Annotated in this window: 56 protein-coding genes and 2 pseudogenes (1 of these 58 running past the window's edge); 18 read left to right on the top strand and 40 right to left on the bottom strand. The window is 60.9% G+C overall.

Annotated features, from left to right (window positions below; all coding sequences use genetic code 11):
* Nucleotides 1–201 precede the first annotated feature (201 nt).
* From NKI39_RS22770 to NKI39_RS22780, 3 genes are all read left to right on the top strand, one after another.
* On the top strand, nt 202–735 hold the full coding sequence (locus NKI39_RS22770; RefSeq protein WP_352834548.1) for a hypothetical protein: 534 nt from the start codon (nt 202–204) through the stop codon (nt 733–735).
* Nucleotides 736–1,443: 708 nt separating this feature from the next.
* Nucleotides 1,444–1,767: a DUF736 domain-containing protein gene (locus tag NKI39_RS22775; protein ID WP_006339490.1), complete on the top strand. Its 324-nt coding sequence runs from the start codon at nt 1,444–1,446 to the stop codon at nt 1,765–1,767.
* A gap of 57 nt (nt 1,768–1,824) precedes the next feature.
* Nucleotides 1,825–2,136 (top strand): hypothetical protein, encoded by a 312-nt coding sequence (locus tag NKI39_RS22780; protein WP_352834551.1) that lies wholly within the window; start codon nt 1,825–1,827, stop codon nt 2,134–2,136.
* Nucleotides 2,137–2,218: 82 nt separating this feature from the next.
* Here NKI39_RS22780 and NKI39_RS22785 read toward each other — a convergent pair whose 3' ends face one another.
* The 6 genes from NKI39_RS22785 to NKI39_RS22810 all read right to left on the bottom strand — a co-directional run bounded on the left by NKI39_RS22785 (nt 2,219) and on the right by NKI39_RS22810 (nt 7,454).
* Complete coding sequence (locus tag NKI39_RS22785) at nt 2,219–2,491, bottom strand: hypothetical protein (protein ID WP_352834554.1); 273 nt, start codon at nt 2,489–2,491, stop codon at nt 2,219–2,221.
* Nucleotides 2,492–2,555: 64 nt separating this feature from the next.
* Nucleotides 2,556–3,332 (bottom strand): hypothetical protein, encoded by a 777-nt coding sequence (locus tag NKI39_RS22790; RefSeq protein ID WP_352834556.1) that lies wholly within the window; start codon nt 3,330–3,332, stop codon nt 2,556–2,558.
* Between the two features lie 14 nt (nt 3,333–3,346).
* A complete protein-coding gene (locus tag NKI39_RS22795) occupies nt 3,347–3,766 on the bottom strand; it encodes a hypothetical protein (protein ID WP_352834559.1) in 420 nt (139 codons plus the stop codon).
* Entirely contained in the window at nt 3,763–4,851 is a 1,089-nt protein-coding gene (locus NKI39_RS22800; protein ID WP_352834562.1) for an AAA family ATPase, read from the bottom strand. Before NKI39_RS22800 ends, NKI39_RS22795 begins: the two co-directional genes overlap by 4 nt.
* An 11-nt stretch (nt 4,852–4,862) precedes the next feature.
* The gene (locus NKI39_RS22805) at nt 4,863–6,908 is read right to left on the bottom strand and encodes a type IV secretory system conjugative DNA transfer family protein (protein ID WP_352834565.1); all 2,046 of its coding nucleotides are present in this window, start codon (nt 6,906–6,908) and stop codon (nt 4,863–4,865) included.
* A gap of 24 nt (nt 6,909–6,932) precedes the next feature.
* Nucleotides 6,933–7,454, bottom strand: a complete 522-nt coding sequence (locus NKI39_RS22810) for a conjugal transfer protein TraD (RefSeq protein WP_352834567.1) — start codon at nt 7,452–7,454, stop codon at nt 6,933–6,935.
* A 248-nt stretch (nt 7,455–7,702) separates the two neighbouring features.
* Between NKI39_RS22810 and NKI39_RS22815 the strand changes: the two genes are divergently transcribed.
* Complete coding sequence (locus NKI39_RS22815) at nt 7,703–11,143, top strand: AAA family ATPase (RefSeq protein WP_352834569.1); 3,441 nt, start codon at nt 7,703–7,705, stop codon at nt 11,141–11,143.
* 335 nt (nt 11,144–11,478) lie between these two features.
* On the opposite strand, the gene NKI39_RS22820 is transcribed toward NKI39_RS22815, so the two are convergent.
* From NKI39_RS22820 to NKI39_RS22835, 4 genes and pseudogenes are all read right to left on the bottom strand, one after another.
* Nucleotides 11,479–12,507 carry an alpha/beta hydrolase family protein gene (locus NKI39_RS22820; RefSeq protein WP_352834572.1) on the bottom strand — a complete coding sequence of 343 codons (1,029 nt, stop codon included), beginning with the start codon at nt 12,505–12,507 and terminating at the stop codon, nt 11,479–11,481.
* A gap of 70 nt (nt 12,508–12,577) precedes the next feature.
* A complete protein-coding gene (locus tag NKI39_RS22825; RefSeq protein WP_352834574.1) occupies nt 12,578–13,168 on the bottom strand; it encodes a recombinase family protein in 591 nt (196 codons plus the stop codon).
* 1,304 nt (nt 13,169–14,472) lie between these two features.
* Nucleotides 14,473–15,336: pseudogene (locus NKI39_RS22830) on the bottom strand (MBL fold metallo-hydrolase).
* The gene (locus NKI39_RS22835) at nt 15,323–16,825 is read right to left on the bottom strand and encodes an aminotransferase class V-fold PLP-dependent enzyme (protein ID WP_352834576.1); all 1,503 of its coding nucleotides are present in this window, start codon (nt 16,823–16,825) and stop codon (nt 15,323–15,325) included. Before NKI39_RS22835 ends, NKI39_RS22830 begins: the two are co-directional and overlap by 14 nt.
* Nucleotides 16,826–16,918: 93 nt before the next feature.
* Between NKI39_RS22835 and NKI39_RS22840 the strand changes: the two genes are divergently transcribed.
* Nucleotides 16,919–17,401, top strand: a complete 483-nt coding sequence (locus NKI39_RS22840; protein WP_352577910.1) for an Lrp/AsnC family transcriptional regulator — start codon at nt 16,919–16,921, stop codon at nt 17,399–17,401.
* Between the two features lie 190 nt (nt 17,402–17,591).
* Here NKI39_RS22840 and NKI39_RS22845 read toward each other — a convergent pair whose 3' ends face one another.
* From NKI39_RS22845 to NKI39_RS22880, 8 genes are all read right to left on the bottom strand, one after another.
* Nucleotides 17,592–18,284, bottom strand: a complete 693-nt coding sequence (locus NKI39_RS22845; RefSeq protein WP_352834580.1) for an amino acid ABC transporter permease — start codon at nt 18,282–18,284, stop codon at nt 17,592–17,594.
* Nucleotides 18,285–18,302: 18 nt separating this feature from the next.
* A complete protein-coding gene (locus NKI39_RS22850; protein WP_352464096.1) occupies nt 18,303–19,019 on the bottom strand; it encodes an amino acid ABC transporter permease in 717 nt (238 codons plus the stop codon).
* Between the two features lie 69 nt (nt 19,020–19,088).
* A complete protein-coding gene (locus NKI39_RS22855; RefSeq protein ID WP_352464098.1) occupies nt 19,089–19,916 on the bottom strand; it encodes a transporter substrate-binding domain-containing protein in 828 nt (275 codons plus the stop codon).
* Between the two features lie 24 nt (nt 19,917–19,940).
* Entirely contained in the window at nt 19,941–20,681 is a 741-nt protein-coding gene (locus NKI39_RS22860) for an amino acid ABC transporter ATP-binding protein (RefSeq protein WP_352464100.1), read from the bottom strand.
* 54 nt (nt 20,682–20,735) lie between these two features.
* Complete coding sequence (locus tag NKI39_RS22865) at nt 20,736–21,299, bottom strand: peroxidase-related enzyme (RefSeq protein WP_352464102.1); 564 nt, start codon at nt 21,297–21,299, stop codon at nt 20,736–20,738.
* Complete coding sequence (locus NKI39_RS22870; protein WP_352834585.1) at nt 21,296–21,781, bottom strand: CMD domain-containing protein; 486 nt, start codon at nt 21,779–21,781, stop codon at nt 21,296–21,298. Before NKI39_RS22870 ends, NKI39_RS22865 begins: the two co-directional genes overlap by 4 nt.
* Nucleotides 21,775–23,244, bottom strand: a complete 1,470-nt coding sequence (locus NKI39_RS22875; RefSeq protein WP_352834587.1) for an NAD(P)-binding domain-containing protein — start codon at nt 23,242–23,244, stop codon at nt 21,775–21,777. Before NKI39_RS22875 ends, NKI39_RS22870 begins: the two co-directional genes overlap by 7 nt.
* Nucleotides 23,241–24,212 carry a LysR family transcriptional regulator gene (locus tag NKI39_RS22880; protein ID WP_352834589.1) on the bottom strand — a complete coding sequence of 324 codons (972 nt, stop codon included), beginning with the start codon at nt 24,210–24,212 and terminating at the stop codon, nt 23,241–23,243. Before NKI39_RS22880 ends, NKI39_RS22875 begins: the two co-directional genes overlap by 4 nt.
* A gap of 213 nt (nt 24,213–24,425) precedes the next feature.
* Here NKI39_RS22880 and NKI39_RS22885 point away from each other — a divergent pair, with 213 nt between their 5' ends.
* Both NKI39_RS22885 and NKI39_RS22890 read left to right on the top strand, forming a co-directional pair.
* Nucleotides 24,426–25,496, top strand: coding sequence for an NAD/NADP octopine/nopaline dehydrogenase family protein (locus NKI39_RS22885; RefSeq protein WP_352508384.1), 1,071 nt, complete (start codon nt 24,426–24,428; stop codon nt 25,494–25,496).
* Between the two features lie 359 nt (nt 25,497–25,855).
* Nucleotides 25,856–26,398, top strand: coding sequence for a hypothetical protein (locus tag NKI39_RS22890; protein ID WP_352694343.1), 543 nt, complete (start codon nt 25,856–25,858; stop codon nt 26,396–26,398).
* Here the strand turns inward: NKI39_RS22890 and NKI39_RS22895 are convergent.
* The 3 genes from NKI39_RS22895 to NKI39_RS22905 all read right to left on the bottom strand — a co-directional run bounded on the left by NKI39_RS22895 (nt 26,345) and on the right by NKI39_RS22905 (nt 30,127).
* The gene (locus NKI39_RS22895) at nt 26,345–27,625 is read right to left on the bottom strand and encodes an MFS transporter (RefSeq protein WP_352694358.1); all 1,281 of its coding nucleotides are present in this window, start codon (nt 27,623–27,625) and stop codon (nt 26,345–26,347) included. The two genes, NKI39_RS22890 and NKI39_RS22895, sit on opposite strands and share 54 nt — an antisense overlap.
* 102 nt (nt 27,626–27,727) lie before the next feature.
* Nucleotides 27,728–29,137 carry a chromate efflux transporter gene (gene chrA, locus NKI39_RS22900; protein ID WP_352834592.1) on the bottom strand — a complete coding sequence of 470 codons (1,410 nt, stop codon included), beginning with the start codon at nt 29,135–29,137 and terminating at the stop codon, nt 27,728–27,730.
* Between the two features lie 9 nt (nt 29,138–29,146).
* A complete protein-coding gene (locus NKI39_RS22905) occupies nt 29,147–30,127 on the bottom strand; it encodes a chromate resistance protein ChrB domain-containing protein (protein WP_352725362.1) in 981 nt (326 codons plus the stop codon).
* A 439-nt stretch (nt 30,128–30,566) separates the two neighbouring features.
* On the opposite strand from NKI39_RS22905, the gene NKI39_RS22910 reads away from it, so the two are divergent.
* The 8 genes from NKI39_RS22910 to NKI39_RS22945 all read left to right on the top strand — a co-directional run bounded on the left by NKI39_RS22910 (nt 30,567) and on the right by NKI39_RS22945 (nt 37,706).
* Complete coding sequence (locus NKI39_RS22910) at nt 30,567–31,385, top strand: DUF1259 domain-containing protein (RefSeq protein ID WP_352577921.1); 819 nt, start codon at nt 30,567–30,569, stop codon at nt 31,383–31,385.
* A gap of 593 nt (nt 31,386–31,978) precedes the next feature.
* A complete protein-coding gene (locus NKI39_RS22915) occupies nt 31,979–32,452 on the top strand; it encodes a chromate resistance protein ChrB domain-containing protein (RefSeq protein WP_352517436.1) in 474 nt (157 codons plus the stop codon).
* 57 nt (nt 32,453–32,509) lie between these two features.
* The gene (locus tag NKI39_RS22920) at nt 32,510–32,863 is read left to right on the top strand and encodes a hypothetical protein (protein WP_023802351.1); all 354 of its coding nucleotides are present in this window, start codon (nt 32,510–32,512) and stop codon (nt 32,861–32,863) included.
* 54 nt (nt 32,864–32,917) lie between these two features.
* The gene (locus NKI39_RS22925) at nt 32,918–33,811 is read left to right on the top strand and encodes a DUF1259 domain-containing protein (protein ID WP_352577922.1); all 894 of its coding nucleotides are present in this window, start codon (nt 32,918–32,920) and stop codon (nt 33,809–33,811) included.
* 45 nt (nt 33,812–33,856) lie between these two features.
* A complete protein-coding gene (locus tag NKI39_RS22930; RefSeq protein ID WP_352834596.1) occupies nt 33,857–34,651 on the top strand; it encodes an ABC transporter ATP-binding protein in 795 nt (264 codons plus the stop codon).
* Nucleotides 34,638–36,035 (top strand): ABC transporter permease subunit, encoded by a 1,398-nt coding sequence (locus tag NKI39_RS22935; RefSeq protein WP_352834598.1) that lies wholly within the window; start codon nt 34,638–34,640, stop codon nt 36,033–36,035. The genes NKI39_RS22930 and NKI39_RS22935 overlap by 14 nt, the downstream gene beginning before the upstream one ends.
* A gap of 34 nt (nt 36,036–36,069) precedes the next feature.
* Nucleotides 36,070–36,744 (top strand): LamG domain-containing protein, encoded by a 675-nt coding sequence (locus NKI39_RS22940; protein WP_352834601.1) that lies wholly within the window; start codon nt 36,070–36,072, stop codon nt 36,742–36,744.
* A 218-nt stretch (nt 36,745–36,962) separates the two neighbouring features.
* Nucleotides 36,963–37,706 carry a sulfite exporter TauE/SafE family protein gene (locus tag NKI39_RS22945; protein WP_352834604.1) on the top strand — a complete coding sequence of 248 codons (744 nt, stop codon included), beginning with the start codon at nt 36,963–36,965 and terminating at the stop codon, nt 37,704–37,706.
* A gap of 221 nt (nt 37,707–37,927) precedes the next feature.
* On the opposite strand, the pseudogene NKI39_RS22950 reads toward NKI39_RS22945, so the two are convergent.
* From NKI39_RS22950 to NKI39_RS22995, 10 genes and pseudogenes are all read right to left on the bottom strand, one after another.
* Nucleotides 37,928–38,032: pseudogene (locus NKI39_RS22950) on the bottom strand (YqaA family protein); the annotation flags it as partial.
* 36 nt (nt 38,033–38,068) lie between these two features.
* Entirely contained in the window at nt 38,069–39,052 is a 984-nt protein-coding gene (locus tag NKI39_RS22955) for an oligopeptide/dipeptide ABC transporter ATP-binding protein (protein WP_352577925.1), read from the bottom strand.
* Nucleotides 39,045–40,058 carry an ABC transporter ATP-binding protein gene (locus tag NKI39_RS22960; RefSeq protein WP_352834608.1) on the bottom strand — a complete coding sequence of 338 codons (1,014 nt, stop codon included), beginning with the start codon at nt 40,056–40,058 and terminating at the stop codon, nt 39,045–39,047. Before NKI39_RS22960 ends, NKI39_RS22955 begins: the two co-directional genes overlap by 8 nt.
* Nucleotides 40,055–40,966, bottom strand: coding sequence for an ABC transporter permease (locus NKI39_RS22965; RefSeq protein ID WP_023722127.1), 912 nt, complete (start codon nt 40,964–40,966; stop codon nt 40,055–40,057). Before NKI39_RS22965 ends, NKI39_RS22960 begins: the two co-directional genes overlap by 4 nt.
* 4 nt (nt 40,967–40,970) lie before the next feature.
* A complete protein-coding gene (locus NKI39_RS22970; RefSeq protein WP_352577926.1) occupies nt 40,971–41,912 on the bottom strand; it encodes an ABC transporter permease in 942 nt (313 codons plus the stop codon).
* Nucleotides 41,913–41,940: 28 nt separating this feature from the next.
* Complete coding sequence (locus tag NKI39_RS22975; protein WP_352834610.1) at nt 41,941–43,503, bottom strand: ABC transporter substrate-binding protein; 1,563 nt, start codon at nt 43,501–43,503, stop codon at nt 41,941–41,943.
* A 163-nt stretch (nt 43,504–43,666) separates the two neighbouring features.
* A complete protein-coding gene (locus NKI39_RS22980; protein ID WP_352623815.1) occupies nt 43,667–44,107 on the bottom strand; it encodes a YqaA family protein in 441 nt (146 codons plus the stop codon).
* Between the two features lie 9 nt (nt 44,108–44,116).
* Nucleotides 44,117–45,439 (bottom strand): MFS transporter, encoded by a 1,323-nt coding sequence (locus NKI39_RS22985; RefSeq protein WP_352594293.1) that lies wholly within the window; start codon nt 45,437–45,439, stop codon nt 44,117–44,119.
* Nucleotides 45,440–45,499: 60 nt separating this feature from the next.
* Nucleotides 45,500–46,843: a cation diffusion facilitator family transporter gene (locus NKI39_RS22990; RefSeq protein ID WP_352693744.1), complete on the bottom strand. Its 1,344-nt coding sequence runs from the start codon at nt 46,841–46,843 to the stop codon at nt 45,500–45,502.
* A 9-nt stretch (nt 46,844–46,852) separates the two neighbouring features.
* On the bottom strand, nt 46,853–47,134 hold the full coding sequence (locus NKI39_RS22995; protein WP_352693716.1) for a metal-sensing transcriptional repressor: 282 nt from the start codon (nt 47,132–47,134) through the stop codon (nt 46,853–46,855).
* A gap of 106 nt (nt 47,135–47,240) precedes the next feature.
* Here NKI39_RS22995 and NKI39_RS23000 point away from each other — a divergent pair, with 106 nt between their 5' ends.
* From NKI39_RS23000 to NKI39_RS23010, 3 genes are all read left to right on the top strand, one after another.
* Nucleotides 47,241–47,624 carry a hypothetical protein gene (locus NKI39_RS23000; RefSeq protein ID WP_352622528.1) on the top strand — a complete coding sequence of 128 codons (384 nt, stop codon included), beginning with the start codon at nt 47,241–47,243 and terminating at the stop codon, nt 47,622–47,624.
* 129 nt (nt 47,625–47,753) lie between these two features.
* Complete coding sequence (locus NKI39_RS23005) at nt 47,754–48,410, top strand: HupE/UreJ family protein (RefSeq protein WP_352622530.1); 657 nt, start codon at nt 47,754–47,756, stop codon at nt 48,408–48,410.
* Nucleotides 48,411–48,421: 11 nt separating this feature from the next.
* Entirely contained in the window at nt 48,422–49,210 is a 789-nt protein-coding gene (locus NKI39_RS23010; protein ID WP_352577931.1) for a hypothetical protein, read from the top strand.
* A 164-nt stretch (nt 49,211–49,374) separates the two neighbouring features.
* On the opposite strand, the gene NKI39_RS23015 is transcribed toward NKI39_RS23010, so the two are convergent.
* From NKI39_RS23015 to NKI39_RS23055, 9 genes are all read right to left on the bottom strand, one after another.
* On the bottom strand, nt 49,375–50,088 hold the full coding sequence (locus NKI39_RS23015; protein WP_352452073.1) for a HoxN/HupN/NixA family nickel/cobalt transporter: 714 nt from the start codon (nt 50,086–50,088) through the stop codon (nt 49,375–49,377).
* A 21-nt stretch (nt 50,089–50,109) separates the two neighbouring features.
* Nucleotides 50,110–50,754, bottom strand: coding sequence for a DUF1007 family protein (locus NKI39_RS23020; protein ID WP_502898595.1), 645 nt, complete (start codon nt 50,752–50,754; stop codon nt 50,110–50,112).
* Nucleotides 50,755–51,083: 329 nt separating this feature from the next.
* Nucleotides 51,084–51,563, bottom strand: a complete 480-nt coding sequence (locus tag NKI39_RS23025; RefSeq protein ID WP_352834612.1) for a hypothetical protein — start codon at nt 51,561–51,563, stop codon at nt 51,084–51,086.
* Nucleotides 51,564–52,016: 453 nt separating this feature from the next.
* Entirely contained in the window at nt 52,017–52,874 is an 858-nt protein-coding gene (gene copD, locus NKI39_RS23030; protein ID WP_352623823.1) for a copper homeostasis membrane protein CopD, read from the bottom strand.
* 2 nt (nt 52,875–52,876) lie between these two features.
* Entirely contained in the window at nt 52,877–53,218 is a 342-nt protein-coding gene (gene copC / locus NKI39_RS23035; RefSeq protein WP_352797738.1) for a copper homeostasis periplasmic binding protein CopC, read from the bottom strand.
* Between the two features lie 276 nt (nt 53,219–53,494).
* Nucleotides 53,495–54,070, bottom strand: coding sequence for a hypothetical protein (locus NKI39_RS23040; protein WP_352508359.1), 576 nt, complete (start codon nt 54,068–54,070; stop codon nt 53,495–53,497).
* A gap of 255 nt (nt 54,071–54,325) precedes the next feature.
* Entirely contained in the window at nt 54,326–55,333 is a 1,008-nt protein-coding gene (locus tag NKI39_RS23045) for an AI-2E family transporter (protein WP_352693726.1), read from the bottom strand.
* A gap of 334 nt (nt 55,334–55,667) precedes the next feature.
* Nucleotides 55,668–56,732, bottom strand: coding sequence for an ABC transporter ATP-binding protein (locus tag NKI39_RS23050; RefSeq protein WP_352508357.1), 1,065 nt, complete (start codon nt 56,730–56,732; stop codon nt 55,668–55,670).
* A protein-coding gene (locus tag NKI39_RS23055; protein WP_352508356.1) for an ABC transporter permease crosses the window boundary here: on the bottom strand, nt 56,725–57,032 show its end. It continues 1,363 nt past the right edge of the window; the window shows 308 of its 1,671 coding nt (coding positions 1,364–1,671); its start codon lies off the right edge, out of view; it ends in the stop codon at nt 56,725–56,727. Before NKI39_RS23055 ends, NKI39_RS23050 begins: the two co-directional genes overlap by 8 nt.

Consider the following 57,032-nt stretch of genomic DNA (forward strand, 5'->3'; position numbering starts at 1 on the left):
AAGCCCCACGCGCGTAGCGCCTCCGGCAGCGGCCGGGGCCGGCGCGCCGGCCTACGGCCGGCCGGGCTCTCGTCGCGGCCTCCCGCCGCTCCCCGAGCCGGCTTCGCCGTCTCGGCCTTCGGGTGACGATCCCTCGCGAAGGGCCGGAGGGAAAGGGCGGCCAGAGCGAGGCGGGGGCGCTGGAGAGAAAGGAAAGTCACGATGGCGATGATATTCATAGGTGGATCGCGCGAGATATTCGAGCTGCCGGAACCTGCCATCGCTCGGATCGGCGCAATCGTCGCTGCCGAGCACGGCGTGCTGATTGGCGACGAGTCTGGAGCCGATGCCGAGGCGCAGGGCCTGCTCGCGGGCTACGGCTACGAGCATGTCGGGGTCTTCCATACCGGCAAGGAACCCCGCAACAATCTGGGCGACTGGGCCGCCTACCATGTTCCTTCTCCTGAGGGCGCCGAAGGATACTGGTTCCACGCCGCCAAAGACCGGGAGATGGCGCGGCGCGCCGACTTTGGCATGATGGTCTGGGATGGCGGATCACCTGGCACGGCCGTCAACGTGCTTCGGCTCGCCATCGCGAACAAGCCGTGCGTCATTTACGATCTGGCAAGGGGCAGCGTGGCGACGACGTACAATTTGCAAGACTGGTGCGCCATACTCCGCCATGCCGGTATGGACATTCGCCGCCAGGCCGAAGCCCGCATGATGCCGGACGAGCGTCTGGCGTTGCCGGGATGATGTACGCGCGGTCCCGCCGACAGCCCGGCGGTCCGATCCGATAGGCTTGATCCGGCCCCGCGCCGCCTACTCCACTTTTATGAACGGCCGGAGCCGACCCCTTTCGAAACCGGCCCGCGCAGAGCCGCGGGGCGTTGTGCAGGATGATCATCTTGACGCTTCTCGCCTCTGAGGCGGGGGCAAGCGTGCCGAACATCCTGGCGTGCCGGGTCATCCAACCTGGCTGCGAGGCTCGTCCCCGAGGGGCGTGAACTTCGCTGCCAGTCGGCTCCGATCTCGAAACCGCTGTGCCGCCATACCGAACACGCCAGGCGGTCACGCGCCGGGCTGCTGTTCGATGTGTTGGCGATGCCGACGACATGACCCGAGAGGCTGCTGCATGTTCCTGCGATCCGGCAGCGTTGCGTCGGCGGTCTAGCGATGGCGGCCTGAGTTCTTTTCCTTCGGTCGCATCCGGGGCCATTCCCGTTTCATGTCGCCTTTGTAGACGACCGCCTGCTTTGTGCGGTCAACCCCCGTTGGGGTACACTCGGCGAATATTCAGGAAAATTCGATTTCTGTTTTTTGTCTGCAGACAGGCGAAGGGCCTGTCCGCTATTTTTCGGCAAATAGAATTTTCCAGAATTTTCGCCGAGATGACCGCAGCAGGACGGCCCTCTCCTTTGGCGCCATCGGGAATGGTCCCGATGCAACCGAAGGAGAACTACCATGGCCACCACGATCGCAAACCTCACCACCAAGTCCGACGGCTCGATGGAAGGCGTCTTTGCCACGCTCCGGGTCAACGCCCCGATCACCCTCATCCCGAACACCAACAAGTCGCGCGAGGACGCGCCCGACTACCGGATCGTCAACAAGCGCACAGGCTTCGAGATCGGAGCCGGCTGGCACCGCATCTCCCAGCGTTCGGGCGAGGAGTACCTCTCGGTCAAGCTGGAAGCCCCCGAGATCGGCGTGATCTTCGGCAATCTTGCACCCGCCCCGGGCGGCGAGGAGAACAAGAAGGTCATCCTCTGGAACAACCCCCAGTGAGGCATCGGTGGCCGGCCCCGCAAGGGGTCGGCTCGCCACCGGCAAAAGGAGGTTGCAATGAGCCGCTACACCATCACCGTCACTGGCACCGCCACCAGACAGGGCCGCTCGGATCCAGACGCTGTCATCGGTTACGACCCGCCGCTTCGGACCTATTTCCTGCAGGCGTTCCCCCACGACGTGACCGACGACCCGGCGCTCTGGCTCGGCACCCACGATCACGCGTTCGAGACGCTGCAAGATCTTCACGACGCAGCCGTCGCTCACGGCTATGGCTTCATGCCACTGCCGGCGGTTGTCGCGGCGAAACTCATCAAAGACAAGGTGGCTGTTGCTAGCCCGGGCGCCCCGCGAAGGAGATCTGGCTGAATTCCTGAAACGCCTCAATGAGCCCGGCTAGGCGAACGCGCCCAAAAGGCCGGCGACGGACCGCGCCGTCGCCGGCCTTTTCTTATGCAAAGCGTGGCTGAAGACCAATGCCTATCGGCCGGTGCGGACGGTCGACAGGCAGACGGGCGGGAGCGCTTAACCGCGATTTCCGCGATCGCGGAATTGCGAGAACGCCCGTCGACAGACCCAACATGGCGGCAAGCTGTTCGCGGGCGAGCCCGCGCATCTCGCCGCTTTTGGGCGTTTGCTTGCTGAGCTTCTTTTCCATTTCAACGAAAGACACAACCCGTTGAAGCCAGGCCTGCGGAACATCGGCTTTCAAAACCTCGTTCATCCGTTTCGACGGACCCTGATTGACGGCGGCTGTGGTGCTTTTTGGTTCTCGCCATGACCTTTTGCTACCCCTGGTGCAGCAATTCGCCGCTGTCGATCATGCGCAGGTTCATGTCGGCGGGGGTCTTGATGAGCAGTTGGGCATTGAGAACATGCAGGTCACGCGGCTCGGTGCAGGCCAGCCAGGCGCGAAGCTTGTAAAGACCGGGGTGAAGATCGGCGCCAAAGATGAAGGAGACGGTTTTTTGCTCTCTGGCCGGCATCGGAATTTCACCATGCTGGGAGCCGATCGAGCGATCTTCGAGCCACAGCGAGGCTATGCAGCCGGCATTGACAAAAACGTTGGATCCGGTGGTGGCGCGGTATTCGACGGCGAGTTGCGTGCGGCCGGGTTCTGCGACCTTCAGCCAGCCCTGGAGTTCGACTGAGGTGAGGCCGGTGTAGAGCACACCTTTGCGTGACAGTTCATTGAGGGGAATGGCGCCGCCGATATAGACAAAGCTGCCGACGCTGTCGGCAGGGATCTCTGGAAGATCGTCTTTTTTGGCCGGCGCAACCCGGGCGATGGCGAGCGCGCCCCGCTGGTAACCTTGGCTGGCACCGGCTTCGGAGGAAGCCTGCTTCTTCGCGCCATCGTTTCCGGTGGCGGGCAGGCTGCCGTTGCTCTTTGCCGACGCACCGTCCTGTCCGGGGATGCCGAGATGCTCGATAATTCGATCGAGTTTTTGCTCGATGCGGTCCAATTGCTGCTGGTTTGCCTGCTGGTCTTGCGCCAAGGCAAAGCCGGAGCCCTCAACGAAACTCAACGCTGCGATTGCAATGCCGAGCGCCAGCCTGCCCACGCTTTTCCTTTGCATCATGGGGATGATCCTTCTTTCGGTACGGTTCCAAAATCGTCGTGCGGCGCGGGCGCCACCTTTATTCCTTGCAGCGGCCGGCCAGGAGCGACAGCAGGCGTATGGTCTTGAGCCGGCTCCGAGGTTGATCCAGGCGCGGGCGGTTCGGTCCGCGACCCTGCGGCTGTAGATGCATTGCCCTGTTCGAATTTTTCCGAAGTTGACGTCGGCGTGCCGGCGTTCTTTCCAGCGCCGGCAACGGGGCCGTCGCGATTGCCGGCGACATCCCGAACAATACTAATAGCCAGAAAGATCAAAGCCAGAACGGCGGCGATCGTGGCATAGCGGAACAGCGGATCGCGCCGGAACAGGGCGGGAACAAGTTGGAGCCAGCGCACCAGCGTGGCTCGCACAGATGAGAGGAGGGTTTGAGCCGTCATGTAGTTGATCCCTGCCGCTCGTGTGATGCTATCGCCGCCGCAATGTCACCTGGCTCGATGGTCATGATGGCGTCGCGGCCAGCACTGCCGATGCCGTGGGTAGCAAGACGCATGGCTTGCGCCTCGCGCGTGCTTTCCCAAAGCGTGCGGATTGCGCGGGCATTGCCGAAATCGTCTCCACGCTCCGGTTGGATGCGGACGCAGGCAAGGTTAGCCGAGTTCTCGGCCGCGGCGTCGAGCACAAAACCTTCACGGTTGGCGAGGTTGCGAAAAATCCCCGCCAGCTCTTCAGCCGAATAGTCCTCGAACATTATTGTCCTGGTGAAGCGGGAGCGCAGGCCGGGATTTGCTTCGAGGAAGCGGCGCATTTCACCGGTATAGCCGGCGGCGATGACACACAATCGATCCCGATGATCCTCCATCAGCTTCAGCAGCGTGTCGATCGCCTCGCGGCCAAAATCGTTATTTTGGCCCTCGGGGGCCAATGCATATGCTTCGTCAACGAACAGCACGCCGTCGAGCGACGCCTCGACCGCCTCCCGTGTCTTGATTGCGGTCTGTCCGATATAGCCGGCGACAAGCTGGCTGCGGTCGACCTCGACGACATGGCCGGATCTGAGCAGGCCGAGTGCGAAAAGAATCTCGCCCATAAGACGCGCCGCCGTTGTTTTTCCGGTCCCTGGATTGCCGAGGAAGATCAGGTGCAGGCTTGGGGGTGCGGCGTTGATGCCGTAGCGCCGACGTTCCTGCTCGGCCTGCAGCACCGCGACCAGCTTCTTGACCTCATCCTTGACGGAGCGCCACCCGGTCATGGCGTCGAGTTCGGCCAGCACGTCATCGAGCGGCCGATGTCTTGCTGCACGGATCGGCAGAGCCGGTTTCCGTTCAACGCCTGCTTGCGCGTCCCATTCACCCTTCGAGAATTTCGGCGATACCGGCACGCCATGCTTTGCAGCATGCGCCAGCCGCCAGCCCATGACGATAACCGCGACGATAAGAATGACGCCGGAATAGGTTTCCAGCAGGGCGAGCACGACGATCAGGACGGCAAGGCCAGGGATAATCGGGGCCAGAATGCGCTGCATCTCTTGCCGCCTCAACCCGACGCGGCTTGGGGCGCGAAACGGTTCCGCTCGACCTTGGCGACCATTTCCGGCCTGCGGAAATAAATCGCTCTGCCGCAGCGCAACGGCTTTCGGCCCTGGACGAAGACGAACTGCTCGTCGGCTCTGGCATCGGCAAGAATTTCGGAGACGGTCGCCAACCGTCTGCCACGCTCGGAGCGCTGTTCCGAGGCGCCGGTCGAGGCGGTGCCGATCTCGAGCGGCTTTGCGCTTTTTCCCCGGTTTTTTGTCTCGGAGTTCAGCACGACGCCATGTTCGCCCAGCGCTTCGGAGACAGCGCGGGCCTGTTCGAGCGAGCCGATCGCGGCGTAGGATCGCCAGGAAGCGCTTTCGAACCAGGCGCTCTTGCCGCCATCGCCCCATTGTTCGCGCAGCTGGCCTTCGGACTGATAGAGCATGACCAGCGTAATGCCGTATTTGCGGCCGGCATCGCGGGCGCGGGCCAGTGAGGTCATGTAACCGAGGCGGGCGACCTCATCGAGTAGGAAGACGATACGCCCGCCCGGCAAGACGCCGTCGGCCTCATAGACGGCATTGAGCAGGGATCCGACAACGACACGGGCGAGCGCCGGCGTCGATTCCAGCACCTTCATCGGGATGTTGATAAAGAGGTCGAGCTTGCCGGCGATCAGATCAGCAGTGCGAAAACTGTTACCCGACACCAGTTTTGCGTAGGCGGGATTGGCGAGCCATTCGGTTTGCTCGCTCATGTTGCCGTAGACGCCGGAGAACGTCTCGGCGACCAGCCCCATCAACTGGCCTGCGAGATGGCGGGCGCGATGCGAGGAGGAGTGTTCAAAAATGCGTGCTAGCTCGTTCCGCATTTTTGCCTCCGGCAAGGCGAGCCGTTGCGCCAGAGTGACGAGATTGCGTTTGTCGTCGGACAGATTTTTGTCGAAGACGATGTCGGAAAGCAGGGTCTCGACGATGGCCTTGCCACGGCCCTCGAAGAAGGCCTTGCCCGAGGCGCCGTGCGGCGCATCACGGGTGGCGGTGTGTTTCTCGCCGCAGATCCAGTCGACGACCGAGCGGATGTCGCCATCGATGAGCGGCGAACTTTTTGTCAGCCAGTCGAGCGCGTTGAAGGCTCCGCTGCCCGTCATCGGATCAATTGAGATGACACGCCGGCCCATCGCCGTGCGTGCGCCCGTCAGCATCGGCGCCAGCTCGGAGGAGGGATCGAGGGTGACAATTGAGGCGCGCCAGGTGAGCAGCGTCGGCACGCAGACGGAGACGGTTTTGTAGGCGCCCGAACCGGCGAAGACGAGGCCGTGGGTGCCGCCCCAGGAGAGATCAAAGGTGAGTAAAGGCGACTTGCCACCCTTGCCCCATGTTTTTGGATCGCGCGGATCAAACTTTTGTCCGCGCCGGGCCGGCGCATCCTGATCGACGCGGTAGGCTTCGCCGATGACGACGCCGCCGCGCGGATTGGTTGTCGACTTGGCCGAACCACCGAACAGGTTTTGTGACTCGCGAATGTCCATCCAGTCCGCGTGGCCAAAGATGTCAGAGGAGGCACGCTCAACCGGCTTGACGCTTTGGGCGTGCAGCGATTTTCCCATCAGCATCCTGACGCCGGCCGTGGTCGCGAGAAAGCCGACAACCCCGGCATAAAAGATGGCCATGTCGGCTGCGTTCAAAATGGCGGACCAGGCATAGTCTGATCGGTAGCCGAGCAGTCGTGTCGCTTCCGGCCAGACGGTGAAAACCGTTGCCGCGGCCATGCCCAACACGCCGGCGATGGCAGTGAGGGGCAGCACCATGCCGGATCGACGCAGCAGCAGAGCCGCCGCCATTGTGATGGCCGGCCCGAGCAGCGCGATCGATGGCCATGCCGCGTAACCAAGTCTGTAAATCACCGATGCCGGCGAGAGACCCGTGCGATACCAGTCGAGCAAGGCGCCGCCCCACAGAGCATGCGCGTAGCGCCAGGCCGGGTACCAGATGACGAGCGGCAGGATGGCGAAGGTTGCCTTGAACAGTGTCTTGACGAGATCATAGGACAGCCGCCCGAACATTTTTTTGGCTCCTCGGCGTCGGCGCTATGAGCGTTCAGACTTCCTGCCGCGATCCGGCTCCCGATTGGACGGCGCGGTGGAATGAACGCGGTGTAGGGTGCCGTTCTGCTCGGCGGCCAGTGCTGCGACGGCGTCGTGTTCCGCCAGTCCTTCCCAGTGCTGCATGACTTTGTTCCAGCGCAGGCCGGCGCCGCGCAGGCGGGTCGCGAATGGGGTCGGCAGCGGAGCGGGGAAGGTGAGGGTCAACGGTTCGTTTGTTGCGCCATTGCCGATTGTTTCTCCAGCGAGCGCGGTTTTGCCAGCCTTGATCCACTCGGTAATGTTTGCGCTGTTGCCCGCGTCATTGGCAAGCGACAACAAGCCACCATAAAGGGCCGCTTCCTCTAGGTCCAATAATCCGGCCCGTTCGAGGAGGGTTCCGGCTTCAACGAGGCGGCGGGTGCGCTGCTTGCGTTCGTCCGCCTTGAGTTTTGCTTCCTGCTCGGCGAGTTTCGCCCGCTGCTGTTCCAAGCGGCTCATGCGTTCGGCAAGCGAGGTGCGGGCCATGACGAGAATCTCCGTCTTTTCTCCGTCCGCCAAGCCCAAGGGGACTTTGCCAGCCGTGGCGCGTCTCTTCAACCCCCTTTTGTATATGCCGGCGGATGCAACCAGGACCTTCGGCGTGTTCCGCCGCTATGGATTCTGCCATATCGCCAATTGATTGTCGATGCGCGGTCGGTGGATTATTGCAGACGCAATATGCATTCTTCGAATGCTTGCTTGCGGCGGCGCGCTGATGATGGCATTCTGCGGCAATGGCCATCGCTTTCGCACGTGCCCGATACATCTCACGCTCCGACGGCGGCAGCGCGGTGCGCTCGGCCGCCTATAACGGCCGCGAGGCAATCAAGGCGCAGCGCACCGGCGAGGTGTTCTACTTCAAGCACCGCGAGGCGCCGGAGCATCATGAGGTGCTGTTGCCGGAAGGCGCGCCGTCAGAGCTGGCGTCGAGCGATGCGCTATGGAACGCGGCCGAGGCCATGGAAAAGCGCAAGGACGCGCAACTGGCGCGGGAACTCGTCTTGGCGTTGCCGGCCAATCAAGAGCTTGATCACGACGACCGGGTGGAGCTGGCGCGGTCGTTTGCGCAGGAACATTTTGTCTCGAAGGGGCTGGCGGTGCAGCTTGACGTCCATGCGCCGCATGGGGCGGAGAGCGAGGGCGAGCGGGCCAATTATCATGCGCATTTGTTGATCACGACGCGGCGGCTGGGCGAGGACGGGTTTGCGGCGAAGAAGGCGCGCGATCTCGATCCGGTGATCAAGCGGGGCGGGGGACGGGCGATCGTGGCGGAGGGCGAAGCGTGGGGCGCGCTGTGGCGCGATCATCAGAACCGCTATTTTGCCGAACAGGGGCTTTCGATCCGGGTGGATGCGACGAGCGCGGTGCCACAGGAACACATCGGACCGATCCGCATGCGCACGCCGGGCGCCGAGGTCAATGTGCGGGCCGAGCATATCAGGCGGGCGAACGAAGAAGCGGCGCGCGATCCTGAACATGTGCTCACAGTGCTCACGCGCAACCAGGCGAGTTTTTCCGAGTACGATCTCGACCGGCATCTGAAAAAGCACATTCGCGATGAGGGCGAACGGGCGGAGGTTAAGGGCAAAGTGCTCGGGCGTGACGATGTGCTCGCGCTGCATGACCGGGAGACAGGCGAGAGTGCAGGACGCTGGACAACGCGGGCGGTGCGCGACCAGGAGGTTTTGGCGCTTGCCGATGCACGGCGCGTGGCCGGAGGGTCCCGTCGCGATGTCGGGGCAAGGGCGCGCGAGCGGCTCGTGTCCGTGCAGGAATTGCGGCCGGATCAGTTGTCTGCGTTCGATCATGCGACGGGGTCCGGGGGGCTAAAAATAATTGAGGGGCGTGCCGGGACGGGAAAGAGTTTTGCGCTTGGTTCGATCCGCGATGCGCATGAAGCGGCCGGCTATCGCGTGATAGGCCTCGCGCCGACCAACGCGGTGGCGCAGACGATGAAGGAGGACGGGTTTGCTCGATCATCGACCGTTCATGCCGAACTGTTCCGATTGAAGAACGGCCGCGCGCAGTGGGACCATCGTACGCTGGTTGTTGTCGACGAGGCAGCGATGATGGACGCCAAGGTGACCGGCGAGGTGTTGCGGGAAGCGCGGCTTTCGGGCGCCAAGGTTGTGCTGGCCGGCGACGACCGGCAGCTCGGCTCGATCGAGCGCGGCGGGCTGTTCACAGAGCTGAAGAAGGAGCACGGATCGTCCGAGATCACCCAGGTCACGCGTCAGAAGGTCGACTGGCAGAGAGAGGCGGCGCGCGATCTTTCGGACGGTCGCTTCGAAGACGCGCTGCGAGCCTTCGCGCGAAACAAGGCGGTGGTGTGGACGTCGAAGCAGGATGAATTGCGAGAAAAACTGGTCGAGCGGTGGGCCAGGGATGCTGCTTCGAATCCGTCGGCATCGCGGTTCGTGTTCGCCTACACCAACAAGGATGTCGATGCGCTGAACAAGGATCTGCGCGCGGTGCGTCGCGAGCGTGGTGAGCTCGGTGAGGATTCTGTGTTTACGACCAAGCACGGCGAGGCCGCATTCGCTGTCGGCGACCGGGTGCAGTTCACGGATACGCTGAAGGGCGCCGGCATCTACAACGGCAATGCCGGCGTGATCACCAGCATTGACCGGAACTTTTGCCGCATCAGTGTCTCGCTCGATGCAGCTGCGGGCCGGGAGGGCAGGAAGGTCGAATGGTATGCTTCGGAGTTCAATGGCTTCCGGCACGGTTATGCCGGCACGATCTACAAGGGCCAGGGCAAGACGCTTGACCACACCTATCTCATGCACACGCATCACTGGCGCGCCGCCTCGAGCTATGTCGCGCTGACTAGGCAGCGTGAGAGCGCGACGATCTTCGTAGCGACGCAGACCGCCCGGGATTTGCGGCAGCTCGCCCGGCAGATCGGTCGCAACGAGATCAAGTCGGCGTCAGTGGCTTATGCAACACGCGACGAGCTCAGCGCGGAACAACGGGCGAAGCTGGACGAGGGACGGGCGGCGGAGAATGCCCGGCCAGCGTCGCATGTTGGGCAAGCTCAGGATGGCAGGGAACAAGAGGAGCAGCCGATGGCTTCAGTTGTCGAAGAGGCACGCGTGGACATGCGTCAGGCAGATCCGCGCACACCGGAGATGCAGTCCGGCGCCATTGCCAAGGACGCGGAGAGCCAGCGTCGGCCCGAGCGTCGAGGCGGGACGCCTGAGCCCGTCGTGGCGCAGAAGTCAAAAGAGGCAGGAGGCAGCGATCGTCCCGGGCCAGCCGATGATCGGGTCGTGGCAAGCAGAACCGAAGATCGGCAGGCTGTTCCAGATGGCAGAAATGAAGAGCGGTCGCGCAGCACCGCAGCCGACCGGCCAGCGGACGCCAGGGTACTGATAGTTGCATTCCAGGATGTGGCTGCTGGTGGCGTGCGCCGCGACAGCCTTGGGCGATCGATCGACGAAAAAAGCATTGCCGCTGCTGTCAGTCGCGATGCGGATGTACAGCGCGAGCGCGAGGCTCGCTCAATCTATCTGGAGGCCGCCTACCGTGATCCGAAATCGGCGGCGCAGCGTCTCGATGAGATCATTGCTCGAGACGGTCCGACAAGTGCTGCACAACGGATATCGGCGGACACCAGCTTGGTCGGCGAGCTGCGGGGCAGGGAAGGGTTCTTCGCCGGTGCCAGGGCGCGGGAAGAGCGGACCGCCGCTGAACAGGCTACCGCCGCGATTGGCCCGAACATTGTCCGGACCGCCGAGTTCGAGAACCGAGCCGAACGATCCTATCGCACTCAGGTCGAAAAGCAGCTCAAGGCTGACGCGGTTGAGGTGAGAGATGTTTCGGATCGGGCGAAAGCTGCCCTGCAAAAAATTGCAATGGCCAAGGATGATCGCGAGCGGGCCGAAGCCTTCAAGGCGGTGTCAGCCGATCAGGAGGTCAGACGGGAGATCGCCACCTTCAAGAAATCGATTGAAGTCCGTTTCGGTGAAGACGGCGCACGCGAAATCGCTCGTGCGACAGCCTCGGGCAAATCGTTTGAACATCCATCCGTGCGGAAATCCGATCAGGTCAGGTTGGGTGAGGCCGCGGCTCTCTATTCCGCAGCCCGATCGGGTGAAGTCGCGTCCAGACAAGAGGCCGAAACTGAACGTCTTGCAGCGCGCGAATCTCAGTCGACACGGCTGAAGCAGTAGGGAAGCGCCGTGGGGCCGGCTGCGTTATCCCGTCGGCGTCGCAGGCCGCGGCGAATGACTACTCTTTAAGCAAGGTGGTCGTTCATTGTCACAAATGGGCCCGGTACAGTTCAGAGCTGCAGATCAGCATTCGGGGAGTTGCCAAAGATGCTCTTGTACTCTCGGCCGAACTGAGAGGGCTGAGGTCGCGCCATGCACCTTCAGGAGCCGGGCGACCTCGGCCGGCTTGAAATCGTCGTTGACGAGCTGTCGCGCATGCGCGACCTGGTTGGGGGAGGGACCGAACCACATCCCGCGCGCCCTGGCCGCGATCCGGCGCGGAGCCATCAAATAGCTCAAACTTCGCTAAAGTCGTGGCGAAACCCGCGAACCTCCCAAAGCTCTGACAGGGTCGGGGTTTCTTTCAAAAAACGAAGAACCTTCCGAGCCGCGATCAAATTGAAGGGGAACATTCCAATAGATGAGTGCCCACAATTCAGCCGCACGACCTCAGGTGGAAGATTGCACTTCGCCAGCAACTCAATGAGACGCTCAGAGCCTCCTGGGCGCGCAACCGTATCGTCCTTACCGAGCAAGAACATCAAATCCAGACGAGGACGTGTAAGGCCGAAAAGATGCTTCTCTAAATCGATGAGACCCCAAGCGGTTCTTAGCCCTTCCAGTGACATGGACGATTCAATACGACCACGTAAGGCCGTCATGGTCTCCGCAGTCCAGACGAGATCAGCAGGGCTTCCCGGCGATACCATGAGAACCGCCTTATCAACCTTCTGCTCTTGGGCAGCAACGAGACCCGCAACAGTGCCACCCAAACACATCCCTACAACCGAGATTTTCTGATACCCCTGACTATAAAGCCAACGAACAATCTTACGACCATCTAGGACAGCCTGTCTCATCGACTGGATGGTGCGCCCTAAATTCGGGTTGAAAAGTTTTTCCTCCGAATAGTCATTCGAAGCTCGCCCAAAATGATACGGAAGTGTAGCTTCAATAACCGTTATGCCCTTTCTAGCGAAGTATTTGGAAAATCCCGGATACCGGCTCCGAGCATACCAATGATGAAACACAACAAGCGCATGTTGTTTAAATCCACTGTCGGTAACAACGCATTCGAACGTATTGTTCGCCTGATCTTCAGTTGAAATATCAGATTGGAAGATAACACTATCCGCTTCTTCCCTTAACGGAACAGCTGGAAATATCGGCGCGAAAAACATCTCGCCCTTGGAAATTTCATTGAAGACCAATGCGTCAGAGCCATAGCGAGAAAACGGAATCGCCTTATCATGAATACGCCTCTGGCGTTCTAATGATCTCAGGATGTGCTTACGATCATAACGGTGCGCTAGATAACGAAACATATTTCTCTCCTTTTTCTTTGCAGGTTGAAAACCTTTCATCATTAAACCAATGCCGAAATCCCGCCGTACTTCATTCAACCGACAAAGGCGCGGCTGGACATCCCTCCAAACTATTTAGCGCCCGATAAAGGGTTGCTCGATGCACCTTCAGGAGCCGTGCAACCTCAGTCACTGGCTTGTCCTGGGCGATGAGGTGACGGGCGTGCGTGATCTGGTCGGCCGATAGGGCAGGGGAGGGACCGAACCGCACTCCACGTGCCCTGGCCGCGATCCGGCCGGCGCTGGTGCGCTCCACGATCAAGGATCGCTCGAAATCCGCAACGCCGGCGAACATGGTCAACACCATGCGGCCCGCCGGCATCGTCGTGTCGGCCCATGGCTCGGCCAAAGATCGCAAGCCGGCCTCGGCCTCCCTGATCCGCTCTGCAATGTCGAGAAGGTCGCGCGTCGATCGGGCGAGGCGGTCTAGCCTGGTGACCGTCACCACGTCGCCGGGTTGCAAATGGTCGAGGAGCTTCACCAACTCGGGCCGATCGCGCCTTGCCCCGGAAACCTTTTCCTCAAAGAGGCGAATGCAGCCGGCCGCGCCAAGCGCTGCGCGCTGCTGGTCGAGGTCCTGGCCCTGGCCCTGGGTGGAGACCCGGGCATAGCCAATCATCATCGTGGCGGGTTTCCTGTCGCAAGTTATGTCGCAAGGGCAATTACCACTTGCGACAAAGACATGCGACACAAAAACCCCCTGATTTTCAGGGGACGGCCGATCTGTCGCAGGTTTTAGGAATTATGCGAGGTAGCAACGATCTGCCTAGGAAGCTGCGCGAAATGGTTGGAACCAAGACGTCCACCCCCCTTGTGCACATCTATAATTTGGGCAACGACCAAATTATAGATGGGCATCACTGCTAGCCCTTGTCCCCGATCCCAACGCGAAATAAGCATCCGCCCCGAACGGACCACCAGACGGTGCAATCCACCATAGATAGCCACTCTTTGATCCATGAGACTGGAACAACCTGCTTTTCGAGCCACTGGCCACCATTGAGGAACAACAAGCCGAAGCGCGCGAGATCGCAAGCAGACAGGCGAAATGTATGTGCCCGATGGTCTGACGATGAAACTTGGCGTGGATCCTCGGCCATTTTTTCGGCCTCGATGCTCGGCCGCTGCGCCTGGCGCTCGGCCCGAGTTTGCTCGTGCGTCGACTCCCTGTCCGGACGTAGCTCGATCTCGCTCCGGACGCCCATTTGCTCCGCAATCCCGCGCCGCTCAGAAGCGTTCAGAGTCTTCCGTCCAGTTTTATCGGGCGGTGAGGTGATGGTTAGTAATATCGATCCGTCGTATCGAGACTTAGAGTAAGAGTGACTGCCAGAACACTTGATCTAGTTCCTCTAGGTGATTGCTCGAAGACTCGAAACGCGAGCTATTCATACTTTGAATAGTGAGAAATATTATTTATAACTGGTGAAAGTCGCGTAATCTATCTTATGGAACTTCGATTTCGTTAAACTGAAGCACTACACAAATCTGAACGACGTGCCGTGATGTGGTGCGTGATGGCCCGCGGCCGGGCGCAATCCCGAAGCTGTACGCGAAAATCTCGTGGCGCCAACGATGCTGTCTATGGAATCGGGTCAAATCACCAGTACATACATCGGCTATTTGGGGTTCGCCTCAAGCTTTTCATCCCCAGAAGAATTGCCTCCCAGGTGCGGCTCGATAACCGAAGCTTGGCGATCCTATTCCACATCCGAGATACCTCCTCAGAACATGATCGATAATAGTGTTGCAGGCGCGCCACCGCAATTGCTTACCGCGATCACCTCCGAGAGCGCTCCGAGGATTGCTCATCCCGACGACGTACGTGGCGAGGATCGACCCGCCTGCGCCAATTCGGACGAGCGTGTATCCGGCGCAATCCTGAACCGATCGTGAGCTGAAGCTGCTGGAGGGAGCCCTTCCAACTCGTCACTGACCCCAGACCGATCCTGGCAGCGCGTTGAGCGGGAGGCCATTTTCCTCGACCTGAGGCAGCTCTCCTCCGCGAATATTGACCTGGAGGGCATGCAACATGAGCCTTGGCATCGGCAATGCTCTGTCTCGGGCCTCTCGAAGCCTGATGAACGCACTCCGAGATTGACCGGCGACGTGCTGGTTTGTCTCTTTCTGCTCCGCCACCGAACTCTCCCACAGAGCCTGGCGCCCTCCCTGCCCTTAGTCGTGACCGGTAAAGAGACGGGTCTCGCCGGGTAAGCTCAAAATGTCCTGGATGGACTGCCACAGATCAGCTGCGCTGCCGCCTGGAAAATCGGCGCGGGCGGAGCCGTTATCGGGCATGAAAAGCGTGTCGTGAATGAACGCCGCATCGCCGATGACATACGTGATCGACGCCAACGTGTGCCCTGGCGAGTGCATGACGCGGGCTTCTAGCTCGCCAATCTTGAACCTATCGTCGTCGCAAAACAGCCGATCCCACTGCGAGCCGTCATACGGGAGATCCGAGAAGTTATAGATCTTTTGCCAAATCCACTGCACTTCCTTCACGTGCTCGCCGATCGCTATAGGCACGCCGGTTTTTGCCTTGAGATAACCCGCGGCCGAAAAGTGATCGGCATGCGGATGGGTGTCCAGGATCCACTCGAGCTTCAAATTGTGGCTGTTGATGTAGTCGAGGATCGCGTCCGCATTTGTCGTTGCTGTCGAGCCAGACTTTTCGTCGAAATCGAGTACGCGGTCGATGATGGCGCATCTTCGCGAACTCGGGCATGCAACGACATATTGGATGCTGCCCGTCCGTGCATCGTAGAAGCCGAGGACTTCAGGCTGCTGCATGGGCGATGCCCTCGACTGCGGCTCGCGGGAAAAAGATCGCCCGGCCAGGATCGAGGTCGTAGTCACGCTCGAAGTCCGTTGCGTCGGACGCAATCTGCGCCACGGCATCGAGTATGAACTGCACCTTCTCGTCCGGCAACAGAACGCTGAAATTCAGCCGGGTGAAGCCCGGCTTTTTCATTTCGTCGCCGGAGAGAATGGCTTGCCTGATTTCCTCGGACTGTTCGTCGTCGATCGACAGCAGTCTGTGAACATACGGGCCGGCGCAGGCGCAGCCACCGCGCGCCTGGATCCCGAACCGGTCGCTTAGCATGCGCGTGATCAACTGCTGGTGGACGTAGCCGTCCTTTCCGTTTTTGACCCGGAAAGAAAAGATCGGAAGCCGCTCAGGATCCGATAGACCGAGGAGCTCCAGCCGCGGCAGGGCTTTCCATGCGCGAAAGGCACGACGCGCCAGCTCGCGATTGCGCGCTGTCATCGCGTCGAGTCCGATCGCATCTTTGACGATGAAGGCCAGCGCGGCTCGTATGTCGCCGATCACGTTCGGCGTGCCGGCTTCCTCGCGGGATTCCAGGCTGTCGCTGTAATCGTGTGTCTTCGGGGAGACAAACTTCACCGTCCCGCCACCTGGCCACGACGGCGTTTTCGTCGAAGGTCCGTCGCGTCGAACGATCAAGATGCCGGAGGCGCCGGGACCCCCGAGGAACTTGTGGGGCGAAACAACTATTGCGTCGATCTCGGCATCTGGGGCGGGCGACATGGAAATCGGCAGGTAAGGACCTGCGCCCGCATAGTCCCAGATCATCTTTGCGCCGGCGGCCTTCACGATCACGGTGATGGCCGCGACATCGCTGGTGATGCCCGTGACGTTCGAGGCCGCGGACATCGAGCATATCGTCAGCTCTGACGACCCCCCACCAACCGCGTCCTTGAGCTGAGACAGGTCCGGCCCGCCAGACGGATCCTCGGCGATTTCCACGATTTCTGCTCCGCTCTCGCGCCAGGGCAGAATGTTGGAGTGATGCTCATAGGGACCGATAATGATCCGAGCGCGCTTGCCCGCTGCCACGGCTTCAGCGACGCCGAATAGCTTGACGAGGCGGTTGAGCCCCGACGTAGCGCCGGAGCCGGTGAAGATCACAGCATGCCGTTCGGTGGCCCCGCAGAATTGACCGATCAGGGTGCGCGCTTCCCGACGCATGCGGGTCATGAAGCCTCCGCAATACGAGGCTTCCGTGTGGCTGTTGGCGTAGTACGGCAGGACCTCCTCAAGCACAAAGCGCTCGATCTGACGGAGTGCGCGGCCTGACGCGACATAGTCGGCGTACACCAGGTCTTTTTGCCCGTAGGGACCCACGATTTTAGCCGTCGATCCCACAAGCCCGTCCCGGAGGTTGGCGATCACGTCGGCGTTTCTCAGACCCTGGCGGAACTTCGACAGAGGGGTCTCGGTCTGCCTCGTCGTTGGGCGAGCTGCTTGCACGGTCATTCTCCCCGGCTCGGATATTGACTTAGATTGTAACCTGCTCCACGCTCGAAAAATTCACCTATTTCCTGCAATTTTTTGCTGGTGACGTGTCAAATGATCGAAGATCAAAGGAAAATTGATGCATTTGATATGAAGATTTTGACGGCCATGCAGATCGATGCAAGCCTTTCGCAGCGGGATTTGGCGGAGAGGGTCGGCTTGTCCCAGAATGCGTGCTGGCGGCGGATCCAGCGCCTGCAGTCGCTAGGTCTTATCCGCGGGTCGCACAGCAATATCGATCTGCGAGCGCTGGGGCTCGACCTGACGGTTTTCGTAATGGTTCGCACCCGCCACCATTCCAAGGAGTGGAGTGAGGCGTTCCGTGCCCATGTCGAACGGTTGCCGGAGGTGATCGATTTCTATCGGATCGGAGGGGACTGGGACTACCTGATCAAGGTCGTGACACAAGGCATGTCCGGCTACGATGCATTCTACCAGAAGCTGATCACGAACTTCGACCTGGCTACGGTGACAGGCTTCTTTTCCATGGAAGCGATCATCAACAATCGTCCAGTGGATCTGACCAATCTGCGATAATGCGGCGCCTGCTGTTGGACACTTCGCCTTCATCGTCACCAAGCCGTCGACCGTGGCACCCACCAGGGTGAGGTGTCGATTACATGAGCCCGCAGGTCTGGCTGCGAGTTCGCCCAATCAGCTGTTTGCAGGCCTCAACTGAGCCTTGAGTTCCTCCGCCTTTGCTGCGCGGGTCCTGACGACGCTTCGCTCAGGTCCGTACCCTAAGGGCTTGCTCCAGCCTGTCGGCAATCTGGGTGACGATATAGGCAATCACCATGTAGATCACGACGGCAATCACGAAGGCTTCGAGGTAGTAGTAGTTCAGCGCGGCGGTCAGCTGGGACTGGGCGAAGATATCGACAACCTCGATGGCGAATCCGAGAGAAAGCGCCTTCATGATGACCATCATCGAGGTTGTCAGGTCGGGAATTGCCGTGAGGGCCACCTGGGGAAATAGGATACGTCGGAACAGTTGGCCGCCCGTATAGCCCAGCGAATGGGCTGCGTCCGACTGACCGGTATCGAAGGCGTTGAGGGCTCCTTTGATGATCTCCGCTTGGAACGCCGCAACACAACCGGTGACTGCAATGACAAGGATTACCCAATTGGGCGTTTCGTGGGCGTTGAAGTTGATCCCGAGCAACGAGAGCAGGAACTGGAGTGCCGGGGGCAGACCGAAATAGGCGAGGAAAATCACGATCACCATCGGAACGCCCTTGAAGACGACCTTATAGGCCATGATGAGCTCTCGCAGCACGGGGATCCGCCTATATTCGACGAGCGCAAAAAGGCTGCCGACGATCGTGGACAGGATGAAAATCGTGAAAGCCATGCCGAGCGTCACGGGTACGGCGCCCAGAATTTCCTGCGAGTCCTGGAGCAGAATTTCGGTATCAAACATGGTCGGATTACCCTTTCGTCACACGCTCGCGACGGCCGCGTTCTTGATCTGAGCTGTTGTCGTCGCCTCTGGCGCTTGCATTGGTGAGCGGAGCTCGAAGAAGCGCACGACGAGCCACGCGACAAGGCACATCAGCGAATAGATGACCGCCAGCACCAGGTAGGTTTCGAACTGGTACTGGTTATAGTCGCGCTCCATGATCAAGTGCGCGGTCGCCATTACGTCCGCAGCCCCGATGTACATGACCAGCGCAACGTTATGGATCAGGTAGATGATGGAGTTTCCATAGCCCGGCAATGCGAAGTGCACCGCTTGCGGGCCGACTACGCGGGTGATCTTCTGTCGGAAGGTATATCCCAGACTGTCGGCCGCATCATGCTGGCCGCGATCGACGGCCAGGTATGCAGGTCGCATGACTTCCGACAGATACCCTCCATGATAGAGGCTCAGCCCCACCATCGCAGCGATCGTTGCAGAAATAAAATCCTCGGCGCCGAACAGGATCACCAACAAGGGCAGCCCGTAGAACGCGACGAACAACTGCAGGACGACGGGAACACTCCGGGCATAGGACACGTAGAGGTCAGTCAGATGACTGATCACCGGTATCCTCCGAACCCGGAGTGTTGTCGCGACGAGAGCCAAGCAAAAGCCCACGACCATAGCGGTAAAGGTGATGGCGAGCGTTAGCGGCAACGCCGAGAGCAGCTCGGGAATCATAGCAGAAACATCCACTTTGAAACGCTCCTTCTTTCAATTCAGCCTTACCGCTGGCTATCGCTACATCTTTGGGGAAATGTCCTGTTACTTCATGTATTTGACGATGTCCTCGCCGAACCATTTCTGCGAGAGTTTTTCGATCGTGCCATCGTCTTTTAATTCCTTGAGAACCTTGTTCACGTCGTCGGCTAAAACCTTGTTTTCGTCCGACCTGTGAATCAGCATGTAGGTGTTGTTGCTGAAGACCGGATCGGACGCCACAATATCGAGCTTCTTTTCCTCGATGACGGTCTGCTCACCGAGATTCGAAGGCAGAACAAGCGCGTCGAATTTGCCGTTCTGAACTTCGTCCAGTCGGTTCGGATAGGGAATACCGGCGCTAGATGCCGTTACATCAAGCTTGTATTGTGGATTTTCTTTTTGCCAGTTCATAATGAACTTGTATGTTCCACCGCCGGCCGTGGTCGGAACGATCCTCTTGCCGACCAGGTCCTTCATTTCCTTTATGCCGCTGCCTTTTTTGCTATAGATCTTCATCAGGCTGGCGCCCATGGGGTTTTCCGGAATGAAGAACTGCTTGGCGCGCTCAGGCGACTTGTAGTAGCCACCGACCGCGATGTCGTATTTGCCCGTGGCCAGGCCGGTTTCCTGCGCGATATCCGAAACACCTTCCATTTCAAACTTGTACTGCGGGAGCTTTGCGTTGATCGCTCTCAGAAGATCGGGCTCATAGCCTTGCGGCTCGACGCCGATCGCGCCCCATGCCAGCGGCTTGGATTCGGCAGACGTCGCGATCTTGATCGTGCGAACGGTCTGACCATAGCTGATCCCTGCGGTTGCAAGGGCAATTGCGATGCCGCCGGCAACAGCCAGGGCAGCGCGACGGGAGAAACTGGATGTGATTGCAGACATTTCTTTGGTTCCCTTCTTGTTGAGCTATTGAAAAGCGAGTTCTGACTGCAGGAATTGAGCAAGTCGTGGGCTGGATGGCGCATCGAAGATCTCAGTTGGACTGCCATCGGCGGCAATCACGCCACGATCCATGAAGACGATCCGGTTCGAGATGTTCTTTGCGAATTGCATCTCGTGGGTCACAAGCAGCGAAGTGATCCCTGACGACGTGACATCCTTGATCACCTTCAGAACTTCACCGACGAGTTCAGGATCCAGCGATGACGTGGGCTCATCGAAGAGCATCACGTCGGGACGAACCGCCAGCGCACGCGCGATGCCGGTGCGTTGGAGCTGGCCGCCCGACAGCTGGGACGGATAGCTGTCCCGCTTCGCTGAGAGGCCGACCCGGTCAAGCTCTCGCAGCGCGATTTCACGCGCCTCGTCCGCGGACTTGCGCTGCACGACGACAAGCGGATCCATCACGTTCTGGAGGACTGTCATGTTCTTGAAGACATTGAATTGCTGAAAGACCATCGCTGTTCGAAGCCGGATCGCCTGGACAGCGGTCTTGTCGGCGCGCTGGTAGTCCATCCGAATCTGGTCGAACGCGATGGTTCCGGACGACGGCTTGGCCAGGTAGTTGATGCATTTCAGCAGCGTGGTCTTGCCGGTGCCGCTGGGGCCGATGATCGACACCACGTCACCCCGCTTTACCGAGAGATTGACGCCGTTCAGGACCTGCGTGCTTCCGTAGGACAGCCTTATATCTTTGAGTTCAAGCATTTCTGGTTAGCCCTTCAGAGTGTGGGACGGACTGCCTTGACATGTGGGTCATCATCATCCGCTCTCCGCGTGGCCGAGAACGTGCATCAGCCGGTTTGCCCAGCCGAAGATCGCTATGGCGTGGATCAGGTCGATGATCTCAGCATCATTCATGCCGACGGCACGCAGCGAGGCGATGTCGTCCACCGTTGCTTCCGACGGCGCCGCCGACAGACGGCGGGCAAAGCTGTAGATTGCTGCATCGCGCAGCCCAAGCTTTTCGGGTTTGTCGAGGTAGAGCGCGGTGACCACTTCGTCGCTCTTGGTCAGCTCTGCATGGCGGCGGGCGTGAACCACGGCGCAGAATTTGCAGCCATTGACGATCGAGGCACCCAATGCGCCAAGTTCGCGGTCGGGACGGGCAAGCCCGCCTTCGACATACATGATCGCGTTGAACAAGACGGTGCGGGCAAGATAACTCTCGGGATCATGCACAAGGGTGCGCACATATTCCGAAACTTTCTTGGCCGACGGCGTTACCTTCATCGCTTCGAGTTGTTCCGGCGTGGCCTCGGATAGCTCGACCGGTGCGATGTAGGGACGCCAATTCAGCGGCTTCAGGCGAACCGAGGAAATCATGACGACCTCATCAATCGCAAGCCGGTCGCTACCCGCGTCTGGAAGTTGACGAAGGCAATCAGTTCGGAGAGCGCGACGATCTGAGGATTGTTCAATCCAGCCTTCTCCAGGAGAGCGATATGGCTCGCTTCCGCCTTTTTCGGCGTCAGGGTGATCAGGTCAACATGACGGACGATGGTCGCCAGGGGTTCAATCAAATCCGTTTCGCCCTGGGCCAAAGCCAGAAGCTGCTCGGTCGGACCTAGCTGAGCCAGCTGCACATCATATTCGGCCACCAGGACCGGATCGGCGTTCAGGGCGGCCATGCGACGGGCAAGAGCAACACGCAAATTCGGCGCCAGCCCCTGATCGGTTGCCGGCTGCAGCACCGAGAGGCGACATTCTTCTGCCCCTCGCACGAATTCGGGCCGAAACCGCCTTGCGGCGAAAAGGGTATTATCCGGTGAAAGGCCGGCAGCCTTGTCCATCGCGTCGATCACCACGCGGCCTCCTTCTGCAGCAAGGGAGTTGAATCGACCCATTCGTCGCCCAGAAGTTCGGGCGTGTCGTAAGCGATCAGATTGGCGAAGTGGGTTTCGACATCCTCGGCAAACAGCGATGCGGCAATGCCGCGGACGAGACGGTCGGCCCCGGCGCTGACGGCCGGGATGTCGCCGGAGACCTTGCCATGGGTCAGCATCGCGGCGTCGTTGAAGCAGTGGATATGCGCCAGCATCGGGCAGGAGCCGGAGACGCGTTCGCGAAACTCGAAGGCCGGACCAAGATCCGGCGCGTCCGACATGCCTGCACGAGCCGGCCCCATATCCGGCCTATATCGGCCATCCGACCAGGTGCGGATATGTGGGGCGATCGCCGCAAATTCCGGGCGGCCGCTGAAGTCATTTGAAAAGCCGGTTGCCGCGATCAGGAAGTCGTAGCGCATCGGCCCCTGCGTGGTTTCCACCAGCAGGGTCCCTGCCTCCTCCTTCACCGCAACTATGCCGCAGTCGAGAAGGAACCGAGCATTGGGGTGGCGAGACACGCGGAGTGTCGATGAACGCGGCGGCGGTGTCTGGGTCGAGGCGGTATAATCGAAGAATTTCCATTTCCAGGCGTCGGGCAAGTGATGCATGCCAAGTACAACACCCGGACTGCCAATACCGGTCAGCTTGTTGATGCGCGGCATTTCCTTGCGCCGGATCAACATGTCCACCGAGCCGGCTCCCGCCTCGAGTGCCGTTGCGGCATTGTCCATGGAAGAGGCACCGGCGCCGATCACCGCCACACGCTTGCCTTTCAGCGTGTCGAAGTCGATGTCATCGGCAGAATGGGCCCAATAGGCGCGATCGATGCCTCTAAGGAAATCGGGCACGGCAAAACCGCCCAAACCGGACCGACCAGTGGCCAGAACGAGACGACGGGTGAGAACCCGGCCGGTTTCCGCGCCTTCGATATCGATCGCAATCAGATCTCCAACAGGTGCCAGTCCGGTCATGCGCACGCTGTTGCGCACCGGCAGGCCAAGAACCTTGCGGTACCAGACCAGGTAGTCCATCCACTGGCCCTTGGGGATTTTGTCCAGCGACCGCCAGGCCTCAACGCCCCATTGCGCCGTGAACCAGGCGCGGAACGTCAATTGCGGCAGGCCAAGCGATGGACCGTGCAGGGTTTTCGGCGACCGGAGCGTTTGCATGCGGGCAAACGTTACCCATGGTCCTTCGAGCCCGGCCGGAGCCGCATCATAGGCCACGACATTGGTTATCCCGGTCAGCACCAACTTTGCCGTGGCAGCAAGTCCGCACATGCCGGCGCCAATGACGACGACGTCACGGACCGGGACGCCATTCTCCGTGCGCGTCGGAACCCAAGGTTTGGCCGGCAGCTCGAGAAACTCGAGATCCTGTGCAAGCTGTGCTTCGAGCGCAGCAAGACCTGTCGGCGTTGGCGCGGCGGGGGTATGCTTCATATTCCTATTCCGTGATTTGTGCCGGATGCAGGATCGCTCACCAATTGGCCAGCGAGGGTCGGATCTAGTTTCTTGAAGCCGACGATCGACCGTTCAGCCACCGCCTCGACCGCATCCATCAACGCCTGCGCGACTGGACGAAGGGGGCGTTTCTCGGCAGCCACAACGCCCCAATAGAAAAGAACGGTCACGTCGATCGGGCGAATGACGACCCCAGGCAGGGCCACGCCATAGGCGGTGAGGGGATCGATGACTGCCGCAGCGCCAGTCTGGCGCACGATCTGCAACGCGCCGTACGCGGTATTGGTCCGGATCACTGGCCCGGTATCGATGCCCCTGGCCGCCAATGCCTTGGAGACATGCAACTGGAAACGTAGGGGGTTGAGCAGTGTGGCGACGCGGCGACCGGCAAAGGCGGAAAGCGGTATCACGTCAAGTTCAGCCAGCGGATCGTCCTCCCGCACGGCCGCAACATCAGGCGCCGAATAGAGCCGCAGGACATCCAGACCGGGCGTATCGAGCGGCAGGCTCGAAAACCCGATTTCGGCACGTCCGCTGCGCACCTCCTGGGCGACGATCGAGGGGAGAAACTGCCCCAGATGCGTCTCGTCTGGAAGCTCGACACCTTTGAGTTCGGCCATGGCCGTCGGGATCAAGCCAGTACCGATCGCGGAGGTGGTAACAATCTGCAGGATTCGCCCTCGGCCGGCGGCAATCATCTTGGCCCGCGCGGCTAGCTCGGTGAAGGACATCAGCAAGCGCCGCGCCTCCTCCTCGAAGGCCACACCCTCCTCGGACAACTGCACCCGCCGACCAAGACGGTGCAGCAATTCGAAGCCGAGCTCTGCCTCGAGATCCTGAATGGTGCGTGTCACTGCAGGTTGGGAACGACCGAGCATGTCAGCCGCCTTGGTAATGCTGCCGCTGGCAGCAACCGCAAGGAAGCTCTGAAGGTCGCGGGTTTCCATGTTCTCTCTACATGCGCAATCCGTATGATTGACATCGTCTCATTCATTTTTGATATATGTCAAGCGGAAACGAATATTCGCTGAGACATGTTGCAATCGCGGGCTCAGGCCGGAATCCCATCGCCAGAAGCCGACGATGGCAGATGCGGCTCCGATTTGTGGAACCTCCTAGTGAGAAATGGAGGCTGCAATGCCCGCAACAGGAGGGAATTTATGCGCGTAAGCATTCTTGGCGCCGGAGCGATTGCTTACGGCCTTGCCGCCTATCTGGCCGAAGCGGGACATGACCCTATGCTTTGGTCGCCTTCCGGAGAACGCACCAAGGCGCTGGCCGCCGGTGGATTGCTGAAGGCTACCGGAGCTATCAAGGCAACGACTAAGGTGCGCATCGCCAAGGATTGCGAAGACGCCATTGCCGATGCCGACGTCGTCATAATCGCGTTGCCGGCTTACGGGCACAAGATGGTGATGGACGCTGCCACTCCTTATCTAAGGGACGGAACGCCGGTTATCATCAGCTCGCACAGTTCCTTTGGGGCACTGTATCTCTCCAAGCGGCTTGCGGACCGGAAGGTTAGCCTGCCGATCGTCGTCTGGGGTACCACGCTCGTGACCGGGCAACAGCGCGGGCCAGCCGAAATCGATGTTGCAACCGTTCGCCAGAAACTGGATGTCGCGACGCTGCCTTTCAGTGCTCAGGACCAAGGGTTCGAGCTTTGCACGAGCTTGTTCGGCGATCGTTTCGTCAAGCGCGACGGCATGCTTGCTATCGCGCTCAGCAACCTCAATCCGCAGAACCATCTCGGGATCGCTCTTCTTAATCTCACACGCATGGAGAAGGGAGAACAGTGGAGCCAGGCCGGAAACGTCACCCCGGCTGTCGGCCGCTTTATCGAGGCTCTGGACGCGGAACGATTGGCGATCGCCGCCCGTTTTGGAATTGCCGTGCGCACAGTTGAAGAGCATTTTTCATTGTCGTTTCACGTCCCCATGGCCACCGTTTCGGAAATGAACCAGGAGATGGATCGCCAAGGCCGCGGCGGCTTCGGCCCGTCAACCATCGAAAGCCGCTATATTCTCGAGGACGTTCCGTTCGGGCTGCTGCCGACCGTTTTGTTGGGGAAGATCAGCGGAAATTCAGCGATTCTCCATGAATCTGGAATTGCCATATTCTCGGCGGCTTACGGTCGCGATCTTAAGGGAGATAATGATATTCTTCCCGCGCTGGGCTTCGAGGGAATGGCAAAAGCGGACCTCGAAAACCTTTGCCGTAAGGGATTTTAACAAGTTTCCACAGTGGACTGGGACATAGGCCAAGTGCCCGAAAAACCACCGGGGCTGGTTGCCGGCGAGCACGACATGCAGGTTCCTCGGCGAGCGCCGGGAGATGTCTCCAGGAACTCAGCACGTGATCAAATGGTCCCGCCCGGCGGTGTGAGTGGGTCTGTAGCAGGGTCCGTCATCGAAACCCAGTGCGGCATGGTTCCATCAGTTGCCAGATGCTTGAACATTGCATCAACTGCGCAGGCGCTTCGCGCCTCCATCAAGATACCGGCCATGCAGGGGCCGACAGTCCGGAACAACGAGTGTCGTAGCCCGTTCAGGATAAGTGGTTCGTCCACAATCAGCTACGCGAGATAGACATGTTCCAATTTCTAACGTTGGCAGGGACCATCTTGGGTCTGACGATGTCGCCGGCGCAGGCCGCCAGTGATGCGGATCAGGCTGTCGAACAATTTCACCGTACCTGTCTGGCCGAGGGTCCCAATTTCGAGCGCATGATAGAGACCGCGCACGAACGCAGGTGGACACTTATTGCCGAAGCAGGCTTCGCCGAACTCGCGCCAATCGCTAATCCAACCTCAGTGGAGGCATGGCTGGTGGCCGAAGCGGAGGAAGGATTGCCAGCAGGAACCATCATCGGCACCACCAAGGCAACGATGAGCGGCAAACCGGTGCAGACGTGTACGCTGGCATTTCCCGATATCGATCAAGAGGCATTTCGGAAGAGTTTCTTCACCCGTACGGATGCCGAGAAGATTGCCGAAGATCGCGATACGGAGGAGTTCTCGCGTCTCTACATCCTCGTTGCCGGCGGACGTAAGCAATTTGTCCGGCTGGTGGTCCTGCCTTCAACGCCACCAGGAAACCCGCGCGTCGTTGCCAGTTCGATCATGGCCGACTGACATGTCATTCCTCCCGCCCCCGTGCTCCTCTGGAGGGCGAACACTGCGAAATGTCGCGAGCAGCAGAAGGTCGTAGATAATTTTCAGCCCACCGGCGATGATCAGGGGCCAGCCGAAGCTGGAGACGGCAAGGAGAGCCCCTGCGAGGACTGGACTGGCGGCCGCCGCGAGGCTGCGGGGGACGGCGGTGATGCTCGCCGCGGCAGCCCGCTCTTCGGGCGTCACCACGGCCATGACGTACGATGTGCGGGTCGGCACGTCCATCTGCGACAGCGCGCTTCTAATCAGCAGAAGAGCGATAGCCGGAGCGACGCTCGGCATGAACGGGATGAGCACCAGACAGAGGCTCGACGGAAGGTGCGTAAACACCATCGTGTTTATGAGTCCGATCTGCTGGGAAATTCGCACAGCGACCAAATAGGACGCAGCCGAAAGGACACCCGTCCAGAAGAAGATTGCGCCGGTCGCGGCGAGCGACAGGCCGAACCGTTGAAAGAGCCAGAGGGCCAACAACGATTGGACGACGAAGCCGCCTGCGAAAGCGTCGAGGCTGAAGAGCGCTGCGAGTGACAGAACGATGGAGCGAGACCTGCGCAATGGCTGTGCCGACACTTTGCCTGCATCAGGCGCGTCACTCGGCAGCCGCCGATAGAGGAGCACCGCCGCCAACCCAAGTGAGGCATAAAATAGAAAAGCTGCCTGGAGGGCCTGCTTCATTTCCAGGCCGATGGCGTCGCGGAGAAAGTCGGGCGCTCCTGCGGCCAGCGCTCCGACGGCGCCGGCGAGAGAGCCGATGAGGCTGTAGCGCGCAAAGAGCGCCGTGCGGTCGCGGTCGGTGACGCTCTGCGCAAGCTGCGCATGTTCGAGCGGTAGAAACACGCTGACGTCCCCTGAAGATGGGTTCAGCGTGCCGACGAACGCGATGAGAAGCAGCGGCCAGAAGTCGTGAACGACAGCGAAGACGACCCCCGTTGCTATCATCAGGACAGCCGCTGCGGTCAGCAGCGCTCGACGGGAGAAGCGATGCGCGACGATCCCAACAGCCAGGGTGAGGACGGCTGAGCCCGCGAGCGTCGCCGTCGACAGGGTTCCGATCTCGAAGGCGTCGAAGCCGAGCGTGGCCAGATAGGCGGGAAGCAGGATGCTGACCAGACCGTCACCGAACGCCCGCAGTCCCCTTGATATCAGCAGGTTCGCAGCAGTCGGCTCAGCACCGGCAGGAAGCAGCCTGAAGCGCCGCTTCGAAATAGCTTTGCGCAAACCGTGCGCGAGCCACTGTAACGTCAACGATGCCTCCTCACCACTGGTAAGCGGCGCTGGCTGCACGGGTTAGATCGCTCCCGTTGCCATCCCGTAGAGCAGCCCGAGGATCGAACAGCCGGCGAGCACCGGGAGCATACCGATCTTGAAACGGAACACCGCCAGCAGCGCACTCAATGTCAGGACGAGCGACGCGATGTTGACGGAGCTGGGCACGGGCACATCGACCGTCATGCCGAACCCTTTGACCTCGCGCAGTGCTCCAAACAGAACGTGAAGCGCGAACCACACCGCCAGGTTCAGGATCACGCCCACCACGGCTGCCGTTATGGTCGCCAGCGCGGCGGACAAGGCCTTGTTGCTGCGCAACGTTTCCACGAACGGCGCACCGACAAATATCCAGAGGAAGCAAGGTGTGAAGGTGACCCAGGTGGTGAGCAGGCCGCCCAACGTTCCAGCGAGCAGCGGATTAAGCGATCCCGGCGCTCGATACGCGCCCATGAACCCGACGAACTGGGTCACCATGATCAAGGGGCCAGGCGTCGTCTCCGCCATGCCGAGGCCGTCCAGCATCTCGCCTGGCTTCAGCCAGCCATAGGTATCGACAGCCTGCTGCGCCACGTAAGCGAGGACGGCGTAGGCGCCTCCGAAGGTCACGACCGCCATCTTCGAGAAAAATACCGCGATATCGGCGAAGACATTGCCGGACCCGAACAGCACGAAAAGGCCGAGGACAGGTGCCAGCCATAGCACCAGAAACACGCCTCCGATCTTCAACGACCAGCTGACCGGCGGGCGAGCATGGGCAGGAATGCCTTCGCCGAGCGCCGATTCCGCGTCGGCGACCCGCTTGCCGCCGACCTTGCCATGGCCGTTGCCCGCCATGAACGCTGCCAGCCCGGCCCGCCCGCCGACGTACCCGATCACTCCGGCCGTCAGGACAATGAGCGGGAATGGGACATGGAACAGGAAGAGCCCGATGAAGGCGGCGGCGGCGAGGCCTATCATGACTTTGTTCTTGAGCGCCCGCTTGCCGACCCGGATAACCGCCTCGAGCACGATGGCGAGGACGGCGGCCTTCAGACCGAAGAAAAGCGCCTGCACCGCGCCGACATTGCCAAAGATTGCATAGATCCAGCTCAGCGCCATGATGGCGATCACGCCCGGCAATACGAACAGCGTGCCGGCCACGAGCCCGCCTCGGGTTTTATGCAGGAGCCACCCGATGTAGACGGCGAGCTGCTGGGCCTCCGGTCCTGGCAACAGCATGCAGTAGTTCAGCGCATGCAGGAACCGCGTCTCGCCGATCCAGCGCTTCTCCTCAACGAGGATGCGATGCATTACCGCGATCTGGCCGGCCGGGCCACCAAAACTCAACGCCGCCACACGCGCCCAGACCCGCACTGCTTCGCCGAAGGGGATGCCATGCGAAGGGTCATCACCGAGCGCATTCGGATGGACGGCACGAACGCTGGTCATTGGTTCCCCTCACCCGCGCTTCTGGCGGAAATATCGATAGAGGTTGTCGAACACCGAAGCACCCTCGGCGATCCGTTGCTCGTCTTCCGCATTGGCCATGGCGATCCCAGCGATCAGGCTGGCGATGCCGGTGGTTTCCTCGCGACTGAACTTGCCGTCCTTGAGGTCGATGTCGTGAACAATCTCGGCGATGGCCTGCAGCGCCGGGTCGACTATGCCACTACGATTGAGCAGTACCTCGAAGCTGCAGCAGTCCCCTTCATGGGTGATTTCGCCTTCGAACATGTCGAAGCGCAATTCGCCCTCCTTTGGCACGTGTCCCTTGCCCGCCACGAAGCGGATCGTTGCATCGGCATCGATGAAGCGATGGATCAGCCAGCTGCAGGCGATGCGGTCGACATGCACGTCCCGCCGCGTGACCCAGGTCCGGCCCTTGACCTCACCCAGCTCGGCCGTCTTCTTCGGTTCCTTGGTCATGGCCTTGTCCTCTATAAGCTGAGCCTCGAGCTCGGCGATCAGTCCCTCGGCGGCGAGCCGCCCGCTGGCGCCGAAGAAGTCGATCGCCACGACTTCGGCAAGCCGCTTGCGCATTCGACCGAGTTGCGCGCGGGCATCCGCGCGCCGATCCTCGGTCTTGTCGGAGTCGATAGCCGCCGTTAGATCGCGCGCTGCCTTGGCGATCTCTGCATAGTCGATGTCCCGCGCGGCATCGAACAGCGCCCGAACCTGTGCGTCCGTCAGGCCGTCGATCAGACGCGCCTCACACACCATCGCCTCACCGCCACCGTCGATAATTTCCTTCAGGAGCCATTCGAAATCCTCCTGCGTTTCTGCATCGGCGGGCAGCGCATAGACTGTGCTTTTGACCGCAACTGCGCCGATACCCTGCAGCCGCCGCCAGATCTTCACCCGGAAATAGGCTGGTTTGGTCGGCAGCTGATGGATCAAGAGCAGCCAGCGCTGCTCGGTCCCAAGTTCCCCTTCGCTCATCAGCACACCGTATCACCGAGAAAGGCAAATGCAACACTTGTATCATATTATATTCAGGCGTAGCGTTGACGTCTCGCAGACTGTCTCGCTGATGCCTGACAGGAGGTGCCGAAATGACAGCCTCGGGTGGGGCTAGCCAGTCAGGATCATCTGCGACTCGGGCCGTCGGACGCACCGCAGCTACGCTCATGACTGCCGGCATGATCATCGGAACGGGTATTTTCGGTGCCCTTGGTGCGACCGCCGAGCGGGCCGGTCCCGCCCTTCTGCTGGCAATGATCCCAGGTGGGCTGGCTGCTTCGTACTGCTCTTTTTCATACCACCCCTGCACCTATAATTGGAATGGTGACGCTGGCGTTGGCGTTCGGCACTCGATTCATTGTGTGGCGCCAACGGAAATCGGGTTCGGTTAGTGCTCGATGAAACGAGGAGGTCTAAGATGCTCGATACCCAAGCTATTGAATCCCTTACCGGACTGAAGGGACAGACCACGGGTGACGTGCTCAAGTTATCGGTCCCGCGCAGTGAAGTGAGAATGACCCTGGACGGCTTTGAGATCATTCCGTTTATGGGCCTCACCTCCTGGGTTAGTTTTAAACAGGGGGCGCATCATGCCACGCTGATGGGTGACATCGTCGTGCTCGAAGATGAAATCGAGGACGCGATGGCCGCAGCGATCCAGGCGAACCTTTACGTAACAGCCCTACACAATCATTTCGTCCGCGAGCAGCCGCGCGTGATGTTTATGCATGTCGAGGGTACGGCTGATGAAACTGCGTTGGCGACAGGAGCGCATAGGATTTTTGAAGCGATAAAGATCGTGCGCCAGAAGCATCCTGTCGAACCCGCCATCAAGAAAGTGAATAGTAGCTTGGACGCGCCGCCGCTTGAGGCGATTGTCGAGCACAAGGGCGAGAGCAAGGATGGCGTGCTCAAGTTTGTCCTGGCGCGCCCATCCGTGCCCGTCGTCTGCACACGCTGTGGTGAGCTCAATATTGATGCCGCAATGGGCTACAACACATGGGCAGCCTTTCAGGGCACGGACGAGCGCGCCGCGGTCTGCGGCGACTTTGCGATGCTGGAAAATGAAGTCCGTTCGGTCATCCGTGAACTGCAAGCTGGAGCGATTGGAGTAATGGCGGTGCACAATCACATGTTCTTTGAAGACCCGCGGATCATCTTCTTGCACTACTGGGGCATCGGCAATGCTCAGGCGTTGGCGCAGAGCTTGAGGCGGGCGCTCAACACGCAGCAATAGTCTGTCGCTGTTGCCACAGGAGTCATGCGACCGCCGCGCGCTCGCGATATAATGGCAGCGGAAATGTATCGAAAGCCAAGAACTTCGGCGCAGCGCGCTCGGGTTGGCGGCGCGACGGCGGTGGGAAGGTCGGCCTGGGTGGCGGTTCCGTCGAAGTTGCCATATTCGTCGATGCTGGCAGGGCCGAACGGCACATCTCTTCGGGACAGCCGTTGGCATCGATCCAGGTCGATGTCACGGCGGACCCCAAACATGGATGTGCGGCGGGGTGGGCCAAGATCGAAAACCTATCTCCGGATCAGCGGCCAAACGCCGAGCAGGATAACCGCCAGCGCTGCGCCGATGTCCAGAACGTGTCCCGTCTTGGCCCGCAAGATTTCGGTGCGCGCCATCAGATCTTCACCCGGAGAGGCCGGCTTGCTCGGCAGCTGATGGATAAGGAGCAGCCAGGGCTGTTCCATTCACTCATAAGTGAACCGTATCACGGGTAAGATAAATGTAACACTTGTATCATTCTTTAACCAGGCGTAGCGTTGGCGGTCTCGCAGCAGTAGGCCGCGCTGAGTGGCGCCAACCAAAAGGGAGACAAGGCCATGAAATGGGTTACCCGCGAACGTCCGGTGATCGACCGTATTGCTTGTCCCTGGCTGATCGCCCGCTTCATCGACACGGAGCCAGAATTCCTGTTCGTGCCGCCGGATCGGGTGATCCCAGTTGCCCAGGAGACGGGCGCTACACCCTATGACGTGCCCGGTGTCGAGTTCACGCATGTGGGTGACGGCTGCAGCTTCGATACCTTCGTCTCGAAATACGGCCTCGAGCGCGATCCGGCGATCGTGACGATCGCCTCGATCGTGCGCGGCGCCGACACCGATCGGCACGATCTCATGCCACAGTCGGCGGGACTGCTTGCGATCTCCATGGGGCTCCGGGACGTCACGCCGGACGACCATGAGGTGCTGAGGCACGGCTTCGTCATCTACGATGCCCTTTATGCCTGGGCCTCGCGCCGCAAAGCGGAGACGCACAGCTGGCCGCCGGCCATGAAGCCTACGGCGGCGGCCTGAAAGATGATTACCCTCGAAAGAAACAGCCCGGGAAGTGCTACGGTTGGTCGGCGGCTGATGGCCGCCATCGCCTTTGGCTTCAGCCTGATTGCTGTGAATGCCGCGGACGCGGCGGACACGTTCCGGCACCTCAAGGGCAAGGAGATCAAGGCCAAGTTCGCCGGCATGGATTTCACGGACGACGTTCATTGGGCGGATGCGTTCGGCCGCGACGGACGGATCGTGCGCTACGACATGGGCAAGAAGAACGCCGGCAAGTGGCGCGTCGAGAAGGGGCAGCTCTGCATTTCCGTTGAAGGCGAAGAGACCTGCTATCAGGTATGGATCTCAGATACCGCAGTACAGCTTCGTGACCCGGATGGGACGTTCTTCCTGGAGGGCGTGCTGCAGAAGCCCTCTGCACGCGACTAGCGTCTCGGATTGAAAGTCATTGGGCATATTGGGGCAGACCACAAGGAGAAATCCATGCGTGCAAAACTCATCACCGGCGCAATGCTGATAGCGATGTCGGCGCTTCTCCAACCGGCGTCAGCGGCACCCGATTGGCAAACTGTCGCGCAGACACTTGGCAAATCCGGATCGGAAATGCCTGGCGGCGTTTATAGAGTTGGCTTGCCACGAACCGACCTGAAGGTATCGCTCGACGGCATATCCCTGAAGCCAGGCTTTGCGCTCGGAGGCTGGATCGCCTTCGATCCCATGGGAAATCAGGCAATGGTCATGGGCGACATCGTTCTGACGCAGGACGAGGTGAACCCGGTCATGAAGAAGCTTGAAGAAGGCGGCATCGAGATCACCGCGGTGCACAACCACCTGCTGCGCGCGCAGCCGATGACGCTCTACATGCACCTCTTCGGCCAAGGTGATCCGGTAGCACTCGCCACAGCGCTTCATGCCGGCTTGGCTCTGACGAAGACGCCGATGGCTGCATCCGCCGGTTCGCAGGCGGCGGCCGCTTCGAAGATCGAGTTCGACACGGCGGGTGTCGACCAAGCTATTGGCTACAAAGGCAAGGCCAACGGCGCGGTCTACCAGTTCACTATACCGCGCGCAGAACCGGTCGAAGAAAATGGCATGGATGTGCCGGCCGCCCTGGGCTCCGCCATAGCGATCAACTTCCAGTCGACTGGCGGCGGCAAAACGGCGATCACAGGTGACTTTGTGCTGACTGCCAAGGAGGTCAATCCGGTTATCAGGGCGTTGCAAGGCAACGGCATCGAGATCACGGCATTGCATAGCCACATGCTCGATGAGCAGCCGCGGCTCTTCTTCATGCATTTCTGGGCGAACGACGATGTGCAGAAGCTGGCGAAAGGCCTGCGCGCAGCCCTCGACAAGGTCGCCGTCAAAAAGAGCTAGATTGGGCGTCCGCGCGCGCGTCCAACGGCGGAGTTCGGCCGGGCAATGCCCAATCGCACGCCGGGAGGGAATCAGCCGATGTTGATGCGAAGCCGGATGCCTGACAAGGCGCAAATCGCGACACCGCCAGCGAGCGGAGTCGCCCTTCGGGTCGACGCCTTGACAAAGCGCTACGGCCCGCAAACAGCGTTGGCGGACGTTGCCTTCACGGTCGAAGCCGGCGAAGTTCTCGGTCTCATCGGACCGAACGGAGCCGGCAAAACCACGTTGCTCGAAGCAGTTGCCGGCGTTCTTCCCGCCGACTCGGGGACGATTTTCTGGCACGGCGCCCCTCTGCCACCCGCATTGCGCCGGAGATCGATCTTCTACCTCCCCGACTGCCTCCGGCCGTGGCGCGACCAGTATGTCGAACGGGTGCTCGCGTTCTTCGCCGGTGTTTACCGGACATCGGACCTCGACGTCGCGGACACAGTTAGGGCGGTCGGACTTGCACCGGTGCTGAACAAGCGGGTGCTTGCATTGTCCAAAGGGTATGCCCGTCGACTGATGTTGGCGCTTGCCCTGATTACGCCGCATCCACTGCTGCTGATGGACGAGCCCTTCGACGGCTTCGACTTGCGACAGACCCGCGAGATCATGGACGTGCTGCGCAAGGTTGCGGCGCAGGGGCGCAGCCTCGTCCTCGCCATACACCAGCTGCTCGATGCCGACCGCATATGCGACCGTTTCGTCTTGCTCGCAGAAGGCCACGTGCGCGGCGTCGGGACCTTGGGCGACTTGCGGGAGCGTGCGGGGATCCTCTCCGGTGGGTTGGAGGAGGTTTTCCTTGCGCTCACCTGAGGCAGCGGTACCGCTCGACGCTCCCTTCGGCCCCTTGCTGGCCAAGGAGCTGCGGGAAATGGCGAGCGGCCGGCCGCTCTGGACAATGCTGCTGATGCTCTGCCCTCTCGTCGGATTCAGCTTCTTTCAGGCCGTGTCGCTCTACGGCGAAACGAGCGCTACTGCCCTCACCTCGCCTGGGCTCGCGAGCGCACTATCCCCGCTGGACGGCGTACTGGTTCCGACGTTCGGCGGCTTCTACGTCGCCGTTACGCTGCTGTTTCCCTTTGTTGCCATACGCGTGCTCGGCCACGAAAAGGAGTCCGGCGCCTTGCGGCTCCTGATCCAGCTGCCCTATCGACCGCCGACTTTGATTGGCGCCAAGCTGGTCGCCGTCTTCGCAGCTTGGCTCATTGCCAGTATCCCTGCGCTCTCTGCGCTCGCGATTTGGGAGTTCATGGGCGGACATCTGTTCGTCGCCGAGACCCTGAATCTTGTTCTCGGACATCTCCTCTACGGCCTGTTGGTCGGCGCCATCGCGTTATTCGCAGCTGCGCTTACCGAGAGCGCGGCAACCGCGGCGATTGTCACACTCGGCTTCACACTCGGATCGTGGGTCATCGACTTCGCGGCGGCCAGCCAACCCGACCTCCTTGGCTGGTCGTCGCGGCTGTCGCTCACGCAAACGCTGCACACCTTTGAGCTCGGATTGTTGTCGCTCAGTCTGGTCGTCGGGGTGCTTGCGGCGATTCTTGGATTTGCCGCACTCGCTGCCATCTGGCTCCCCATGGGTGCTACCGTGCGCATCAAGCTTGTCCGTTCGCTCATCTGCCTCGTGGCGACCTGTCTTGTGATGGTCGCGGCTACCCAGATCAGATGGTCGGCCGATGCGACCGAGGACCGACGGAACTCTTTCTCGCTTGCCGACCAACAGGCCCTGGCGCAACTCAGCGATCAGTTGACCGTCACCGTTCACCTGGCGCCCGAAGACCCCCGGTACGCCGATTTGCGAACAAGCGTCCTAGCGAAGCTCGAGCGGGTCATTCCACGGATTGTCATCCGTTTTGCAGGCGACCAGCAGAGTGTTGTCGGCAGCGCAAGCGATGAGTCGTATGGCGAAGTCGAGTACAGCTATGGCGGCCGGTCGGCCGTCAGTCGATCGACCGGCACCGAGGAGGTACTGCCGCTCCTTTATGGGCTCGCAAATGTACCCCTGCCCGTGCCGGCGACCGGGGCCGGCGATTATCCCGGCTATCCGCTCGTCGCGGCTCCGTGGATCGCGCTTCCCTGGTTCGTCGGCGGCCTGCCGCTGCTCGTCTGGGTTGCTTGGTGGCGGAGCCGCCGCGCACCGGCCATCAAATACACTTCAAGCCAGAAGGAGATCAGCCGTGAACATCTTACATAGCCTCAAGACAATTGCCGCGGCAGGTGTCGGCTTGGTGGCCTTGCTGCTGCCCGCTTCGGCGGGCTCGCCGGACATCGTCAATTTTTCGGACGAGGAAGTTGGCACAGATTCGAAGGCGATGCCCGGCGTGGTAGGCATTTGGCGGATCGAAACGGAAGGCGACAACAAGGTGTTGGCCGTCGACGGGCGCCAATGGAAGGAGGGACAGACTTCCGCTGGTCTCGCAGACAAGGCGCGGGCCCTCTATGGGGAGCGGTACGCCGAGTTCCTCGACCGCGTCCAGGCCTATGCATACTTCCCCTATGCTGTTCTTGAGGGCGTGCCGGATTTCCGCGATGGAGAGATCGCCGTCCGTTTCGAGGGCATCAGCGGCCGCATCGACCAGGGTGCAGGGATATTGTTCAACCTTAAGCCCAATGGCGACTATCTCACGATTCGCGCCAACCCTCTGGAGAACAATCTTGTCTTGTGGAGGTTCGAAAAGGGGAAACGCTCGTCGGTGACCTGGGTCAAGAACACCCCAACCTCAACCCATGAATGGCACGACCTGAAGGTGCGCATCGCCGGCACCAAGGTCGAAGGCTATGTCGACGGCAAGCTCTACCTGCAGGACACGCTGCCTGAGCCGGTGACCGGGCGTGTTGGCTTGTGGTCGAAGGCCGACAGTCACGTGTATTTTGATGACTTCACCGTAACTCCGGCTGGTTAAGCGGTCCGCTTTCAACCAGCTTTCAAAGCTATCGGCGGTACGGTGCGCCGGAGTCCGGTCTTCCGGGCGCCCGCGTTTGGCCCGGTAACGGGTGATTATTTCCATCGCACACGAGACTCAAAAGGCGGGCCGGGCCTTTGCGAACCGATGCGTTCGGAACGATCGGAGGCCCGCTTCGTTCTGATCCGATGGACTGGATTAGACTAGGCCTCCTGGCGTTGGCGGGGTTCCTCACCTGGACGCTGAACACCCTCTCGGCCGGAGGCGGAGGTCTATTGCTGATCCCCGCCGTGACTTCCATCACAGGGAGTGCCGCGGTTGCGCCGGTCATCACCTTGACCGAGCTCATCGGCAATCCCGTCCGCGCCCTGGCCTTTCGGCGCGACATCGATTGGAGCCTGGTCCGTTGGTATCTGCCCGGCGCCATCGCCGGCGCCGCGGCGGGCTCCTGGCTGTTCGCTAACAGTCGGGCGGAATGGCTCCAGATACTCATAGGGATCTATCTGATCAGTGCAGTCTGGGAATTTCGCGGCGGGGCGCGCGAGCGGAGCTACCGAGCCCGCCGCTGGTGGTTCCTCCCGGCCGGCCTGATCGTCGCCCTGTTGTCGGCGCTGATGGGCACGGTGGGACCCGTTTTGAATTCGCTCTATCTGAACTACGGTTCGGAGAAGGAGACGTTGGTCGCCACGAAATCCGTGAACTCGTTTGTGACCGATGTCGTCAAGATCGCGGTATTCACCGGACTCGGCGCGCTCGGTGGTCAGGCGGCTATATACGGCTTAGCCGCGGGTTTGGGCGCCGCGCTTGCCAATCTGCTGGCCAAGCCCTGGCTCGAACGCCTGAGTGGAAGACAGTTCCGCGGCCTTGTGGTCGCGCTCATGGCTGTCAGTGGAGCGCTGATGATCTGGAACCAGCACAGCTTCGTTGTGCAGGCCTGGCGCGCGGCCACAGGAATGTCTTAACAATGTCCATGTTGGCTGGAGCCCTTCGCGCGCTGTACCGTAGCTTGGTTGGCCGGTCCCGCGACGCGCAGAGGCTGGCAAAAGGCCTGCGCGCAGCCCTCGACAAGGTCGTCGTCAAAAAGAGCTAGGCTTCCCGTCCGCGTGTATCAGACATGGCTCTTGGGCGGATTCCTTCGAACCAGCCGGCCCTAACCCGATCAATTTCGAGAAGCTTCGCCAAGTCAGATCACGCTCAGCGTTACGGCGGCAAGAACAAGATAACGGCCGACCTTGGCGGCAGTGACCAGCAAAAAAAGCTCGCGCAGGACACCGGCAATGACAGTCAGCCTCGCGAAACGCGTTGGGGGCAGAAACGCCATCTTTCAGATAACCGGGCGGCGGCCGCTATCGGCCAGATGACAGGCTGCCACGCCGCCATGCGGCACCGATCGCAGCATCGGTTCCTCGACCCGGCAGACATCGATCGCCACCGGACAGCGCGTGTTGAACCGGCACCCCGGAGGCGGCGCGCTGGGACTTGGCGGATCGCCGGCGAGAATGATCCGGCGGCGCCCGGCTTCGATGCGAGGATCGGGAGAAGGAACAGCCGACAGCAGCGCTTGGCTGTAGGGATGGGCCGGCTCGCGAAACAGCGGGCGGGTCAGGCCGGCTTCCGAGATGCGGCCGAGATACATCACCGTCACGTTCGAGCAGACCTCGCGCACGATCGCCAGATCATGCGCGACAATGACAATGGTCAGGCCAAGCTGTTTCTGCAACGACGTGAACAGGTTGACGATCTGCGCCCGGATCGAAACGTCGAGCGCGCTAAGTGGCTCATCGCAGACCAGTATGGACGGCTTCAGCGCGAGCGCGCGCGCAATCGAAACGCGCTGGCGCTGGCCGCCGGAAAGCGAGCGTGGAAGCCGATCGAGCACCGTCTCAGGCAGCGCAACCAGGTCCAGAAGCTCGGCGATGCGGCGCCGGCGCTCGACTGATGAACCGAAGCGATGAATCTGCAGCGGCTCCTCCAGTGTCTGGTAGACGGACTGGCGGCGGCTCATCGACCCCAACGGATCCTGGAAGACGAACTGGACTTCGCGGCTGAACGACTTCCTGTCCGATTTCAGCCATTCGGTGCGATCCCTTCCCCCGATCAGGACGGTGCCTTCGCTCTCCTTCTGCAAACCGACGATGGTGCGCGCCAGCGTAGTCTTGCCGCAGCCGGACTCGCCGACGATGCCGTGGAACGCGCCGCGCGCGACCGTCAGGTTTATGCCATCGACCGCCCGCACCGCGCCGACACCCGAACGGTTGGCGAAATGGACCTTTAGTCCCCTGACCTCGATCGCCGCGACATCAGACATGGACGGCGATCCCCTCTCGTTTCAGCACGACCGGGCAAGCCACACGGTGCGGGCTCGTCGACGCGGATATCGTCTGCAGCGGCGGCCGGTGCTGCCGGCAACCGGCTTCGACCAGTTCGCAGCGCTCGGCAAACCGGCAACCCGGTTCCAGCCTGATCTGGTTTGGCGGCAGGCCAGGTATCTCGCGGGTCGCCGCGCCTTCGTCGGCGCGAAAATCCGGCACCGATGCGAGCAGCCCGCGCGTATAGGGATGGACTGGCCGGGTCAGCACATCCATCGCCGTCCCCTCCTCCGCCACCTGGCCGGCGTAAAGCACGATGACGCGATCGGCGACGGAAGCGACCACGCCGATATCGTGCGTGATCAGCACGACCGCGATGCCATCCTCGCGCTGGATCTGACGGATGAGCTCCAGGATTTGCGCCTGGACCGTGGCGTCCAGCGCCGTGGTCGGCTCGTCTGCGATCAGCACGCGCGGCCGGGCCGCCAGCGCCAGCGCGATCATCGCGCGTTGCAGCATGCCGCCCGACATTTCGTGCGGATAGCGGTTATAGCGATCCTCGGGGTCCGGGATGCCGGAGCGCGCCAGAAGCGAGACCGCTTCCTTGCGCGCTGCCTCATGCGACAGGCCAGCGAAACGGCGCGCCTGGCGTGCCAGCTGCGGGCCGATTTTCAGCATCGGGTTCAACGCGCTCATCGGGTCCTGGAAAATCACGCCGAAATAGCGCCCGCGCAGGTCCGACAATTGCCGGGAACCGATGCTGAGCAGTTCGCTTCCGTCGGCTCGCGCCGACCCTTTCATGTCCACGGTCACGCCCTCGGGCAGCAGGCCGAGCGGACCGAGCGTCATTACGGTCTTTCCCGAACCGCTTTCGCCGACGACCGCGACCGTTTCTCCGGGACGGACGTTGAACGACACCCCGTCGACCGCCCGCACAGAAACGGTGGTGGCGTAGAGGTCGATGACCAAATCTTCGATCGAATAGATTGGCTGAGCGTCGCTCATGCTGAAGTCGTTCCCGTTTCGACGGCGTTACGCTCGGCTTCTTCGCGAGCGCGCGCCCTTCGGCGTCTGCGCAAGGTCGCGCCGCGAACCGGCCGCGGCACCTTTTGCAATGCGAAGGCTTCGCCCAGAAGGTTAAAGCTGACCACGACCAGCGTCAGCGCCAGACCGGGCAGCACGACGAGGCGCGGCACCTCCTCGATGTAGCTCATGCCGTCGACCAGCATCTGGCCCCATTCCGGTGTCGGCGGTGCGACGCCAAGTCCGAGAAAGCTGAGCGTGGCGATGGCCAGCACAAGCGCGCCGGCGTCGGCGCTTGCATAGACCACGACGAGGGCAAGCACATGCGGCAGGATATGGCGAACAAAAATCCACAGATGGCCGGCGCCCATCACGCGGGCCGCCTCGATATAGGGCTGCTGCAGCTCGGCGGTGACGACGGCGCGGCTCATGCGGGCATAGTTCGCCCACCACGCCAGGGTGAGCGCCGTGATCATCGACCAGTAGCCGGTGCCCAGAATGCCGATCAACGCCAGCGCGATCACCAGGCTCGGAAGTGCCAGCGCAATATCGATGATGCTGATAAGGACGAGCTCGACACGGCCGCCGACATAGCCGGCGAAGGAGCCGATCGTGACCCCGATCGCCAACGCGGCCACAAGCACGATCACCATCGCCACCAGGGAAATGCGGGCGCCACCGACGATGCGGCTGAAGACGTCTCGGCCGAGATAGTCGGTGCCGAGCCAGTGGTTCCAGCTCATGCCCTCCAGTGTCGCCGAATAGTCCTGCGCACTTGGATCGTAAGGCATGATAGCAGGAGCGAAGATGCCGATCAGCACAAAGCCGATTACGGGGAGCAGCACCAGCCACGGCCAGTCCTTGATGTCCCTGATAGCGGAAATGTTCATCGCCTCATGCTCCCCGCGCCCGGCGCATTCGCGGATCCGCGACGATGCAAATCATGTCGACGATGAAATTGACCATGACGAAGAAGACGACAAACAGCAGCAGCACCGACTGCATGCCGATGAAGTCGCGGAAGCGGATCGCCTCGATGAAAAAGGCACCGACGCCGCGCAATGCAAATACCGTCTCGACGACGATCGATCCGATGATCATCAGCGTGAATTGCGCGCCGAATGTCGTCAGGAACGGAATGGCGATGTTGGGCAGCGCCTCGCGCAGCAGCACCTGCGTTCTGGTATAGCCCTTGGCGAAGCCGGTTGTCGCAAACGGCCGCGACATCGCTTCCTGGAGGTTGACCCGAACGACGCGGCTGAGAACGGAGGCCGGGAACAGCGCGATCGTCACCCACGGCAGAAGCCATGAGGTGAAGCCGCTGGTCCCGAAGGTGGGTACCCAGCCCAGCATCACCGAAAACACGATGACCAGCAGCGCCGCCACGAAGAAGTTCGGGGTCGACGCGCCGATCAGCGAAAATGCATGGAGGAACCTGTCCATCACGCCACCATTGCTGACGGCGCCGGCAATGCCGAGCGCGATCGAGAAAATGAAGGCGAGAATGCCGCCGCCGGCAAGCAGAGCCGCCGTCATCGGGATGCGGGCGGCAAACTCCGACGAGATCGGCTTTCCCGTTCGCAGTGAGATGCCGAAATCCCCGGCCAGCGCGCCGGAAAGCCAGCGTCCGTAGCGGATCGGCAACGGGTCGTAGAGACCGAGCTCGTTGCCAATCTTGGCGATCATTTGCGCGTCAGCGCCAGGACCTGCCGCACGCTCGGCAATGAGCGCCGCAACATTGCCCGGAGCCGCCGCAACCAGGGCGAATGTCAGCGCGGATGCCGCCAGGATCAAAAGGCAGGCAAGCAGCATCCGTCGCAGGATCGTGCGTTTCATCGTCAGGCCTCACTCGGGCTCGAAGTCTTCAGGCCTTCAGCGTGATCGCCTTGAACGGCAAGTCGTAGTCAGTCGCCGGAAGCGAGAAGTTCTCTGCGCGCGGATTGTGAGCCCACAGCCGCTGGCTGACGACAAGCGGACAGATGGCGGTGTTGTCGTGCAGCCAATCGTAGAGAGCCTGCATCTTCAGGTCGCGTTCGGCGCCGCTCGCCTCGAGCGCAGCCTTGACTACGCCGTCGAGCGCGTCCGAGACATAGATCTTGCCGTCAGGCCCGCTGTCCGCCGTCGAGACGAAGGCATTGCCAAGGGTCCCGTGAGGGTCATAGGGAGCGCCATAGGTGGTGAAGAAAGCGAGATCATAGTCGAAGGCCGGACGCCGTTCATGCATGGTGGCATTGTCCACCGAGGAGACTTGGACCTGGAAACCGACCTCGGACAATTGACCCTGGATCATTTCGGCGATGCGCCGCGATCCCGGCAGGGACTCTTCGGAAACCAGAAAGTCGATGGTCAGAGGAGAGCCAGCCTTGGTCCAGGCGCCGCCGCTCTCTGCCCAGCCCCCGTCGGCAAGTATCTTCTTGGCCGCCGCCACGTCACGCACCGGCACGTCATGCCGCTTGCCCGACGACGGCACGTTCGCCGGGAACAGATCGGCGGCCGGGTCGGCAAAGCCCTCGAACAGGACCTTGGCGATCGCCGCCCGGTCGACCGATGCATAGACGGCATCGCGAACGGCCTTGTCGGCGATGATCTTCGACTTCGGCGAATAGCCGAGCAGCATCGTCGCGGTGCCCGGCTCGGCAACAACCTTCATGCCGTCGCTTTCCAGCGCACGGGCGCGGCGCGGCGATAGCGTCGCCACCCAGTCGCCACCGATGACATCGAGGTCGCCTGAGCGGAGGCCGTTGGCACGAGCGAGTTCATCGGGAACCACCTTCAATTCCATGCGGCTGAAAAGCGGCTTCTCGCCCCAGTATTCGTCGTTGCGAACGAGGCTGGTGCCGCTCGAATCGTATTTTTCGACGATCCATGGACCGGTTCCGATCGGCGCCGTCTGCTTGCCATCCTTGTCGACTGCCTTGGGCGACAGGAAACGAACTGGGCGGACGATGGTGAGTTCGAGGAGTGCGGCCGGCACCGGTCGCTTCAGCTTGACCGTCAGCTTGTTTGGTCCGTCCGTGACAATGCTGTCGAACGCATCGGAAATGCCGATCCAGGAGAAGTCGCTCACCCCCATCCATCGCTTGAGGTTCCATTCGGCTGCGGTGGAATCGAACGGCGTGCCGTCGCTGAAGGTCACGCCTTCACGCAGATCGAAAGCGATCGAAAGCTGATCGTCGGCAATGGTCCATTTGGTGGCAAGTCCCGGCTCAAGCGCACCGTTCTGGCCGTAGTGGATCAGCGCATCGAAGACGATGGTGTAGGTGCTCAGCGTTGAAACATTCTGCAGCAGGTCGAGATCGCCGGTCTCCGCGGCGATGGCAATCTTCAGCGTGTCGTTGGTTTCGGAAAAGGCGGTGCGTGGCAGCGCAGCGGCGAAGGCAAGGCCGGCGGTGGAAACAAGGAAATTGCGGCGGTCGAGAGTGATCATTTCAGTTCCCCATTTTTGATTGATTGGTAGCGATTGTACACATGCATTCCCATTTGTATAGACATATTCGGCGCCAATCCAAGTTGGCGCGCAGCGCTGCGCTTGGCAAAGGAAAGCGCCATCCTGCGTAATGTCGCGGTGCCGGCGCGGGTCTCGACAAGCGCTAAGTCCAGCTCAGCGTCATCGCCGTCAGCGCGAGGTAGCGGCCGACCTTCGCGATCGTGACGATCGCAAGGAAGCTCCAGAATGGCTCCCGCAGCGCCCCCGCCACGACCGTCAGCGGATCGCCGACGAGAGGCAGCCAGCTCAACAGCAGCGACCATCGTCCATAGCGCTGATACCATCGCGTCGCGCGCGTCAACGCGGAGGGCTTTACCGGGAACCATTTGCGGTTGCGAAAGCGATCGATCCCCCGGCCGAGCCACCAGTTGACGATCGAGCCGAGCACATTGCCTGCGCCTGCGAAAGCGATGAGCAGAGCCGGAGCATGGCTTCCTGTCAGGAGCAGTCCCGCAAGGGCTGCTTCCGATTGCATCGGCAGAATGGTCGCCGCGGCAAACGCGGTCAGGAAAAGACCGCCATAGATGGCGAGCTCGCCAGGCATTTCGAGCTCTCAGCTTGCCTTGGGCCATTTCGGGTGCCGATCGTCGACGACGTAGCCATGCGAATGCTCATAGCCCGCTTCCGACCATACTGCGTCGCCGATGTGCCGGTCGTCCTCAGGCAGATCGACATGCGTATGTACAAGCACGTCGGGATCGTGTTTCGGCCAGAGCCAGATCGCGGCACGCAGGGCTGCGGCGCCAATGATGCCGAGCAGAATGAAGGTGAAGGGCAATCCCATCGCCGCACCGACGCGGCCGGCAATGGGATAGGTGATCAGCCAGCAGGCATGCGAAAGCGCGAATTGGGCAGCAAACAGAGCGGGCCGGTCGACGGCATCGGCAGAACGTCTGATCAATCGGCCCGAAGGCGTCTGCGCCAGCGAATAGCCGAGCCCCAGCACGAACCAGAGCGGCAGCAGCAGATAGTAGCTGCCGGCGAGCGGTCCCACCAGCACGCCCGCGACCAGGATCGCGGCGCCCGAGAGCATCGCAACCCGGTCCGGGACGTTCTCCAGCAGCCGCGGCAGGGCAAGGGCTGCAATCATCGATCCGCCGCCGAAGGCTGCGAGCGCCAGCGCCGTGTCGCTTTGCGAGAGGCCGAACTGCGCCTGCACCAGGACGACCGTGTTGACGATCACCATCGCGCTTGCCGCCGCGACGGCAACGTTAAGGGCCAGCAGCCCGCGCAATCGCGGCGTCGCCAGATAGATGCGGATTCCGCGCGTCGTGCGCTCATAGATGCCGCGCGGCTCCGAGGCTTGCGGGCTGGGGAGCACCACGGAGACGACCAGCGCCGCGGACGCCAGGAAGCCGACAACCGTACCGGCGAACAGGCCGTGGAAGCTGATGACGGAAAGCAGCGCCGCCGCCAGCATGGGACTGACGACGCTTTCCAGATCGTAGGCCAGTCGCGACAGCGACAGGGCCCGCGTGTAGTCCTTCTCCTCGGGCAGCACGTCAGGGATCGAGGCCTGGAAGGCCGGAGTGAAGCCTGCCGACGCCGACTGCAGGACGAAGATGAGAAGATATACCTGCCAGACTTCGGTAACGAAGGGCAGGAACACCGCGACCACAGCCCGGATGAGGTCGAGCGAAACCAGCATGGTGCGGCGTGGCAGGCGCTCGGCGAACGCGGCGGCGACAGGCGCCACGCCGACATAGGCGATCATCTTGATGGCGAGCGCCGTGCCGAGCACCGCGCCGGCGTCGGCGCCGGCAAGATCATAGGCCAGCAGCCCGAGCGCCACGGTGGCAAGGCCGGTGCCGATCAGGGCGATGACCTGGGCCAAGAAGAGATGACGGTAAGTGCGATTGGCCAGGACCTGAAGCATATTTGTCTTCTTGCAGCGGATGACGGTTCGTCGAGAACTGGCGCGAACGGCCTGCCTGTCTCAGTGATGGTGACCTTCCGGCTCGACCATCTTGAACGGCAGCACCTGCTCGCGACCCTTCGCGGCCAGGATCAACCTCGCCTGGAACTCATGCGGCTCGGCAGGGGCGATGGTGCTCTCAAGCCGATGATGGTTGTCAGCGACGGGCTCGAGGCGAAGCATCTCTGGCCCTTCGGGTCGGTCGATGATCACAGTCGCTGTCAAATCATCGGCGTGGCGATCGATGGTTAGCCGCATCCGTTCACCGCCGGGCGTATCGACGATTTCCAATGTCCCTGCAGCCAGCTCGCATACGACCTTGAACGGCTCCGGTGCATGATGATGAGCATGAGAGGTTTCCCCCCGCTTGGCGGTCGAACCCGCTGAGCTTTCGAGGCGGACATTGGCTTCCGCCAACGCCGGCAAGTGGGCGAACAGTTCCTCCTTAAGGGCTTCGCTGACGCCCAGTACGTCTTTGGCCGTCGCCGCATCCGGAACACTGATGGCGACGTCGGCATGTAGGCGATGGCCGATCCAGCGCGCCTGCACACTTCCAAGGCGCTCGATGCCGGACACATGTTCGGCGGCATGATGGATTTCGTCGATGATGCCGGGCTCCACACCATCGAGCATGCGCGTCAACACGGCTTTCGACGACTGCCAGACGATGGCGAAGATCGCCGCGGTGATCAGCAGTCCGATGATCGGATCGGCAAGCGGAAAGCCCAGCCAGACGCCGATAGCGCCCAGCACGACCGCCAGGCTGGTAAAGCCGTCGGTGCGGGCATGGTAGCCGTCCGCGATCAGCGCCGCGCTGTTGATCTCTCGTCCGACGCGGATGCGAAATACGGCGACCGCTTCATTGCCGATGAAGCCTATGAGGCCGGCGATGGCGACCCAGCCAAGAAATGCGATGGGACGCGGATTGATCAGCCTGTCGATCGCCTCATAGCCTGCGACGATGGCGCTGAAAAGAATGATGAGAACGATGACGATCCCGGCCAGATCCTCGACGCGGCCCAGGCCGTAGGTGAACGCCTTGCTCGGTTTGCGGCGGACCAGCATGAAGGCGATCCACAGCGGGACGGCGGTGACCGCGTCGCCGATATTGTGGATGGTGTCGGCCAGCAGCGCCACGCTGCCGGAGAGGAACACGACCACAAGCTGGAGCGCTGCCGTGACGGCCAGAACGACGAATGACCATTTGATTGCCCAGATGCCGCGCGTCGTCGTGGCGATCGTCGGATCGATGACGCCGTGGGTGTGGCCATGGCCGCCATCACCATCACCATGATCATGTCCATGGCCGCCGAAGCCCTGCGTCATCGGACCGAAGCCGAACCAGTCGCGTATCTTATCCATTATGGTGTTCTCTCACAGGTACTTGGTGATATCCTTGAACTCGTCGATCGAGCGGCGCTGCTCGCGCGCCAGCGGCCCGACGACGTCTTCAAGGCAATGGTTGAGATGATCCTGGATCAGGGTCTTCTTGGCTTGCGCGATGGCCCTCTCGACAGCATGGAGCTGCTGGGCAAGATCGAGGCAGGGCCGGCCCGCTTCGATCATTTCGATGACGCCCTTGAGATGTCCGCCAGCCCGCTTCAGGCGCTTGACGATATCGGGATGGGTTTCGTGGGTATGAGGCTGCTTGCTCATCTCTTGATACTATCCTCTTGGAGGGGATACAACAAGCCTCAAAGAGGCCTCGATTCCGGTGCAGTCAACAACCATTCGTTAGGATTTTGGAGAATAATCGCCGTTCATGCCGAATCGGATCCACAGCACAGTTTTTTGTCTGGTCATCGCTTTAGCGATGATGTTCGGCGTGCTGCGTCCTTTCGGCTATTCGACCTCACACGATCCGATCGCGATTGCCACCGCGGTTGAACGTCACGGCGGAGCCGCCGCGCAGATCGAAGATCATGACCACGCACACGATGACGGCGTTGCCGACGAGCAGAGCGCTGGCCATTTTCACGGGCACAATGCAGCCGACCACTCGCACGAGACGGCGAGCACGCCAGCCGACTTCGCACCGACCGTTCCGCAGCTCGAACGGGGCTGGCTGAATTATCCGCTGACTTTCGTCGATCCGGATACGACATTCCGGCTTGAGCGACCGCCCAGACCATTCCTCGCCGCATGATCGCGGCCGCTCGCGCGGCCACCCTCAACGACGAAGATTGGAAATCTTATGCAAGGACCCTTCGACCGGGGCCGGACAGGCTCGCGTCGCACGCGTTGGCGACCCGCCCTGCCCCTCCTTATCGCTCTCATGACCCTGCCGCTCCTGGGCGGGGCTGCCTTCGCCCACGCCGTGGCCGAGGGCGACAAGGGCTATATCCAGGAAATCTCGGGCATCAACGTGCTGCCCTTCATCTATCTCGGCGCCAAGCACATGGTGACCGGATACGACCACATCCTGTTCCTGTTCGGCGTGATCTTCTTCCTCTACCGGATGAAGCATATCGGCATCTATGTCAGCCTGTTTGCGCTCGGCCACTCCACGACCATGCTGCTTGGCGTCTACTTCGACGTCGGCATCAACAGCTACATCATCGACGCGATCATCGGCCTTTCCGTGGTCTACAAGGCGCTCGACAATATGGGCGCTTTCCAGCGATGGCTCGGCTTCCAGCCGAACACCAAAGTCGCGACGCTGGTCTTCGGCTTCTTCCACGGTTTTGGCCTGTCGACGAAGATCATCGAATACAACATCTCGCCTGACGGCCTTGTGCCGAACCTGCTGGCCTTCAATGTCGGTGTCGAGTTCGGCCAGCTCATGGCCCTCGGCGCCATCTTGATCGTGATGGGCTACTGGCGCCGGACACGAAGCTTCTGGCGCCACGCCTATACCGCAAACGTCATCATGATGACGGCTGGTTTCCTGCTGATCGGATATCAGCTCACCGGCCTGTTCGTCGCCGCATAAGGAACCGAATCATGTACAACACCGACCTTCCCAGCCGCGCCGATTTGCCGACGTCAGCGCAGCTCAAGCGCTCCACCTTCATTGCCGCGCTGACGGCGTTCGCCTTGCTCATCACGGTCGTCATGCCGTCCGAGTATGCGATCGACCCGACTGGAGCAGGCAGATTGCTCGGCCTCACCAGAATGGGCGAAATCAAGACACAGCTGGCAGCCGAGGCGGCAGCCGACGAAATGGCCAGCGCGAAGGCACCAACCGAGCGGATGACGCAAATGGTCCCTCCGGCCGAATTGATGGCGCGCATGGACCGAATTGAAAACCTCCTCGTCGCCCTGACCGCCGAACGGCCTGCTTTGCAGCCGTCGCCAACTGGGGAGGCGGTATCCCAAGACAATGTGACAGTTGGAGAGATCGCTCCTGCCGAGGCTCCGGCCATTGCTACAACGCCTGCCACCGAAGCAACCTCGGAAGCCCCGATCCAGCCAGATGGAAGGCAAGACGAGCTATCCTTCACGTTGGCGCCAGGCCAGGGTGCCGAAGTCAAGCTCGTGATGCGGCAGGGCGCCAAGGCAAACTTTTCCTGGACAGCTGACGGTGGCGTGGTGAACTTCGAGACGCACGGCGATGGCGGCGGTCAGTCCGTCAGCTATGAAAAGGGTCGCAGCGTTCCAGCTGACGAAGGTGCCATTGAAGCCGCCTTCGATGGAAATCACGGTTGGTTCTGGCGCAACCGCGGTGGCAGCGACGTGACCCTGACGATCCAGACTGAAGGCGACTACATCGACATCAAGCGTATGATCTAGCGCATACAGGGTCGCCCGGCGCCACTTCGAGCGTCGGGCGTCACCTATCCGTCTGTTCCACCGACGAGCGCAGATGCACGTCGAAGCTTTGCGCCGCGAGGAAGACACGGCTGACCTTCAGGTAAACGGGTCTTGATCCACCGCTCGATCTGGTTCACGGCATTTCAGCCCGACGTGATCTGCCAAACGGCTACGCCGGCAAGCGCCAAGCCGGCAGCGCCCTCAATGGCTCGGGAAATGGCATCGAACAGGCGTGGCCGGCTATCGAAAAAATGCACCAGACGTTCACGAAACAGGATCGACAGCACCGCAACGCAAGACAGCGTCAGCGCCACGCCGGCCATCATGGTGATTGCGAAAAGAATGCCGGCGACCGGAACGCCTCTGGATATCGCAAAGGTCATCACGAAAAGCGTCAGCGGGCATGGGATCAGGCCGGCCATGACGCCGACGGCCTCGCCCTCATGCTTGTGGTGATGGCCGTGGCTCAATGCGCGCCAGAGCATCCAAATGCCGATCAGGCCAAGCAGGCCCCGACTGACGTCTTCCAGCAGCGGGGCGCGGCCAACACTGCCCAGGGCAATCGATACCAACGGCAACGAGAGCGCCGCGATCAGCACGGCAATCGTTACATGCGTGAAGGAGAGTGTCAGCGACACCAGAAGCCCACGCCGGACGCTGGCGTCCGATCCTGCCAGATAGGTGGCCAGGACAGCCTTGCTATGGCCCGGCGTCAGCGCATGCGCCGCACCGAACAGAATGCCCATGGGCAGAAAGGCCGTGAACGCCAGCCAACCGCCGCCGGCCGCAAGCAGTTTGATCTGCTCGGCCAGCGCCAGGTAGATCGTGCGTTGGAACTCGACCAGCGTCTGGAACATGGCCATCGAACCGGCTCCGGGTCAGCCGCACGTCAATTCGAGGCGCGTCGCGAAAATCTTGCCGAGATCGGTCCCCGTCGGATCACTGAAGAACGCGTCTGTCAGGCTCTTCTGGTTCTGCGCGATGGCCGTGTCCGGATCTGGACGGACGACGGAACGTGAGCAGCCTTGCGGCAGACCGGCCACCGCAAGCTTGTCGTCGTCGGTAAAATCGATTGCCGTGTAGAAGGTCGGATCGTAGACACCGATACTGACTTTTCCAGCAAGGGCCAACGGGTCCTTCGGCTGCGTTTCGAACTGGACGACGAGTTGATCGTTTTCATAGCTGACGCTGAACTTCGGCGGTGGCGCCATCGTCACGTCCTTGCCGTTCAAGGTCACCATCTGAAAGTAGTTGTACTCGGCCAACGACGCATGGACGGTGAGAGCGACTTCATCGAGTTCCTTGGCATCAAGGACAAGGTCGGAATTCTTGTCGAATTCCATCAGCACGGTGCTGGAAAAGAGGTCGTCGAAACGCCAGAGATGCCGAAGCGACTTGAGCGTTCTGTCTGGACCGACGGTCAGGTCCAGCGTCGCTTCGGCAAAGACATGCGGATGGGCGTTCGCTGCCGCGGCGGAAGCGAGCAACAGCGCCGCGCCTGATACCATGCCTGTCAGTTGCATTTTTCGCTCACATTTCGCTCGTCGATTCCGCATCAGACAGGACACCTGCCATTGCAAGCAGGCCGAAATGGGACGGGCCAAAGCCCAACCTTGATCGATCAGGGCTGTGTTGCTTCATTTAAGGAGGCAGCTACCCAAGGTCGCCCTTCAGCCAATGTTTGAGCATGATCACCGCGATACCAGCAAGGATTGCCACCACTATCATCCAGATGATCTTTTGCCGATCGCTCAATTTGCTGCTCCAGATCGATTCAGAGCATTCCTATCGCGAGTTCCTTGCAAACGCAAAAAGCCCCGCGTCCCGTGCAGATAACACCAGCTGATCCGCCCTAGTCGTCGGCGATCGAGCTTGCAATGACCGTGTTCGATGTGATCCGGGACCTCGGGAACGTCAAATGGACAAGCTGCTTGCGATTGCCGGCTGTCAATATGTAGAGTTTGGAAACTTGCATTCCGTTTCTGTCCTCGCCGATTGTTTCGGCATCCGTCCGGGCGAAGAAACGCTCCTTGAATGGCGCGCGGTCGACATCGAATAGCTTTATGGAGCAAGTTTGCACGTCGTCACCGGTCGCCTCGCAGCCCTGGAAGGCGTCTACGTCATCGACGGGGGCAAGTGCTGCGTCGCCGGACAACGGAGTCCATCCGCGTCTCCTGGCCGCAGCGACGGTTCGTTCGAAGTCAGGTCCATGGGCAAGACAAATACCGTGAAAAGCTTCCAACGCCAGATCGACATTATCGGCACGCACCAGCGGCGATCTCAGGCATATAGCAGCGAGCGCCGGGATAAAGAGGGGCTTCGACATCAGCACACCGCAGGGTCAAAAAATGGACCCTCTGGCACGTTAGTCAAGAGTGCCATTTAGCGGGCCCAGCGGCTGCGACGAGATCGACCTCCATCCGACTGTCGGCGGCTGCGCCGTCGCCCCGTAGTATCATTCGCCAGTTATTCTCCGACGCGGTCCGCATTGAAGACCCGCGGTAGCCGTCGAACTTGTGTGTCCATCCCTCGGCCCTCGGGAGGCTTCTCCACCAGGGTGGGGATCAAAGGAGCGATGAACGCTGGCCGGCTGGTGCTGGCAGTTACTCGTTTACGCATGGAATCGTGTCTAGGTGGCAGGCATATATCCGCGCTCCACACGTCCCGACGTTGGTTGAGATCGGCAGCCAGACCGGCCAGCCACTCTGTGCGCCAGGCGGATAGAGGTGAGTGTCGATCGCGAATTGCAGAAACGTTGCCAGCGGATAATTGCAAAGTCAGCGCGTCACGCGTACGGATCCATAAGCCCCAGCGCGCTTACATCCATAAGCACCCCAAACCCGATGATCTGCTCCAGCGCAACGTTGCGAGATAATGTGCCCAAGCTTTTGGCCGGTTCGGACTTCATGCGGCTGACCAGGGCGTATCGGTTGTAGACCGCCAAACTGACCATCGCGACGAATAGGCTGATCTTGAACAGGAGAATTCGACCGTAGCTGTTGCGCGGATCGGGGAACGAGCCAAGCACGAGCCAAGTGTTCATGGCGCCCGTCAAAAAAATGAGCGCAACCGCCACCATACCAAAGCGGGAGAAGCGCCACAGGACGGTTTCCACGCCTGCGACTTCGGATGGATGCCGCTGCGCTGCCGCGATAAGCAGGCCGAGGGGCAGGAGGCCACCTATCCACGCCCCGGCACTTGCAACATGGAGAGCTTGAGTCAGTGAGCCTAGAAGGCCCAACGCCGCCGCGTGGCCCTGCCAACCCTCGCAGGTCAGTAGCAAGAAAGCCGGCCCGACGATCAATTCGGGCCGCCCCGAGAAACTGATCACCAGGAGCAGGAGAACGAGCGAAAGGCGAACAAACCAAACAGTTCCGAAGTCGCTTTCCATGAGGACGCCGCGCAAGGTGTCAACCATACCCTCGCGTCCGGAGAGCCCGGCCGTAAAGCACAGCAGCCAAATTGCCGCGAAGATTGCGGCCGCAAGTGCGAGGGCAGGATTGATGTTACGGGGTAGAGGCGCAAGCGCGGGAGCCGCGGTTCTGCCTAGCGCATAGAAAGGGAAGAGTGCCGACCCGAATAGAATCATCACTGAGAGGAAGTAGACCCACCGGGCGAAGGCCAGAGTGCCATCAACGTCCATTTCTACGGTCTGACTTCAAATTTGAAATTGCCCTTCACCTTGTGCCCGTCTGCTGACAGCGCGTGCCAATCAACTTGATAAACACCCGGCGCAAGGGACCTTGATACAGGTGCCACCATGTCCTTATCGCGCACCGCGATCTCCGTGGTGATCTTCGCACCATCCGGCCCCGAAAGATCGATGCCCGAGAATCGAGCCTCAATGGGTTCGCTAAAGCGCAGTCGAATCTCAGTGGGCGGAGCGGCAATGGTGCTATTGATCTCTGGAGTAGCCTCGACCAATCGAGCATGCGCAAGCGCCTGGCCGGATAATGGCACGCTCCACAGCGCAAGTGTGGCGATCATTCGGATAGTCCGGTTCAACGCGAACTCCTCCCGCGACGACGGTCATCAAAGACTATGCACTTCCTGACGAATATACGAATATTTGGTATTGCAGGGCCGCCACTGTTCGAGCTGTCACGAAACTTTCCATTTGCCGGAAAAGTGATGAGAGATCAGGCCAACCCGCTACCGACCGCCGAGACTCTCGATTGAAGGTCACGGACGCCGCAAGCGTTTGTAATTATCAGGACAAGCGCGGGCGAAACAAGCGTTGGCGCCCGCGTGACTCCATTTCAGCTACTTAACCGGGATCATGAGATGTGCGTATGGAGTGCCCGGCCACATCACATAGGGCTTGGATGTGTCAGGCTTGGGGTCCGTCGGATAGCCCTGCATCATGTCCATTGCGTTGACGATCATCACATGCGGGCCGGTCTCTATCCAATTGTTGCCTTCCTCGGGCTTCGTCGCATAGGGATCGGTGTTGCTGCCATCGGTACCGCCGGACAGCATGTACATGAAGCCGACCTTGCCCTTGGGCGGTTCCTTCTTTTCCATCCATGCCATCGCCCATTCCATCGCGTTGGCATCGCCGCACATTGGGTCCGGGCCGGGCGTGGACGGGCTGTCCGGCATGCACCAGAAGCCGTTCTTGCCCTCGCGCAGGGTGCGCATGGCGCCCTTTTCATCCGCGGCGTAGACCGCAGCGCCGCTTGCCACGGCAGGGGGTGCAGCAGATTCAGCGCTCTTGATCATCGCAGCGTCGTCGGCGGCTGCGCCTTGCATCGTAACCAAACTGCCTGCCGCCAAAAGGGCAGCGACCGTCAGAAGCCGTTTCATGGCCGTTCTCCGGTTTGAGTTGATCTTGTGCATGATGTCCGACGCACGGCTTTCCAGAGCCGTTTGTCGGTGATCAAACAGTAGCAGATTACATGCCTCCGGACAATTTATGTTTTAGCGCGCCTTCTAATGTCTTTGCAGTGGGCGTGCTATTAAACGGGGGCCTTCAAATCGGTCACGAAACTCTTGAGGGTTCACTAACCAGATGGTGCTGTTCAGCGAGTGGCCAAATTTGCGCGGTTTCCCAGCAACCTTGCTTGCGTCGTCAAATCGCCACCTGCCCTAACGCTAGATTAGCCCGCGCATCGTCAGTTCAGCCTTCAGATAGGCATAATAGATCGGCGCGGCGACAAGACCCGGCATACCGAACCAGGCTTCCATGAAAACCATCGCCAGAAGAAGCTCCCAGGCACGCGCATTGATCCGCGAACCGATGATCTTGGCGTTTACGAAGTATTCGAGCTTGTGAATGATGATGAGAAAAGCAAGCGAGCCGAGCGCTGCAAGGAAGGAGATGCTGAGGCTGACAACCACGATCACCGTGTTGGAGATCAGATTGCCGATGACCGGCAGAAGGCCAGCGACGAAAGTCAGCGCTATCATTGTCCTGATGAATGGCAGATCGATGCCGAAGGACGGCAGAACAGCGACGAGATAGATCGCCGTCAGAAACGTATTCAACGCCGAAATCCGGATTTGCGAGAACACGATGTTGCGAAAGGCCTTGCTCAGAATGTTGACACGATCCGCGAGCGCGACCGCCAGTGGGCCGGGCTCGCGCGATGGCGCCGCCGAGCTCACCGCGATCAAGCCGCCGATCACCATGCCGACGACAATGTGGACCACCAGGACGCCAACATCCCGCCCAACGAGTTGAAGCTGGCCGGCATGTTCGCGGAGCCACCGGGCCGCGAAGACTTCCAGTTCCTCGATGTTTGATGGAAAATAGGCCATCGCCCAGGATGGGAGATGGACGCGCGCGGTATCGATGATCTCGGCCATCTTCTTGAGGAGCGTCACGACGTTCTCCGAACCGCCAGTCAATTGCGACATGCCGCTAAAGATAGCGGCGGCTACCAGGAGCGTGAAGATCAATGCCACCAAGGTCAGCGCAAGGCTTTTCGTCAGGCTGTTGGAGACGCCGATTCGATGGAGCATCGGTGCGGCGAAATGAACGATGTTGAACACGAGAAGGCCCGAAAGCAGTGCCGGAAGCAGTCCGAGTTCGAGAACGGCGACGAGCGCTATAAGCGCAAGCAGGCACGACGCGAGATAGAACCATGAGAAAGTCAGCACTTTTCACCTGCAGAAGCAGCCAAGTCCTCTCCGGGTTTCATTAGCTTTGATACCCGGTGATGCGCAAGCGAACACGCCTTCGACACGTGTGTAAGGCTAACCGCCTCGCAGATCCCATGCTTGCGCGCCAGGTCGCCCGCTTTTGCCCCGCCTCATGCTCACGCAGGACCGCGATGATCAGCTCTTGCGTAAACCGCATTCTCTTCATCAGTCCGCCCTTAAATCGAGGCCGGACTTTAATCTCAGATGGAGGAAATTACCGATGGCAGGTCAGCCGCTCGAGGATGTTTATGCCGGTTGGCAAGAATGATCCTCTTCGTAGTGAAGCCGAAGTTCATTCCGCCGCGAAGACCATCAGATCCTCGAAGGGGAACTCGACATAGTATTGGCCGGACGGAAGGGCGTCCCGGGAATAGGTCCGGATTGTCAGGTCATTGCTTTCGAAAATGACTTCATGCCGATCGCCAAGGAAAAGGCTCTCGACGCAGGTCATGGCGATACGTCCAGGCCCGTCCTCCCCGGACCACGTCACCCGCTCAAGCCGGACGAGTGCGGTGACTTTGGCGCCGACGGTCAGCTCCTGCTGGGCGCTGCCCACAAGATGGATGCCGTTGGCGACAATTTCCGCACGGTTGCCGTTGATGGCGGTGACCACGCCGTCAAGGCGATTGCTGGCACCCATGAACTCTGCTGCAAACAGGCTCTTCGGCTTGTTGTAGATTTGCTTGGGCGTTCCGTCCTGTTCGATCTGGCCGCCGTTGAGCAGCAGGATGCGGTCGGCGAGCGCCATCGCTTCCACCTGATCATGGGTGACGCACAGCGCCGATAGCCCGAGATTGGTGATGAGGCGGCGCAGCCAGATCCGCGCTTCTTCGCGTAGCTTGGCGTCCAGATTTGACAGCGGCTCATCGAGCAGAATCACATTCGGCTCATAGACCAGCGCACGGGCCAGCGCCACGCGCTGCTGCTGTCCGCCGGAGAGCTGATGCGGATAGCGCTCGCCCAGTTTGCCGAGGCCGATGCTGTCCAAAGCCTTCTGGACGCGGCTCGCAACATCTGCCTGGGACACTTTGCGCAGCTTCAGGGGATAACCCACATTCTCGGACACCGTCCGATGCGGCCACAGCGCATAGGACTGGAATACCAGCCCGAGACCGCGCGTTTCCGGCGCCAGATTGATGTTCTGCCCGGCATCGAAAAGCGGCTTGTCACCGAGCAGTATCTTGCCGCTGTTGGGTGTCTCCAGACCGGCGACCGCTCGCAAGAGCGTCGTCTTGCCGGACCCGGACGCGCCGAGCAAGGCGACGATCTGACCCGGTTCGACCGAAAAGGACACACCTTTCAGGATCTCGAGGGTGCCGTAACTGAGGCGCAGGCCGTCTATGATGATATCAGTCATTGAGGCGGACTCCAAAGCGCATTGCGAGGGCAAGACCGGTCACGATGATGACGGTGTTGATGACGGCGAGAGCGGAAACCAGATCGATCGCGCCGGTGCCCCAAAGGGAAACCATGAGCGAGCCGATCACTTCGGTTCCCGGTCCGAGCAGATAGACGCCCGTCGAATATTCACGGGCGAAGATCAGGAAGATCAACAGCCAGGCTGAGAACATGCCGCCGCGGATGAGCGGCAGCGTGATGTCCCTGGCGACCCGGCCCTCGCTGGCGCCAACTGACCGGCCGGCTTCCTCGAGCTCCT

Origin of the sequence: Mesorhizobium sp. M0664 (assembly GCF_040320565.1) — a bacterium.
Taxonomy (GTDB): domain Bacteria; phylum Pseudomonadota; class Alphaproteobacteria; order Rhizobiales; family Rhizobiaceae; genus Mesorhizobium.

Bases quoted from the DNA above. Each gene is read 5' to 3' on its own strand.
- NKI39_RS22770 (WP_352834548.1), top strand. From the start codon at position 202: ATGGCGATGATATTCATAGGTGGATCGCGCGAGATATTCGAGCTGCCG.
- NKI39_RS22775 (WP_006339490.1), top strand. From the start codon at position 1,444: ATGGCCACCACGATCGCAAACCTCACCACCAAGTCCGACGGCTCGATG.
- NKI39_RS22780 (WP_352834551.1), top strand. From the start codon at position 1,825: ATGAGCCGCTACACCATCACCGTCACTGGCACCGCCACCAGACAGGGC.
- NKI39_RS22785 (WP_352834554.1), bottom strand. From the start codon at position 2,491: ATGAACGAGGTTTTGAAAGCCGATGTTCCGCAGGCCTGGCTTCAACGG.
- NKI39_RS22795 (WP_352834559.1), bottom strand. From the start codon at position 3,766: ATGACGGCTCAAACCCTCCTCTCATCTGTGCGAGCCACGCTGGTGCGC.
- NKI39_RS22800 (WP_352834562.1), bottom strand. From the start codon at position 4,851: ATGCAGCGCATTCTGGCCCCGATTATCCCTGGCCTTGCCGTCCTGATC.
- NKI39_RS22805 (WP_352834565.1), bottom strand. From the start codon at position 6,908: ATGTTCGGGCGGCTGTCCTATGATCTCGTCAAGACACTGTTCAAGGCA.
- NKI39_RS22810 (WP_352834567.1), bottom strand. From the start codon at position 7,454: ATGGCCCGCACCTCGCTTGCCGAACGCATGAGCCGCTTGGAACAGCAG.
- NKI39_RS22815 (WP_352834569.1), top strand. From the start codon at position 7,703: ATGGCCATCGCTTTCGCACGTGCCCGATACATCTCACGCTCCGACGGC.
- NKI39_RS22820 (WP_352834572.1), bottom strand. From the start codon at position 12,507: ATGTTTCGTTATCTAGCGCACCGTTATGATCGTAAGCACATCCTGAGA.
- NKI39_RS22825 (WP_352834574.1), bottom strand. From the start codon at position 13,168: ATGATGATTGGCTATGCCCGGGTCTCCACCCAGGGCCAGGGCCAGGAC.
- NKI39_RS22835 (WP_352834576.1), bottom strand. From the start codon at position 16,825: ATGACCGTGCAAGCAGCTCGCCCAACGACGAGGCAGACCGAGACCCCT.
- NKI39_RS22840 (WP_352577910.1), top strand. From the start codon at position 16,919: ATGATCGAAGATCAAAGGAAAATTGATGCATTTGATATGAAGATTTTG.
- NKI39_RS22845 (WP_352834580.1), bottom strand. From the start codon at position 18,284: ATGTTTGATACCGAAATTCTGCTCCAGGACTCGCAGGAAATTCTGGGC.
- NKI39_RS22855 (WP_352464098.1), bottom strand. From the start codon at position 19,916: ATGTCTGCAATCACATCCAGTTTCTCCCGTCGCGCTGCCCTGGCTGTT.
- NKI39_RS22860 (WP_352464100.1), bottom strand. From the start codon at position 20,681: ATGCTTGAACTCAAAGATATAAGGCTGTCCTACGGAAGCACGCAGGTC.
- NKI39_RS22865 (WP_352464102.1), bottom strand. From the start codon at position 21,299: ATGATTTCCTCGGTTCGCCTGAAGCCGCTGAATTGGCGTCCCTACATC.
- NKI39_RS22875 (WP_352834587.1), bottom strand. From the start codon at position 23,244: ATGAAGCATACCCCCGCCGCGCCAACGCCGACAGGTCTTGCTGCGCTC.
- NKI39_RS22880 (WP_352834589.1), bottom strand. From the start codon at position 24,212: ATGGAAACCCGCGACCTTCAGAGCTTCCTTGCGGTTGCTGCCAGCGGC.
- NKI39_RS22885 (WP_352508384.1), top strand. From the start codon at position 24,426: ATGCGCGTAAGCATTCTTGGCGCCGGAGCGATTGCTTACGGCCTTGCC.
- NKI39_RS22890 (WP_352694343.1), top strand. From the start codon at position 25,856: ATGTTCCAATTTCTAACGTTGGCAGGGACCATCTTGGGTCTGACGATG.
- chrA (WP_352834592.1), bottom strand. From the start codon at position 29,137: ATGACCAGCGTTCGTGCCGTCCATCCGAATGCGCTCGGTGATGACCCT.
- NKI39_RS22905 (WP_352725362.1), bottom strand. From the start codon at position 30,127: ATGAGCGAAGGGGAACTTGGGACCGAGCAGCGCTGGCTGCTCTTGATC.
- NKI39_RS22910 (WP_352577921.1), top strand. From the start codon at position 30,567: ATGCTCGATACCCAAGCTATTGAATCCCTTACCGGACTGAAGGGACAG.
- NKI39_RS22915 (WP_352517436.1), top strand. From the start codon at position 31,979: ATGAAATGGGTTACCCGCGAACGTCCGGTGATCGACCGTATTGCTTGT.
- NKI39_RS22920 (WP_023802351.1), top strand. From the start codon at position 32,510: ATGGCCGCCATCGCCTTTGGCTTCAGCCTGATTGCTGTGAATGCCGCG.
- NKI39_RS22925 (WP_352577922.1), top strand. From the start codon at position 32,918: ATGCGTGCAAAACTCATCACCGGCGCAATGCTGATAGCGATGTCGGCG.
- NKI39_RS22930 (WP_352834596.1), top strand. From the start codon at position 33,857: ATGCCCAATCGCACGCCGGGAGGGAATCAGCCGATGTTGATGCGAAGC.
- NKI39_RS22955 (WP_352577925.1), bottom strand. From the start codon at position 39,052: ATGTCTGATGTCGCGGCGATCGAGGTCAGGGGACTAAAGGTCCATTTC.
- NKI39_RS22960 (WP_352834608.1), bottom strand. From the start codon at position 40,058: ATGAGCGACGCTCAGCCAATCTATTCGATCGAAGATTTGGTCATCGAC.
- NKI39_RS22965 (WP_023722127.1), bottom strand. From the start codon at position 40,966: ATGAACATTTCCGCTATCAGGGACATCAAGGACTGGCCGTGGCTGGTG.
- NKI39_RS22970 (WP_352577926.1), bottom strand. From the start codon at position 41,912: ATGAAACGCACGATCCTGCGACGGATGCTGCTTGCCTGCCTTTTGATC.
- NKI39_RS22975 (WP_352834610.1), bottom strand. From the start codon at position 43,503: ATGATCACTCTCGACCGCCGCAATTTCCTTGTTTCCACCGCCGGCCTT.
- NKI39_RS22980 (WP_352623815.1), bottom strand. From the start codon at position 44,107: ATGCCTGGCGAGCTCGCCATCTATGGCGGTCTTTTCCTGACCGCGTTT.
- NKI39_RS22985 (WP_352594293.1), bottom strand. From the start codon at position 45,439: ATGCTTCAGGTCCTGGCCAATCGCACTTACCGTCATCTCTTCTTGGCC.
- NKI39_RS22995 (WP_352693716.1), bottom strand. From the start codon at position 47,134: ATGAGCAAGCAGCCTCATACCCACGAAACCCATCCCGATATCGTCAAG.
- NKI39_RS23000 (WP_352622528.1), top strand. From the start codon at position 47,241: ATGCCGAATCGGATCCACAGCACAGTTTTTTGTCTGGTCATCGCTTTA.
- NKI39_RS23005 (WP_352622530.1), top strand. From the start codon at position 47,754: ATGACCCTGCCGCTCCTGGGCGGGGCTGCCTTCGCCCACGCCGTGGCC.
- NKI39_RS23010 (WP_352577931.1), top strand. From the start codon at position 48,422: ATGTACAACACCGACCTTCCCAGCCGCGCCGATTTGCCGACGTCAGCG.
- NKI39_RS23015 (WP_352452073.1), bottom strand. From the start codon at position 50,088: ATGTTCCAGACGCTGGTCGAGTTCCAACGCACGATCTACCTGGCGCTG.
- NKI39_RS23020 (WP_502898595.1), bottom strand. From the start codon at position 50,754: ATGCAACTGACAGGCATGGTATCAGGCGCGGCGCTGTTGCTCGCTTCC.
- copD (WP_352623823.1), bottom strand. From the start codon at position 52,874: ATGGACGTTGATGGCACTCTGGCCTTCGCCCGGTGGGTCTACTTCCTC.
- copC (WP_352797738.1), bottom strand. From the start codon at position 53,218: ATGATCGCCACACTTGCGCTGTGGAGCGTGCCATTATCCGGCCAGGCG.
- NKI39_RS23040 (WP_352508359.1), bottom strand. From the start codon at position 54,070: ATGCACAAGATCAACTCAAACCGGAGAACGGCCATGAAACGGCTTCTG.
- NKI39_RS23050 (WP_352508357.1), bottom strand. From the start codon at position 56,732: ATGACTGATATCATCATAGACGGCCTGCGCCTCAGTTACGGCACCCTC.